This window comes from Vibrio sp. 10N.261.51.C6 (assembly GCF_041471785.1).
GTDB lineage: Bacteria > Pseudomonadota > Gammaproteobacteria > Enterobacterales > Vibrionaceae > Vibrio > Vibrio crassostreae_C.
Genome location: NZ_JBFRPB010000022.1, coordinates 1 through 57671, shown reverse-complemented (window position 1 = coordinate 57671; position 57671 = coordinate 1). Strand labels below are relative to the sequence as shown.

Here is a 57671-nt window from a genome sequence, read left to right as displayed (position 1 = left end):
ACTTGCCGGTCGTTCTGGTGCTCCCACAACATTTGATATTGTTGCAGCGGTGTTCGGTATGGTTCTACTGCTTGAAGCAACACGACGCGCTTTAGGTCCACCTCTTATGGTTGTGGCGGCAGTATTCCTACTTTACACCTTTGGTGGCCCTCACATGCCAGACGTTATTGCCCACAAAGGTGCGAGCCTGAACAAGGCAATGTCGCATCTGTGGCTAACAACTGAAGGTGTATTCGGTGTCGCTCTTGGCGTATCAACGTCATTCGTATTCTTGTTTGTACTGTTTGGTGCAATGCTAGAACGTGCTGGCGCCGGTGCTTACTTTATTAAAGTTGCATTCTCACTGCTTGGTCACATGAAAGGCGGCCCAGCGAAAGCAGCCGTTGTCGCATCAGGTCTGTCTGGTTTGGTATCAGGTTCATCTATCGCGAACGTGGTAACCACGGGTACCTTTACTATCCCGCTAATGAAGCGTGTTGGTTTCCCGGGCACAAAAGCCGGTGCGGTAGAAGTCGCGGCTTCAACCAATGGTCAATTAACACCACCTATCATGGGTGCAGCAGCCTTCTTGATGGTTGAGTATGTGGGCATTTCGTATGTAGAAGTAATCAAAGCCGCGCTACTGCCCGCTCTGATCTCTTACATCGCTCTGATTTACATTGTTCATCTAGAAGCATGTAAAGCAGGTATGACTGGCCTACCTCGTCGCCACACACCAACTATCGTACAAAGCTTACTGTCTTTCACGGGTACCATTTTAGGTCTGTGTGTCATCAGCGCCGCGGTTTACTACGGTGTGGGTTGGACGAAAGATGTATTTGGCGATGCGGCAACACCAATCGTAACTGTGGCGCTATTGATCGCTTATGTTGCTCTGGTTCGCGTATCTGCAAAATACGCAGCTGAAGGCGGCATGGAAATCGATGCTGATCTAAAAGAAGTTCCGGATCCGGGGCCAACGATTAAATCTGGTTTGCACTTCCTACTGCCTATCGTAGTACTTGTTTGGTGTCTGACTGTAGAGCGTTTCTCTCCAGGTCTGTCGGCATTCTGGGCGACCGTGTTCATGATCTTCATTCTGATCACTCAGCGTCCGTTAATGACTCTGATGAACAAATCAGACGATCTTGCAGAGCAAACTAAAGCTGGCTTCGTTGATCTCGCAGAGAGCTTGGTTTCAGGCGCACGTAACATGATTGGTATCGGTGTCGCGACAGCGGCTGCAGGTACGGTTGTAGGCGTGGTGACTCTAACGGGTATCGGTCTAGTAATGACGGACTTCGTTGAGTTTATCTCAGGCGGTAGCATCATTCTTATGTTGCTATTCACTGCAGTAATCAGCTTGATCTTAGGTATGGGCTTGCCAACAACGGCGAACTACATCGTTGTATCAACGCTGATGGCTCCGGTAATCGTGACCCTAGGCGCTGCGCACGGCTTGATCATTCCATTGATTGCGGTTCACTTATTCGTATTCTACTTCGGTATTCTTGCGGATGATACACCTCCGGTAGGTCTCGCGGCGTTTGCAGCAGCGGCAATTGCGAAATCAGATCCGATTCGTACTGGTATCCAAGGCTTCACCTATGATATCCGTACCGCAATTCTACCTTTCATGTTCATCTTCAATACTCAACTACTACTGATGGGCATTGATTCTTGGTGGCACTTAGCACTAACGATTTTCTCATCTGTGACTGCGGTACTTATCTTCGCAGCTGCAACACAAGGTTGGTGGTTCACCAAGAACAAGTGGTGGGAAACGGTGCTGCTTATTGCATTAACCTTCACTTTCTTCCGCCCTGGCTTCTGGTGGGACATGATTTACCCAGAGAAAGTTCTTTCACCTGGAGTTGAGATTGCTCAAATCACGGAAAAGCTGGATGTGGGACAATCACTTGAACTTAGAGTGGGTGGCGAAAACTTAGAAGGTGACTATTCTGAAAAGACAGTTCGCCTGCCGTTTGAAGATTCTGCGACCTCAAGTGAAGATCGTATTGCCTCTATGGGTCTGATGCTGACTGAATCAGAAGGCAAGATGATTGTTGATATGGTTGAGTTCGGTAGCCCAGCAGAAGCGGCTGGTATTGATTTCGATTGGGAAATCAAATCCGTTATCCAAGATGCAGATCGACCAATGAAAGAGTGGGTATTCTTACCAGCTCTGATCATTTTGATTGGTTTAGCGATGAACCAAAGAAGACGTGCTCGTAAGGATGAGATTAGCGCGTAATGGATAAGGCTGAGTAGTGCTTAGCGCTATTTGGCTTTATTACATGGAAAGGATAATTACAGTGCTAAGTGAAAGCTTAGCGCTGATTAAAAAGAGACGAATACATGTATAAACAAATCCTTGTTCCTGTTGATCTTAATGACAAAGGCTTTTCTGATAAGGCAGTCGAACTGGCGGTATGGCACGCAAAACACAGCAATGCTGAAATCCACATTCTGAACGTACTACCAGGCATTCACATGTCGATGGTGGCGTCTTACTTCCCGAAAGATGCAGCGAACCAAATGAAGCTTGATGTTAAAAATCAGCTGAAAGAGTTTGCCGACAAACACATCGACGATGAAGTGGTTTACAAAGTTCATGTTGCTGAGGGTAAAACCTACGCGACGATTCTTGATTACGCAGAAAAGCTTGGCGCCGACCTTATCGTGATGCCTAGCCATAAGCGTTCAAAAATCGACAAAGTGGTACTTGGCTCGGTTGCAAGCAAAGTAGTACAGAACTCACCAATCAATGTATTGGTGGTTAAACCGCAAGGTTAAGTCATTTAATCGACACACAATCTAAAAAGGTTGGCCTACAGGCCAACCTTTTTTGTTTTGCGTTCACGCAATTTAATTCTTTAATCAACTCACTAAGTTCTGCGGATTACCCTCAACAAACCCATCAATATTATCGATTAAGATATCAGACAGTTTTTGAATCGAGCTGTCGCTGCCCCACGCCACATGTGGAGTGAGTAATAAGATCGGTAAGTGGCTATTAGCCAATAGTGGATTTGAGTTGTCGGCTGGCTCTTGTGTAAACACATCCATACCAGCGCCTGCAATCTCATGTTTTTTCAAAGCCTCAACTAGGGCTTGTTCATCTACTAGACCTCCGCGCCCGGCATTAATTAATACCGCGCTCGATTTCATCATTGTGAGCTCTCGCTCTGAAATCAGATTTTGGGTCGCGTCAGTCAATGGGCAATGTAGACTGATCGCATCCGCTTGCTTCAATACCGTATCAAAAGGTAGATACCCTTCTCGACAAGACTCTGCTCCTTTTCGCTCGGCAAACATCACCTTCATACCAATCGCTTTGGCTAACATTGCGGTGGCTTGACCTAAGCTGCCACTCCCCATCAACCCCAGTGTGCTGCCAGCCACATCTTGAATCGGATGAGTAAAGAAGCAGAACTGCTTGTCCTTTTGCCACTCACCTGCCTCAATGTCTTTGTGATAACCAACAAGGTTTCGTTTAAGTGCAAACAGCATTGCGATGACATGTTCAGGAACCGATTGAGTCGCATAACCTTGTACGTTTGTCACTGCAATGTTTTTAGATTTGCAGTATTCCACATCGACATTATTGACACCGGTCGCTGAAACCGCGATCAACTTGAGTTTTTTCGCACCAGCGAGATTCGACTCATTGAGCACTACCTTGTTAGTGATCACCACATCAGCTTCTTCAACTCGCTCTGATACTTGCTCAGGAGCTGTGAAATCATACTCTACCCATTCATGCTCAAAGCTCAGAGGCTTTAAATGAATTTGAGATGGGATAGTCGCTCTATCGAGAAACACAACTTTCAGCGTTGGCATTCTTCTTCCTTGGTTAGATCTATGAATCAGTCCATTCTAAGCTTTTAGCTTACTGTAGTCTGGAAGCTCAGACGCAATTTCAAAGTGCTGTTCGATTTGTGGCGATGCTTGAGGATAAAAGTCACACGGAACAAAGGCTTTGAATAACTGATCATTGGCCGGGTGATAAAAACTGAGTTCACACGCGTGCAGAGCTAACCTCTCGCTATAGATAAATGCATCTGGCGTTGCATAAAACTCATCACCCACAATAGGATTCCCCACCTCCATGCAGTGCACTCGCAACTGATGAGATCGTCCCGTGATAGGCAGTAGCTTCAATAAGGTCGTTTTTACCTCTTCTTGCTCAACCACATAGCGAGTCTGAGATGATTTACCATCCTCGAAACACACTTTCTGCTTCGGCCGGTTTGGCCAATCGCAAATAAGAGGGAGGTCAATCAAACCTTCAGCTTCTTCTACTGAACCCCATACTCGGGCGTAATAGAGTTTGTGTGTCAGTCGATATTGAAATTGCTTCTTCAAATGACGCTCAGCTTGTTTGTGTTTAGCGAGCAGCATCAAGCCCGATGTCGACATGTCTAATCGATGCACGACTTGAATCTCTGGAAATTCGACAACCAAGCGACTCCACATACTGTCGTAATGCTCAGGTAACCTACCCGGAACAGAAAGCAGGCCTGCAGGCTTGTTCACCACAAGAATATCGTCATCTTGATAAACAATATCAATCCACGGTTCACGTGGTGGTGTGTACTGTTCTAACGCCATTGAAGCCTCTTAATTGCTAGTGAACAAATAATTCACGGTTGATTCGTTTATAAATAAATACAATTTTCAATATTTTCGTACATAAAAGTTGACGGCTTTACAAAACATGGTATTGATAGGGTAACAGATAATAAGAAGTCAGCATCAAAGGAAAAACGATGGACAGTACGGTTAAAACCACCAACACAAAAACACCAACCTCAGCTCCCCTATCAAGTTTAATTAAGTCTCTTGGCCCAGGCATTATGATGGCCGCAGCGGCTGTAGGTGGTTCTCACTTAGTCGCCTCAACCAAGGCGGGTGCGATTTATGGTTGGCAGCTTGCCGCTCTCATTATCCTCGTTAACGTATTTAAATATCCATTCTTCAGAGCCGGCATCCAATACACGCTAGGAACGGGTCAAAGCTTGGTGGAAGGTTACTCTAACCTAGGCCGCCCATACCTTGTGATCTTTTCGATCTTGAGTGCCATATCTGCGGTCGTGAATACCGCTGCCCTGCTATTATTCAGTGCAAGCCTACTCAGTTACTTTGTTCCTTTCGATTTAGCCACTAGCACCTTGTGCATGATCGTTTTAGCGACCTGTTTGATCATTCTGTTTGCTGGCCATTATCGTGCTCTAGATACACTATCTAAAGCGATCATGGCGATCTTAACCATCACAACCTTAGCTGCAGTCGCCATTGCTATCGGCTCTCCAGTCGAACCTGATGCTGCTTTTGTTCCACCGTCGCCTTGGTCATTGGCTGCTATTGGTTTTATCGTGGTGACCATGGGTTGGATGCCTGCGCCTATCGAAATATCAAGCATCACCTCTATGTGGCTAAAAAGCCAAAAAGAGAAGCAGGAAGTGACCGCACAATCAGCGCTGTTCGACTTTAACGTTGGCTACATTGGTACGGCGCTGCTTGCTTTAGTATTCGTTGCGTTAGGCGCGCTAGTACTTCACGGTTCGGGAGTTGAACTGTCTCGCTCCGGTGTTGGCTTTACTCATCAATTGGTCGGCATCTACGCTTCGACAATTGGTGAATGGTCTCGCCCGTTAATCGCTCTTATCGCTTTCTTCTGTATCTTTGGTAGCACCATTACCGTTATCGATGGCTACTCACGCGTGCTTGCTGAATCACAACGTCTATTATTCAAAAAAGATTCAAGCCCAAGAATGCTGCAAGGCTGGATAATCATTGTCTCTATCGCGGCACTCGCGATTGTGATGTTCTTTAGCGCAGCACTGATGCCTATGCTCGATTTCGCAATGGTACTCGCGTTTGCAACAACGCCATTCTTCGCTCTGCTTAATTTCATCTTGGTCAACAAAGCTAAGCTTCCAGAAGCGCTAGCCATTGGCAGCAAACTAAAATGGTTGTCTGTAGCAGGTCTTGTTTACCTATTTGGTTTCCTAGCGGTATTTGTTTGGTGGAAGTGGTTAATGTAACCAGTTACTTGAATTGTTAATTAAGCTACAGATACAAATAAGGCCTTCATAATGAAGGCCTTATTTCGTTGAAGCATTTCGCTAATTCAAAACTAGTTGTGAGAAACCACAATCAAGCGTAATGAATCTAGCTGAACCTGAGCTTTGCTGATGTAACCGGTCAGTTCATTGATTTGAGCTTCGATTACCTCTAGCTCTTCATCACGAATATTAGGATTCACGGCTTTAAGCGCTTGTAGACGCTCTAATTCACCGTTCAGGTTATTGTGCATATCTCGTTGAGCTTGTTCACGCACTTCTTCCACTTTAGGAAGTACGTGCGTCTCACCCGCTTCGATTAGCTTGTGAATTTCACCTTGTACCGAGTTAACTAGCTTGCTCGCTAGGTGACGGTTTACAGGGCTTAATTGACGGTTAAAGCTGTCGAACTCAACCTGAGCTGATAAGTCATTACCACGGCCATCCATCATCAAACGAATTGGCGTCTTAGGCAAGAACTGGCTGATACCGCTGCGTTTCGGCGCTTGCGCATCCACAAGGTAAACCAGCTCAAGCAGGATAGTACCCACTGGCAGCGCTTTGTTTTTCAGTAGTGATACCGCTGATGCACCAACACCTTCACTCAGTAGCAGATCGATACCGCCCTGAATCATTGGGTGTTCCCAGCTAATGAAGTTCATGTCTTCACGAGAAAGCGCAGTATCACGATCAAACGTGATGGTTGCGCCTTCGTATGGTAAGCCTGGGTAGCTTGGCACCATCATGTGCTCAGACGGCGTTACAACCAGAGCATTCTCACCCTTGTCGTCTTGGTTCAAGCCAATCGTATCGAACAGGCTTAGTGCAAACGTTACTAGGTTAGTGTCGCCGTCAGTCGAGGCAATCTTCTCTGCAATTTCATGCGCTTTGTCGCCGCCGTTTGAGTGCATTTCTAATAGGCGATCACGGCCTTTTTCTAGATCTGATTTCAGGCTTTGATTTAGCTTGGCAGACTCTTCAATCACTTCATCAAGTTGCTCAGTGTTACCAGAAGCCAGCATCTCGATAAGAACATCTGAGTACTTATCGTAAACCGTGCGACCCGTTGGACAAGTTTCCGCAAATGCATTCAGACCTTCATCGAACCAACGCGCAAGGATCGCCTGTGATGTGCCTTTTAGGTAAGGAACATGAATGTCGATATCACGCAGCTGACCGATACGGTCCAAACGGCCAATACGTTGCTCAAGCAAGTCTGGGTTGAATGGTAGATCAAACATCACAAGTTGGTTAGCGAACTGGAAGTTACGACCTTCAGAGCCGATTTCACTACAGATAAGAACCTGAGCGCCGCCCTCTTCTTGAGCAAAGTAAGCCGCAGCTTTATCACGTTCAAGGATCGACATGCCTTCGTGGAATACGGTTGCACGCACACCTTCACGCTCACGCAGTGCTTGCTCTAATTGAAGCGCCGTACTTGCACGTGATGCGATCACTAGGATTTTCTCGCTGCGCTTGTCTTGGATCTTTTCAATCAACCAGTTAACGCGTGAGTCGAACTGCCACCAGCTTGAATCTTCACCTTCAAACTCTTGGAAGATCTCTTCTGGATACAGCATCTTCATTGCACGAGCTTCGGGAGCCATTTTGCCACCGATCATGCCAGATACACGCATTGAGGTTGTGTACTGCGTTGGAATCTCCATCGGCAGTAGGTTTACATTACGCTTAGGGAAGCCTTTGATTGCAGCACGTGTGTTTCTGAAAAGAACACGGCCAGTACCATGGCGATCCATAAGGTTATCAATCAATTCTTGGCGAGCTAACGCTTGCTCTTCTTCGCTGCTATCACCTTCGATAACGCGGAATAGAGGCTCAACATCTTGCTCAGAAAGCAGTTCCGTAATCTGGTTCTTCGCGCTGTTTTCAAGCTTCACTCCAGAGAACAGAGCCGTTACTGCATCAGCAACCGGTGCGTATTGGTCTTCTTCTTCAACGAATGCTTCGTAATCGTAGAAGCGATCAGGATCAAGCAGACGCAGACGTGCAAAGTGGCTCTCACGACCAAGCTGTTCAGGCGTTGCTGTTAGTAGTAGCACACCAGACGTATTTTCCGCTAAGCCTTCAACCACTTGGTATTCACGGCTTGGTTTGTCTTGGCTCCACTCAAGGTGGTGCGCTTCATCGACAACCAACAAGTCCCACTCGCCTTCAAGTGCTTGCTCGTAGCGCTTACGGCTCTTACGTAGGAAGTCCAAAGAACACAGAACGTACTGCTGGGTATCAAACGGGTTGTCTGATTCAGCAAACGCTTCAATACAACGCTCTTCATCGAAGATAGAAAAATGCAGGTTGAAACGGCGCATCATCTCTACTAACCATTGGTGTTGTAGAGTTTCAGGAACCACAATCAGAATGCGTTCAGCACGGCCAGACAGCACCTGTTGGTGGATGATCATGCCCGCTTCGATGGTTTTACCTAGGCCCACTTCATCAGCCAGTAAAACGCGCGGAGCGTGACGACGACCCACTTCATGAGCGATGTATAGCTGATGAGGGATCAAGCCAGCACGCATACCACACAAGCCACGCATCGGGCTCTTGTGTTGTTGGTACTGGTTGCTTAGCGCACGGTAACGCAACACAAAGTTATCCATACGGTCGATTTGACCTGCGTATAGCTTATCTTGTGGCTTGTTAAAGCGGATCTGGTTGCTTAAGAAGATTTCACGCAGAGTGACTTCTGTTTCTTGGGTATCTTCGCGAGTACCTAAGTAGGTTAGCAGCCCTTTGTCTTCGATAACTTCTTCGACAGACAGAGACCAACCTTCTTGGCATTCGATGACATCGCCTACATTAAACGTTACTCGGGTTACGGGAGCATCAGTACGTGCATAAACACGGTTTTCTTCTGACGCTGCAAACATTAGTGTCACTGTGCGAGCATCCATTGCTACAACGGTACCTAAACCTAAATCGCTCTCCGTATCGCTTATCCAGCGTTGCCCCAAAGCAAATGTCATGAATCGACTACCTCAATCTTATAGTTGGAATTTGGTCTTCTTAACTGCAGTTTTAAACAAGAACATTATCGCTCCTGAACTAAAAATATAGCCAAAAATGTCTAGTTTGCAGCCACTTTTTAAGTGCGCTCTCAATAATAAATATCTCGAGAAAATGGTGCAGAAAAAGGTCGCTAATCTTACTCGATGCTGTGATTTAGGTCACGCCTAAAGGAGATGATTTCATGCTTTTTTTCTGTTTTCGCCAGTGCAATCAAACTGTCAAAAATTCATGGTTAATCTATAGGTAGCAGATTGCTGCTCTCAAACGAATACACCATATTCACTCGTAACGATATGGTGCTGTTCCTCTAGATGAAGTTTAGGTGAGTAGTTGACTATCACCAGAATCAGATACTAATCTTTATATGAGCTTTATCTACGTTCAATGAATGCAAGGCAAGCCGCACGTCGGCAAGGAGATGCTATGGGCGAGACCAACCGGAAGCTATTTGTTTTAGACACCAATATCCTACTTCACGAACCCTTCGCTATATTTTCTTTCCAAGAGCACGATGTCGTTATCCCCATGACAGTGCTAGAAGAACTCGACAGAATCAAAGACAGTAAAAGAGACGTTGCTCGAGATGCGAGAATTGCGATTCGAACGCTCGAAGACCTGTTCAGGGAAGCCACACCAGACCAAATATCGGAAGGCATCCCTTTTTCTAAAGACATAAATGCATCTGGCAGTATTTCAATACTCGCTGACTACGAACTTCAAGAAAGCATCAAAGCCTTTGCCGATGACAAGGCGGGCGATAACCGAATCCTCAACGCTGTCCTCTATCTTCAAAATAAACGCGCACCACGCGAAGTGGTTCTCATCACCAAAGACATCAATATGCGTTTACGAGCAAAAGGCGCCGGTGTACGTTTTGTTGAAGACTATCAAACTGACCAACTGATTGATGATATCCAATACCTCACCAAAGGCTTCCAACAACTGGAAGGCTCATTTTGGGATGGTATCGATAATGTCGAGAGCAGAAGTTTAGGCGGCAAGACGCTGCACACCTTAGCAAGAGCGCCGTTCGAGCCAACCTTCCTCAACCAATATGTAATTGACGAAGAAAGTGACTTTGCCGCTCGAGTCGAGGAGATTGAGCCGGAAAGCATTACCCTGAGAGACCTCAGCCGCGAAAGATTGATGAATCGCAGAGCATGGGACATCACACCAAAGAACGTCTATCAAGGCATGGCGATTGATGCGCTGCTCGACCCTGATATTGATCTTGTGATTCTCACTGGCGCCGCAGGTAGTGGTAAGACACTGCTTGCTATGGCTGCTGCACTTGAACAAACCATTGAACGTAAGCAATTCGATAAGATCATCGTAACCCGCAACACCCCTGATATTGGTGAGTCGATAGGTTTCCTTCCGGGTACAGAGGAAGAGAAAATGTTGCCTTGGTTAGCCGCAGTGACCGATACACTGGAAGCGCTGCACAAGAACGACCACTGCACAGAAGGCTCGATGAAGTACATCTGTGACAAAGCCAATATCCAGTTCAAATCGATCAACTTCATGCGCGGCCGTTCCATCCAAAATGCGTTTGTGCTTCTCGATGAGTGTCAGAACCTGACTGCATCACAGATAAAAACCATCATCACCCGTTGTGGTGAAGGTACTAAGATCGTCTGCTCAGGTAACTTAGCGCAGATAGATTCTTCTTACCTAACCCCTGTGACTTCAGGCTTAACCTACATGGTTGAGCGTTTTAAAAACTTCGAAGGCAGTGCCAACATCCACCTCAATGGTGTGGTGCGTAGCCGACTAGCTGAGTTTGCGGAAGAGAACATGTAGTGACTCTATACGCTCACTGAATCAGTAATCTAAAAACAAAAAGCGCCTCACATTGGAGGCGCTTTTCAATTTAATATTTTGAAGTAAGTCGGCAGAGGTTAGTCTGAATTACTCAGTACCACCAACGGTTAGCGAGTCTAGTTTCAATGTTGGTTGACCAACACCCACTGGCACACTTTGACCAGCCTTACCACACACACCCACACCACGGTCGATGCTTAGGTCGTTACCCACCATAGACACCTGCTGCATCGCTTCGATACCAGAACCGATTAGCGTCGCGCCTTTCACTGGGTGAGTGATCTTACCGTTTTCAATCATGTACGCTTCAGACGCTGAGAATACAAACTTACCTGATGTGATATCGACCTGACCGCCACCGAAGTTCGGTGCGTAGATACCTTTCTCAACCGTCGCGATGATCTCTTCCGGTGTGTGTTCGCCCGGTAGCATGTATGTATTCGTCATACGTGGCATTGGAAGATGCGCGTATGACTCACGACGACCATTACCTGTCGGTGCTACACCCATTAGACGAGCGTTCAGCTTATCTTGCATGTAACCTTTTAGGATGCCGTTTTCGATTAACGTATTGTACTGACCGTTAACACCTTCATCATCGACGTTCAATGAACCGCGTAGATCCGTTAATGTACCGTCATCGACAATCGTACATAGGCTTGAAGTTACTTGCTCACCAACTTTGCCGGAGAATACTGACGACTCTTTACGGTTGAAGTCGCCTTCTAAACCGTGGCCTACCGCTTCATGCAGCAGAACGCCCGGCCAACCAGAACCAAGAACCACAGGCATGGCACCAGCAGGCGCAGCCACTGCTTCAAGGTTAACTAATGCTTGGCGAATCGCTTCATCCGCAAATTGGTAAGCAACTTGAGTGCCTTTGTCATCACTTAAGAAGAAGTCGTAACCAAAACGGCCACCACCACCAGCGCTACCACGCTCACGACGATCACCCTTCTGTGCAAGTACGCTAATAGACAAGCGAACCAGCGGACGAATATCACCAGCGTAAGTGCCATCAGTCGCAGCAACCAGCATCTGCTCATGCACACCACTTAAACTCACCGATACTTCAGTCACCATCGGCTCTTTAGTGCGAATGTAAGCATCTAATGATTTTAGTAATTCTGTTTTCTGCTGTTTTTCCCAACTCGCAAGCGGGTTAACTGCATCATAGTAAGCTTGATTAGAGTTGCGTTTGAACGCTTGAACCTTGCCGTTTTGACCTTGTTTAGCAATACCACGAGCCGCAATTGCGCTCTGCTTAAGACCATCCAATTGGATTTGGTCAGAGTAAGCAAAACCAGTCTTTTCACCAGATACTGCACGAACGCCAACACCGCAATCGATATTGAAAGAGCCGTCTTTAATAATGCTGTCTTCTAGCACTAAAGATTCGTGCCAGCTTGACTGAAAGTAGATATCAGCATAATCAATTTGGCGGGTAGCAATACTCGCCAATGTATCTGCGATATTTTGCTCCGTAAGCCCTGTCGGGTTCAGTAGCGCTTCTTCAATTTGATTAATGCTCATAGATGGCTCTTGTTTGTAATTAAAATTGATTGGTAAATCGAGAGTGTTGCGCGATGGGCATATTTTGCCTAATGGACTCGCAACTGGATGTGTCTATCTCAACCACCATACTTTTAGGATCTTGGTCTAACTGTGCGACCACTCGTCCCCATGGATCAACCACCATTGAGTGTCCCCATGTCTCTCTTTGGCAAGGGTGTTTTCCGCCTTGACCTACCGCGACAATCCACGACTGTGTTTCAACCGCGCGGCATCTTAATAGTACTTCCCAGTGCGCTTGACCCGTTACCGCTGTAAAAGCCGCAGGCACCACAATGATTTGTGCCCCTTGCTTACGTAACTCTGAATACAAGTGTGGAAAGCGCACATCATAACAAATACTCAAACCTAAGCGACCAAAAGGCGTTTCCGCTGTCACAACTTGGTTGCCCGGAGTGAAAATATCCGACTCTCGATAGCACTTATGGGCGTCAGCGACATCCACATCAAACATGTGTAGCTTGTCGTAATGAGCAACGAGGCAACCAAAATCATCAATCACCAAGGTGGTGGTCGTCACTCCGTTAGTTGTGCTTATCGGCATACTGCCAATGACGATCCAAATTCTGTGAAGCTTTGCTAGCTCAGAGATTTTCTTTTGCAGTGGGCCATCATTAAAAGGCTCAGCACACTGGTGATAGTCAGCTTTACTGCCAAAAACTAACGCGTTTTCAGGGCAAACAACCCACTTAGCCCCCAACTCTTTGCACTTTGCAACTTCTTGAGCAAGGTACTCAAAGTTCAATTCAGGGCTGGGGCCAGATGTCATTTGAATCAACCCAACACAATCCATGTGTATCGCTCCTCCATTCATTATGATTCAGAAATCAGCATTTCACCGTATATTCGCTGACTCGGGCATAAGGTCTTTTCGGCTAATTTAAGGCCTATTCGGCTAATTTTCTCAGCTTCTCTGGCAGATGAAACTCGCCAGAGCTACGAGAAAGTTCGCTCACCGTTGGTGAATCCAATGGTCCTTTCACCGAATAATTTACTTGGGTAAAGACTTCCACAACTGGCGAGATAACCGTGGTCACCGCCAATACGTACAGCGCTGTTTGAGGGGTTACCGCAAAGGCCGTTAATACGGGAATACCCGAGGTAATATCTGGGGTAAAGTTCACCTCAGCATCAACCTGACGCGTGTTGAGGTTAGCGATACCTTTGATTTTCATCTCACCTGCGACCGCATCCATGTTCAGATCATTGGTCAGGAAGATACCATTTTGAATCTCGCCCGTTCCGGTGATGCTGTTGAAGGCCATACCTTTATCAAACACATCTGAGAAATCAAGCTGCATCTTACGGATGATCGAATCTAGGCTAAACAGGCCAAGTAATCGAGCTGCGCCGCTCACATCCGAGATAATGCCTTTACCAAACTTGGTTTTAACGTTGCCATCAAGGGTATCCATTTTGATTCCCCAAGGCGAACCATCCCAATTTAGTTGACCTTCCAACGCGAATGGCGCTTTTTGAATCCCGGAAGTAATACCAAAGCGCTCCATGAGCTCGCTGTTGTTTTCACCTTCAACATCAACGGTTAACGATGAATGACTCTTGTCACCTTGCAGTTCCCACCAGCCACTCACATCCGCTTTGTTACCGCCGCTTCGCACCTGGATTTTGTTCCACTCGATACGATCTTCGTTCCTCGTCATTTCAACATCGACCTTACCCACCTTGTAGCCTTGCAGCCAAAAGTCGTTCAGCGTCAGGGTCAGGTTTGGCATCGCATCGTGGATCTCTCTATCCAATTTGGATATCAATGGCGCAGCTTGTTCTTTACGTTGCAGCAGTTGCTGATCTTGGTTGTTCTTATCACTCCACTCAGGAACAAACAGATGCAGACGATCCAGTGAAACTGTCAAATCATAAGGAGGCAGGTAGTTAATATCCCCTTCTAGCTCTTGGCTAGACACTTCCATTTGCCACGCCTGTTTGTTCTTACTAGCACTAAAATCGACGTCATTCCAAGAGATACCACCCAAGATCAGCTCTTTACTCTCAAAGGTAATACGGCTTGGCGCAGGTATGGTTGGCGTGTTCATTTGACTAAGTACAGCCGTTGAAGGCTTTACCGGTTCCATTACAACCGATAACCAATCATCGGCATTGAATTTGTCTGTACGAATCAGGGCGTGATGGCCCACCACCGGACTAATTTTGTAGCCACCGCGACCAAGCACTAAGTTGGTCGCCGTTAACTCAGGCACGTCGCCTGTGATATCAATCTCAGCTTGGTACTTGGTGTTTGGCAATTGCAGGCGCGCGGTAATCGTCTCTTGGTTACCCGATGCCTGTAGCCTTGCAGAGCCACTTTCTAGTGATTTTTTCGCCAATGGATATGGGTAATCACTCGCCAAGTATTTTAGGTCTGACTGTAAGTCTAGTTGGTAGGTAAAGCCGATATCATTCAGCTGGATATCAATCTGGCTTTGCCATTGCGCATGACCTGATAAGCGGCTTAACCATTGCTCACCGATGTAAGGTTCTAGAGGCTTGACGTCCCAATCACCTAACACATCAATATCAACTGCATAGCCAGGACCATCATTAAGGCCCTTAAAATCAAGCGAGATACCTTGGTTAAGCAGATCCGCAGCGAGGCCATTTGCCGTCACTACGTCATTATCAAATTCAATTCGACCCGTGGTGTTCTCGAGCACCATTGGCGGCGCTTCAATCTCAACATGGTTGCCACTTAAGTCGGCGTAACCCCATGCTCTTGCTTCTTTTTCAGAATCAAACGGAATATTCAGCTGGAACTCAGAAGAGACATCACCACTCACTTGAAGTGCGGTTAAGGCTGCGCCTACCGAGCCCACCAGTGGCGAAGACGTCATGTAATCGCGTACTGCGTTGCCAGACGCCGTCGCTTTAGCTTCAATTTCAATATGGCCGCCTTCCCCTAAATAAGGAATGCGTCCTGTGATTCGATCTGCCGTCACATCCATCAGTTGAGCTGAGCGAGAATCCAGATGCATCGCATCATTTTCAAACAACAGATCAAGCTGAAGATCAGTAATCAGTGGCCACGCGGTATCAAAGCTGAATTTCGCATCTTCTAAGCCAACCCAAACCTGGAAAATACCATCGTGGTTAGTGTATGGGTATTGAGACAAATCACCATGCCACAACAGTTTTACGGTATCCGCTTTACCGGCTTGAATCGCAGTTGAAAGGTAGTCTGTTAGATCTTGCCCAAGAGCCAGTGTAGGTAAGTAGCGCCATGTTTCACCGACATTGTAAGCGTCCGCTTCGCCGTAGAAGGATAAAAACGGGCTCGCATCTTTTGGGAAGTCTAAGCGGAATGCGCCTAGTACTTGTAAATCGGGGGTGGCAGCTGTGATTTTGTCTGACCACAGCTTCCAGCCGTTTTCATCTTGCTGCCAAACAATATCAACCTGACCTTGTTTGATATTCAAAGGCGCTTGGAATACGTCACCATAAGGGAACACATCGTCAATAACATGCAGGCTAGCTTTCGCTTCCGAGGCCGAACCAAACACACTACCAGACACTTGGCTAAAGCCTGGGACTAGTTCCCACTGCTCGATAGCAAGATCAGAAAAACTGGCTGAATAACGTAAACTGTCAATTCCCGAACCCATGGAAACACGGATATCAGAAACAGAGCCGCCCGGTGCCAATACGTTAATCATTTTGGTTGATTGTTCAGAGTCAGGCAGCAGCTTAATCAACGGAGTAATAGTCGCAATATCCAGCTCAGAAATGTTGAGTTGCCATGGACCTTGATTCCACTTGAACGCTACGTCGAGTTCCGGCCAAGGTGTGTCATCCGTTCTAAGGTTTAGTGAGTGACCATTTACTTGCCAACCATCATCAGTCGGCGACAACTTAAAGACACCGGACTCAAGCATGAGGTCATGCTCGCCATCTTCGTTCCACGCCAGTTCTGAGGGTAAAACCTCAACATAAGCGCTCACTGGCTTGCTATTTCGCAGCGCAAGCCAGCTATTCAAGCTCACAGTACCCGTTTCAATGCCGGATTCCGCCTGCATATAATGCGTAAGCCATGGCTTAACAGAAATGCTGTCGGCACTGACATAAAACTCACCAGTCACATCAGTCAGTGACCCACCATCAATAAAGTTAGCACTCACTGACAGAGAGTTTAGATTGGCATCTTTGATACTCACCACACCTTCAGCAAGGTGATGTTTGTCTGAATTTTGCCATTTTAAGGTTTCTATATCGAGCTGACGTTCTTCACCCGAAACAGAGTGATAAAGAATAGAAGAATCTTTTGCAGTTACATCGACGAGTGTTTTTAGCAGTAAATTATCGAGCTCTTGTATCACTCGCTTGGAAGACTCGGGATCTGTAGGTTCGTCTTTGCCATTTTGTCCGGCAAACAGATCAATTGAGCGGATATCAAGATACATTTGATTCATGACTAGATCGGCCACAACCGGGCGCATCTGCACGAGCGATTGAATCAAGTCAAACTCGACTTCAACACGCTCAACAGAGAAGGTCACATCTTCTGCATTGGGGAGGCTAGCTTTAACGCCTTGCAGAGCAATAGAGGGGTGAGTGTTACGCCAAAAACCGCCCACATCTTGAATCGAAAAATCAAAACCGGAGTGTTGGTTTACCCAAAGCTCAATTTCAGATTGATACTTGTTTAAATTGGGCAAGGCTACACGCAGTGTAGTAACGGCAATGGCTAGCGTTACTAAGAGAGTAACCACTAACCATAAACATGCACGTAGAATCAGAGTAACGCTTGAGCTCACAAAATTTCCATTACATCATAACAACATCAAACTGCTCTTGTATGTACAGAGGCTCAGCCTGGATTTTAACTAGCTTACCAATAAAGACTTCAAGCTCCGCAAGCGCATGAGATTCATCGCCCTCTAACGCCTCAGCTACGGCAGCTGCCGCATAGACCACAAATTTATCGGCGTCGTACGCACGATTCACTCGCGTGATCTCTCGAAGAATTTCATAACAAACGGTTTCAACTGTCTTCACACTGCCGCGGCCTTCACAAGCAGGACAGCTCGAACATAGGATATGCTCAATACTTTCACGAGTACGTTTACGAGTCATCTCAACCAACCCAAGCTGCGTGAAGCCATTAATATTGGTTTTCACACGGTCTTTGTCGAGCGCAGCCTCTAAAGAAGTTAGTACTCGCTTACGATGTTCCTCTGACAACATATCAATAAAGTCGATAATGATGATGCCACCTAGGTTACGCAGACGTAGCTGGCGAGCAATCGCTTGAGTCGCTTCTACGTTGGTGTTGAAAATCGTCTCTTCTAGATTACGACGACCAACAAACGCGCCAGTGTTGATATCAACCGTGGTCATCGCTTCAGTTTGGTCGATAATCAGATATCCACCAGACTTTAATTCGACTTTACGATCCAATGAACGCTGAATTTCGTTCTCGGTATCGTACATATCAAAGATAGGCTTATCACCTTCATACAGCTCAAGCTTGTCTGTCAGCTCAGGCACGTATTCAGAGGTAAACTCTTTTAGGTTTTCATATTCTAGACGAGAATCGACCTGAATCTTGCTCAGCTCAGTACCGACGAAGTCACGTAAGATACGTTGGCTTAAGCAAAGCTCACCATACAAACGAGTACGCGCCTTGTGCTTACCACGACGCTCTAATACTTTTAGCCATAATCGCTTCAAGAATGCGGCATCTTGTGCCAACTCATTTGAATCTGCACCTTCTGCTGCTGTGCGGATGATGAAGCCACCGTGTTCGTCACAGTAACGAGACACGACTTTTTTAAGACGGTTACGTTCAGACTCGCTGTCGATACGTTGAGATACACCAACATGACTTGCGCCCGGCATAAATACCAGATAGCGAGACGGTAGAGTGATATCAGTGGTTAAGCGGGCACCTTTAGTACCAAGAGGGTCTTTGACCACTTGCACCACAATATCTTGCCCTTGGCGAACAAGCTCCGAAATATCACGAACCTGAAATTGCTTCTTTTCGTTTTCAGCGACACATTCAGTGTGTGGGACAATATCAGAGGCGTGTAAAAAAGCTGCTTTCTCAAGGCCTATATCCACAAAAGCTGCCTGCATTCCAGGAAGAACACGGCTTACACGTCCTTTATAGATATTTCCTACGATACCGCGTCGAGCATCTCGTTCGACATGGATCTCTTGAAGAGCCCCCCCTTCAATCATGGCCACACGAGTTTCACTCGGGGTCACGTTCAGCAACAATTCAGCACTCATGGTGCACCTCAGGTTAGTAATTATAAGAATTCTTGCAGTAGCTGGTCCGTTTCAAATAAAGGTAAGCCGACAACGGCGTAATAACTACCTTCGATTCGGGTGACAAAGCGTCCGCCCAAACCTTGGATCCCATAGCTACCGGCTTTATCGCATGGCTCCCCTGTTTGCCAGTATTGTTCTATTTCTTTTTCACTGAGGGGTTTAAACCATACGTCGGTAATAATGATTTCTGTTCTTTGTTTTTCTTCTGAAACCACAGAAACCGCCGTCATGACTTGGTGACGTTCATTCGCTAACTGAGTAAGCATGCGCTTAGAGTCAGCAAAATCGGTGGGTTTCTCAAGCACTTGCCCTTGGCTTACGACGACTGTGTCAGAACCAAGAACGACTATATCAGAGCCATGATCTACAGTATCAGAACTAGGAACGACATGCTGCCTTTCAGAAGGGTTATCTTTCAATAAAGACAACGCAGCTAAAGCTTTATCTAAAGATAGTCGCTTAACATATTCTTCGGCGGTTTCTTGAGCGTGTTTACACTCTTCAACATCGGTTACGAGGACAGAAAACTCATAACCGAGTTGAGATAGCAATTCTTTGCGGCGTGGAGAGCCGGATGCCAAAACTAAATGTTTCTTTTCCATCGTCACGCTACCTCACATGCCAATGGCGACGCACGCGTCTCATTAATAAAAACATCCAAGGCCAAAGTATACAGTTTATCAATGCGCTCCATAACGATAACGGATTGAAAACAACATCTTGAATCAAATATTCACCAAAGAAGATCAACACCTCAAACAAGACCGTTAACGCGGCAATGATCATCGCTTGCTGCCATAACGCCATGTTACGAATGACGAGGAAGTTCATCGCAATAATGTACATCACTATTGCCATCATCATGCCTCGAATACCCAGAGTAGAGCCGATCAAAAGGTCCCACAATAAGCCTAAAATCAAAGCACTACCCACGTTAACACGATGCGGTAGAGCCAAAACCCAGTAACACGTAACCAGCAGTAACCAAGATGGTCTAAATAAATCTAAGCTACCAGGCCAAGGGATCGTCTGCAGAATCAGTGCTATTAAAAATGAGCAGAAAATTACTACCTTGCTTCTCAAAACGCTATTGGCCATCTTCGCCCTCTAACAATGCTTGTTCTATGCTCGATTGATCCGCTTGCATCTGTTTGTTTTCATCAGGCCATACAAGCAGCAGGTATCTGAGCTTATCGAACTCAACCACAGGCTCTGCTTTAATCACAGCGAACTCACGTTTCGGGTCGTAATCAACGGCCGTAACATAGGCGACTGGATAACCTTCTGGATATACCCCACCAAGACCTGATGTCACCAACAGATCTTCTTCTTGTATATCGGTACTGGTTGGAATGTGCTCTAGCTGGATCTCATCAATCATGCCATTGCCCGAAGCAATCACACGGATGTCATTACGAATAACCTGAACAGGAATCGCATTGTTTGCATCAGTGAGTAGTAATACACGACTATTATGAGCAGCAACGAAAGTGACTTGGCCGACAATGCCTTTTTCGTTGATCACCGGCTGACCTTCATACACCCCATCAATCTGACCTTTGTCGATCACGACTTGATGGCGATATGGTGAAGTGTCTACCGCCATAACTTCTGTGACGACTTTCTTCTCATCACGGATAAACGGCGAGCCTAACAGCTTACGAAGGCGCTTGTTTTCTTCTTGATATTGCTCAAGCAGAATCAGCTCGCTCTTCAGACGCAAGACTTCTCGTTTAATATTATGGTTAGATTCAATTAACCCTTTGCGAGTGCTAAAACGGTCGTAAACACCATCGAACATAGTGCGAGGCAAGTTGGCTGCATATTGAATAGGCGCAACCATGCTGTTTAATAGATAGCGAACATTTGAGAAAGCATCTAAACGACTATCAGCCAGCATAAGGCTGGCTGATAAAATTACAGCAAAAAACAGGCGCAATTGTAGAGAGGGACCTCTACCAAAAATTGGCTTCATTCTATATTTGGTCCTAGAGCTACATTTGATCCTATAGACAAGGTCCTAGGCTCTTTACATAAAACTAGATAAGAAAAGAGCCTAACACTAGATATTATTCTTCGCTGAACAGATCGCCGCCGTGCATGTCGATCATCTCTAGAGCTTTACCGCCACCTAGAGCAACACACGTTAATGGCTCTTCTGCAACAACAACAGGGATACCTGTTTCTTCTGTTAACAGACGATCAAGGTCTTTAAGCAGTGCACCACCACCCGTTAGTACCATACCGTTTTCTGAGATATCAGAAGCCAGCTCTGGTGGACACTGTTCAAGTGCAACCATCACTGCAGATACGATGCCAGATAGAGGCTCTTGAAGTGCTTCAAGGATTTCGTTTGAGTTTAGGCTAAAGCTACGAGGCACACCTTCAGCAAGGTTACGACCACGTACTTCGATCTCTTCGACTTCATCGCCAGGGTAAGCTGAACCGATTTCGTGTTTGATCTTCTCTGCTGTCGCTTCACCGATCAAGCTGCCGTAGTTACGACGAACGTAGTTGATGATCGCTTCATCAAAACGGTCACCACCAATGCGAACAGAAGACGAGTAAACCACACCGTTCAGTGAGATAACCGCAACTTCAGTAGTACCACCACCGATATCAACAACCATTGAACCTGTTGGCTCAGAGACACGTAGGCCAGCACCAATCGCAGCAGCCATAGGCTCATCGATTAGGTAAACCTCACGAGCACCAGCACCTAACGCTGATTCACGGATAGCACGACGCTCAACCTGTGTTGAACCACAAGGTACACAAACCAAAACACGAGGACTTGGTTTAAGCACACTGTTGTCATGCACTTGTTTGATGAAGTGCTGAAGCATTTTTTCCGTTACGTAAAAGTCGGCAATTACACCGTCTTTCATTGGACGGATCGCTGAGATGTTACCAGGCGTACGACCAAGCATTTGCTTAGCAGCGTGGCCAACAGCAGCGACACTCTTTGCAGAACCCGCACGATCTTGGCGAATAGCGACAACTGAAGGCTCATCAAGAACAATGCCTTGGCCTTTTACATAAATAAGGGTATTGGCTGTACCTAAATCAATCGATAGGTCGTTTGAAAACATGCCACGAAGTTTTTTAAACATATTCTTCGCTCATCCTGCAAGAATTAGAAGACAAAAATTGCACTAAATGTACCAATGCCTTGCTGTTACGGCAAGGCATTGAAGTGCAAACATGGACTGAAACCCGCAATTTCTTACAGATTCCTAACTTAAGGGGCAAAAATTATATTATTACTGACCTGTTAAGCCACTTTCACCTCGGTAGATCACACGATCGTTACCACGGTAGATACCAAATGTGACGACGGTGGAGGGATCTTCATCGCCTAAGCCTCTCCAGTTATACTGTAGCCAAGGTTGAGTTCCCTTACTTCCAAAACAAGTAACTCCACTTGGTGAACTACCCTGCCTTAAAAACAACCTGACTTGCTCACGACGACTAGTATCTTGCTTAGCAATAAGGTTACTTGATACCCCCTTCAATACTGAGACAATATCATCACTTCCATTATCATCTGTATCGCTAGTTAATTTGGCATCTGTAACCTCTGAATCATGCCAAATTTTAGTTACACAGTAATCACTACCATTAAACTGGCTTCCACTGTCATCTGAATTAATCTCAAATTTACTTCCAGACCAATACTGAACTTCTAATGGAACTTGGATACTACTACCTTGATTACCTCCTACATCTTTGAGAGACATCCTTCCATATCTAAAATCCGGTTGAGCATTAAACTTTGTACCATTGGTATAATCTGTATTAGTATTGTCTAAGTCTAGAAATTGTAAATCTACACCATCAACTTTATCACTGACCCACACCCCAAATTCACTAGTAGTGTCATCGTACGGGCCATCTTCACTAGCTAACCTTAAGAATTCATAATCAAAATTTTCAATTGTTAAACGAGCCGAAGACCAATCATCTTCTCCCCAACTAATGTGGTCCGCATCCTTTTCTCCTGATAACCAAACCCTTGTATTTAAAACTGCACCATCTTCTTCGTTTATCGCTACATGCTTAATCGATGCCTTTAATGAATCCGCAAATAGACCATAGTTAGTCACTGGTTCGTTATCTCGATTGCGGGCTTCAACGATAAAATTGAAAGAAATACCCTGTGCCATATAAGCAAAACTATCGTGACCGCTAGAATAGTTCCAACTGTTACTAATAAGTGTTAAGTAATCAGGATAAAAACGACCTATATTCTTGTTTCCAGAAAATCCGCCAAGAATCTTGCCATAAAAGCTGCTCGAGTCTTCGGTCACTTCAAAATTTATACTACCAACTTCTGAATAATTTAAACTTTTGAATTTATAACCATTATCATCAAGACTAATATCGGAACTAGACTGAGTCAATTGGCTACCAGGCTCTAAGCTACCAAGCACTGCACCATTATTGCTAGGAGTATCCAGAGTATGAGTTGCAACGACAGCACCAGAGGACAGCAAATAGTTTTGTGTTACTAAGCTATTGTTACACGAAGGGTTAGCGTTACTCGAGAATCTAATTGGTTTAGCAAACACGTCAAACTCTTCCCCCGCAGCAACAAACGCATTCCCACCACTGCTGTTACCATCAGAATTGCTGCCTGTACAAATCGCAAATTTCCAAGGGCGAGAGTAGACCGAGAAACTTCCCTCTACATCATAATTCCCATCTTCGGGACAACCAGCGAAACCAGTACAATCAAAACTATTGTCTTTTAAAGTGACGTTGAAAAGCCCTGACTCAGAGATAGTTAAGTCTGTTGAGGCGCTGCCTTCTTCAAATTCAGGTAAATAAACCAAAGAACCATCGGAACCACTCCAAGAACTATCAAGCTCGTGGGAAATAGTAATTTCATCATCAGCTTCACCTACATAGTTTTCAGCAACAACAATTGAGTCACCAGAATCGCATGCTAAAACTTTAGTTACTGTCGGTGTGGCCTGCCCTGCAATAACGTTAAGATGATTGGTTGGAGTATTGCCTTCCACTAAAGAGAATTTAAATGGTACGAACTTGAACTGGCTTTCAACCTCTTTACCAGAATCATCGACTAATGTCGCCGTTAGCTTATAACCTGTATCAAAATCAATATTGGCAGTATCTTTAGCGACAACTTTTAAAGTTAATTCACCATCGTCATTTGAAACATAATTAGGGTAAGTACCTGAACCTTGTTCTTGCAGTACAGAAACGTCGAATTCATCAGCGTCTGGCGTAATACTCACCGTAACACCTAGGCTTCCCGCCACACCATTATTAGAGGTATTAATGGTAAATTGAGGGGAGTCGTCGCCACACATCAAAGCTAAATCGGTTGCTGGGGAAATATCAATTTCATAGTCATCCGAAGGTTGAAAACAATGATTGTCAGTCGCAATAATCTTAGAAGTATTCCTCAGGCTAATAGCCTTAGCAGTAACTGCACCATAGACCGTTGACTGGTTGCTCATAATGACATCGACTTCGCTATATAAAAGACCTCTAAACTCACTCCGGTTGGCAAAGTTAACAGTAGAGTTTTGCAATGCGTGGATAAAAACTACTAGTTGCCCATCACCTTCTTCACCGAAAAATGAATCATTATTACTTAAATTCACTTTTCCTATGTGAATAATAACTTTTTCTCCGTCAGGGATAATGACTCTCCCTGCGTTATTAATATCCAAACTACCGACCCAGTATGTGCCGCTATAAAATGTTACAGAGCCTTTTCCAACACTCAAACTTCCTATTGATTCATTATTAGAAAATTCTGCATCATCCTGCCATACATTTACAGTCTCCAGTCCATTATCAGGAGATTGGAAGCTTTCTAGTTCTTGCTTATTAACCAACAATCCTTCTTCACCATAACACTCCGTACTATCACAAGCGCTCTCCTTCTTATTTCCTGTTATCGTATTTTGAGGAAACCCTATATACCTCTTTCCATTTGATACTAACGCTCCTTCTATCCCCTCCGATGTATCCAACAAAATATAAGTATTCTCGTTATTTTTCCATGTTTGAGCTGGTGAAGGGAATAACTGACAAATTTCACTCGTTGGCGGCTTATCAAATAAAAAGTACGAATAGGGCTCTACAACATGCGCACGTTCATAATCTTGAGTCATGTCTTCTTCGTTGATTAAAGCAACACCAGTTTTCGATACTGAACAGCGCCTCAACCAGCCGCCATTGTTACCATTACGTGTACGCTTTGACGCGAGTAATGTAGGGATACCCGAAAAACCAGAAGCTGAAAAATCTTGTACAAGCTGACAACCTTCTGTGATTGGTTTGATAACCCTATCATCGATATTCAGCGTATTTGATGTTGACCCTTGGCCAAGCCAAAATTTCTGCCCATTTATAAACCCTTCTCCTAGCCCTGCGACAAAAGCAACTTGTTCATTACTAGTAAGCTGAGCATTAGATGAAACTTCTGAACGATCAAGGACTAGATTAAATGCATTTGTTGTCGGGTTTAGAGCTATTGGGGTTAACCAAACAGGAGCGCTACCTTGCATATTGCTCAAGCTTTGAATCTGTACTAAAACGCCCGGAGAAGAGCTAAAGTTGGATGACAAGCCAAAATCACTGAATTGCACCAACTTACTATTATTAGACCCACCACCAACATTTGAATAAGTACGGTTATAATCAACTGTTCCTGCGACTAACTTCGCCCCACTATCAAACTCCAGTACGCCAGGTTCAATGACCAAATAATCGATATTTTCCATTGGAGCATCAACGTACTCCACTAAAGGATCGCTGGCATTGGTGCTACATCGCCACTGCCCTTCATTATTCTGCTTCAAGCGAACACACGCCGCATCATGGGGTGGAAGTAGCTGCTTTATCGTTGCCTGACTCGATGAAATAGACCAAACACGGAGATCAGAAGGGTATTCTGTCGTTTTACTATTAAAGTTTGAGCGGGTCGCATTAACCGTTGACATAACAAACACCAAAGGCGCTGAATCATAGGTTTTTTCAAACTCAATTACACACTCTACTTTTGATCCGGAAATAGTACATTTATCGGCGGGAATCGTACCGAACTCAAACTGAGGGTTAGTATTAACATTAGCTTGAACTAATGGAGATAAAAAAAGCGCAACTAATAATATTGAAAAATGCTTTATCATAACTACTCCCTCACCCAAACTTCTTGAATACGTTGAACTTGGTTAATCCCCGAGCCACAGATTGCCGTTGATTCTATTTTGAAAAAGCCAACACCATCTAACACTCCGATCTGACTGCAAGTTAACTCATCGACGGTACAGATAGTCGACATCCCACTGCTCACTTGATTTGAATTTAAGTTACCACACGCTGCACTAACACTTGTTGAAACCGCGGGAGATACAGTCAAAGGGTACACTTGAGTAAGTGCCCACTCATTCGCAGAGTGTGCTAGCAACCAAGCCTGTGTCCCTAGTTGCTTACGGGTCAATGTATCGTGATTGGACCATTGGACTTGCACTAGAGAAGTCGCGAGGAAGCCCATCACCACGATAACAAATACCGCGACGACCAAAACACTCCCTTGTTGAGATGATTTACTATGGCGCATTGAGTACCTGCACATCTTGTTGATAAACACTGATTTCGTTGTTTTGCTCAAGCACAAGTTCGATATGAATCACACCACCGCGCTGTAAGCTTGGCTCTTCGTAACGGAAGTTACTTTTTGTATAGTTAACGCTATCTGTGACCCTTACGCCATTACGCTCAATGACACCTTGTCCTTCGATAGTATTGTTCACTATACAGAAGCTGACATGATTGTTTTTTTCATAAATATAGTGTCGTTTTGCAATAGACTCACTCACAAGACTCAAAGCTGTAACACTGAAAGAGTTGGTATTCTGAACTGCACCCGAGACGTCAATTCGTTTATTGGACTCCACTGCCAAATCATTAAAACTACTTGGATTTATAATAAGATAATCTCCTACAGAGAGACTTGGGGCATCTTGACCAACAATGAAGTCCAATTGATTGCCTGGTTCATCGAAGTGATAAAAACCGGAATATTTGATCGAATAGAATGAAAGACACTTTCTATCAAAAGCAAGTGTAGGTAAAAAAGTCTGAACTTCAGTGAAGCTATTGGGAACTGCGTGGCTTATCTCTCGCGACATTTTCTCAACAACAAACTGCCCTTTTACTTGCACCTTTTGTCTATCGATAGTGTCGACATAACCTTTCATGCCATATTCAACAAAGCCTGCAATCGCTAGGCCAATGACGGCAACCACAACAATGGTTACGATCATTTCTATCAAAGTAAAACCACGTTGTTTCATTAGTAGTTCCCCTTGTAAGCAACCAAGCTATAACGGTTGTTACCACCAAATATCTGTAACTCAACGCGCTTCATCGTTCCAATTACATTGTCGTTAAGCCCGTCCATGTCTTCGTCATAAAGCACCAAGACCTCAACACGGAAATTGGCATAACTGTCTTCGATATTTTCATCTAGGATATTAGCAAGTGGGTACTTAATAGGTGATACACATGCTGATTCAGTAGTATCGGTGTACCAACAGCCAATATAATCATCGACATCATTAAAAGCAGCAGGCGTTGCTTCTGAGCCATCAACGCCAAGTTCATTAGGGGCAGAACAAGCAGTCGCACCTGTATCCCCACAACGCACCAGACCACCATCAAAATCACTATGTTCATCAAAACCACGTGCCAATATTTGGTTCATCAAACTCTGACCTAAGGCCACGGAACGGTTTTGATACTGTGGGTCTGCTGAACTTGCCACTTGTGGTGCTAAAAAACTGGTAATCGTGACCATCGCAATACCCAAAACGATAATCACAACAATACTTTCAATCAGAGTAAAACCACGTGAGCGAATCATAGACATGCTCCCTCACGCACATAACCTTGAGAATTAATACAGACTTGGGCGCTATTGCTCGAAGTGGTTGAGTTAATCGTAATATTCACCCCAGCACTTACTGAAGGGTTCCCCAATAAATCAAAGTCGATAACAGTATTCGCTGGAGAAAACGTTATATCTGATATACGTACATAATCACTACGCGCATCGGCTTGTGACTTTTGAGCGCTGTTCGATAGATTTAAACTGCAAGCGGTGACAGAGCCTAGACAGTTACTATTTATAGCAAGGCGAAAACTGTCATTAGCCGCTGAAACATTCGATTGCATTCGATTGACTTGGATTTGGCGAATTACGGAAATGGTTTGCTCTTGCGCAGTAAAAGTGGAATAGCTAGAGGTACCAACGAAGCGACTCGCGGCAAACGTTGAAATAATACCGAGGATAATGATAACGATGATCAGCTCTACCAGAGTAAAGCCGTTGGATTTTGGGCTGTTATCCATAATGAGCCTCTAACTGCCAAGCGAATACTAATTATACAAGATAACGAATGTAGTGATCTTATGTATATGAATAGTTTTGATATTTATGAGTTTTAGATAGAAAAAAGGCCAGCAGGAGCTGGCCTAAAACAATGAATACTAATTAGTCACACGCAGTATTTGGTTCGTTATCTTCACCAGGAACCACAATAGCAACTGTAGCAGGAGCATCGGCAGCCGTAGCTTCTGAGTATCTTACACAGCTTCCCGTGAAATTTTGAATACCATATACCAACGTAGCATCAGTACCTACAGTACCTGTAGCGCTTAATTCTACAAACTCACCAGATTGATCAATCGTAGATCCAATACCAGCCGAAGTTGCAATAGGGTAACCGAAAGAATGAGCAATATCATCGATAGTCGTATCTGCTGCACTTGCCGCAACATATTGCTGAGCTTCAATACCTTCAATTGCAGCCTTACCATAAGAAATTCCCATTGCACCAGAAATCGCACCACGTAAGCCTTGTAGTGTCGAGTTTTTCGCATCATCTTGAAGGTTTAGGAAACGTGGTGCCGCAGTTACAGCAAGAATACCTAGAATAACAATTACAACCACTAGTTCGATTAGGGTGAAACCGCCTTGTCTTTTCATAGTTAAGCTCTCTCTATGTTTAATTTTACGCAGACTTACTGCAAAGTTACGGTCACACGACCAGTTTTCATTTCGTAAACAAATTCATGTTCTGTACTACCTTCTAATTGAACGTAAGTACAGGTTGCATCACCTGAATTCGCTTGCGCTGAATATTTGTAATTTGAGTCATTAGCGATATCTGAAACCGCACCAACTTTAGGTGGGTTTTGCAGCAAGTTTTCCATCAACTCAGAACATGTTTCATCTGAAATATCTTGTGGAGCAGTGCTCGAATTATTGTTCAGAGTCCACGGATAGCCATCACGAAAGTCGGTCTCGACGTTGTTACTGTTTTTTGATCTTGTTAACCAAAAATCAACACCATCATAGTTTACAGTATTGTATGTTTCAACACCTATCTTCTCTGATGGCCTAGCCTCTGCTTCCCACTGTGCTCTTGCTGATAATACTGCGGTTGCAAAACCACCAGCCACGCCTTCAATACTGGATTTTTTAGCCTCATCTGTCACATCTAAGAAGCGGGGTAAAGCCGCCACTGCCAATAAACCAACGACAACAATTACGATGACTAATTCGACAAGGGAGAAACCCTTTTGATTTTTAAGCATTTTCTACCTACTCATCTAATTACTAACGCGCATTATACATTTGCACACGTATAAAACCATAAAAACAGTGTCAATATTCTCACAAAGCCAAAATATTGGCTTTTACACTAAACCTTTCGCTTTCAAGTAATATGTCTACCTGATATTTATCAGAATAATGATAACTACAGTGAAACTGTATGTTATCACTTTTATCTTCAACACTTGGAGAGCTTAGCCCTAAAATGCTCCCTTGAGGATATAATTGATCCAGCCAATAATTACAGTCTCGCTCCGTACCTTGGATAGGCATTACCCACCCAGTTCTGCTGTAGATCTTTGGGGGTTCCGAGCCTTCTTCTTGCCCAGCACCCGATAACAAATACTGCTGTTTGAACAAATTGGCTTGCTCTAAAATCCGCTTGCTCGCGACGATAAATGCCGTGTTAGTCGCTTCTTCTTCTACCGTTTTGAATGCCGAAAGCACACCGACAATAAGAAAAAGAATAACCACTGTCCAAATAACAAAACGTGAGCGTTGTAGGTTATTTAGCATTCCCTAGCCTTTGATCGCATCCAACATTCCCCACATCGGCAAGAAGATACCTAGCGCCAAAATCAGCACCATGCCTGCAACGATGGTTAACAAAATGGGTTCAATTCTGGCGGTTAAGGTTTTCAGATCGTAATCGACTTCGCGGTCATAAAAATCAGCCACTTCAAGTAATAGCTCATCAATACGACCCGTCTCTTCACCGACGGAGATCATTTGTATCACGAGCGGTGTGAAAATTTCGCTGTTAATCGCGGTCGACGAAACCGTACTACCGGCTTCTATGGCCGATTTCATGGCTTGAACTCGCAACTCTAGAAAACGGTTATCTAAAGCTTCCGCCGAAAGCGCTAGCGACTGGTTCAGTGGAACACCCGCTTTAAGCATCAAAGCAAAAGTACGCGAGAAGCGTGACAACAGTGCTCGATTCACTACCCCGCCAATGACCGGCATTTTTAAGCGTAATCGATCCCACTTTTCCAAGCCTTTGTCTGTCTTCACCCAAGCTTTAAAAGCGAAGATAAGACCAAAGATCACTCCAAGCATTAAGCCCCAGTAATTCACAAAGAACTCAGACATACCAATCAAGATACGAGTAGGCAGCGGCAAGTCGACACCAAAGCGCGCAAACATGCTTGAGAACTGTGGAATAACCTTGATGTTAAGAATGAACATTGCAATCAAGATAAAACTGATCACGAATGTTGGGTAACGCATCGCAGTCTTAATTCGTTTGCGAGTCTCTACTTCTTGCTCATAGTATCCAGCCAATTGCAGCAAAGATTGGTCTAGACGACCGGTATTCTCACCAACCCCTATCATAGAGACAAACAGCGGACTGAACACCTTAGGATGCATCTGCATTGATGCTGATAATCCACGACCATTGGTTAACTCAGCAACCACGTCTTCTAAGGCCGCTTTCAACTGCTTGTTTTCACAGTTTTGGGTCAGGCCTTTCATCGACCTTAATAGTGGTACACCCGCCTTGGTTAGGCTGTATAACTGTCGACAAAACAGAACCAACACCTCTAACGGTACACTCGGAAAGAACAGACTCGATACATCCATATCTAAGACTGAACCACCACTTTTGCCCAGTTTGATAGAGGTTGGAATGATCCCTTTACTCATCAAGCTTTCAGCAGCAAGATCTTCGTTATTCGCGTCTAATTGCCCACTTACTTGACTACCATCAGAGCTGCGACCTACATAACGATACGTTGGCATATCATTCTACCCCTACAGATAAATTGGGTCAGTGGCACCGGACGCATCACCTTCGCCAAGATGCATTATCTCATCAAGACTCACGACACCTTGCAAAGCCAATTCCATCGCAGAAGCCAATAACGGTTTATAGTTTTCAGACTGTCTCGCCTTTTGAGCAAAACCTACCGCATCATTAGCTCTCAGTGCATCCATCATGTTTTGCTCTAGCTCCAACATTTCAAATACACCAATTCGCCCGCGGTAACCCGTTAAGTTACAGTTCTGGCAACCACGGCCTTTCATAAACGGCACACCTACTTGGTTAGGGAAACGGACGCTCAGCCATTGCTTGCGAGGTTCATCTAACTCATCCTCAACCTTACAATCTGTACACACTTTACGAACTAATCGCTGTGCGACTACTGCTCGAACAGCGCTCGCGACCAAGTAACCCGGAGCACCCATATCCATCATACGCAACGCGCTGTCTACCGCATCATTGGTATGTAACGTACTTAATACTAAGTGGCCGGTCAGTGCAGCTCTCAAGCCTATCTCAACGGTTTCGTGGTCACGCATCTCACCGATAAGAATAATATCGGGATCCTGACGTAGAAAGGTTCTCAAGATAGTAGAGAAATCGAGATTGATCTTAGGGTTTACCTGAACTTGATTCACACGAGGTAGGCGGTATTCCACCGGGTCTTCCGCAGTAATGATCTTTTTACCCGGTTCGTTTAACTCACTTAACGCGCCGTATAAGGTTGTTGTTTTACCTGAGCCGGTTGGTCCGGTAACCAAAATCATGCCATGTGGACGGCGCAATTGTTGACGCAGACGAACCAACAGATCACTCGGTATGCCCGACTCTTCTAGTTTACGTAGGCCTGCTGACTGGTTAAGAAGACGCATAACCACTGATTCACCGTGCTGTACTGGCATGGTCGACATACGAATATCAACCGACTGACCTTTAGCTCGGATATTAAAGCGACCATCTTGAGGAAGACGTTTCTCTGAGATATCGAGGTTTGCCATCAGCTTCAAGCGCAGTACAAGTGCCGAAGCAATATTCACCTCATTCAGCAATGTTTCATGCAGCACACCATCAATACGCTGACGAAGACGCAATACGTTTGAATCTGGCTCGATATGAATATCCGAAGCGCCAACCTGAATAGCATCTTCAAATAGCGAGTTGATCAGCTTAACGACGGTAACTTCATCACTGTCTTCTTCAGCGATATCGAAATCAAAGGCATCATTAACTTGGTGTTCAGCGTGAAGTTGCTCTGCAAACGAGGCAATCTCTTTGGTTCTTCGATAATAGCGATCGAAGCCATCAACCAATTGCCTCTCTTGAGCAACAACGAATTCCAGCGCGTAATCGCCGAGCTGACCAAGCAAAGACTCTTGGGCAAACAGATCGGCTGGGTCGCTCATTGCAACACGCAAAGTGTCACCTTGGCGTCCAATAACCAATGCACGAAGGCGACGAGCATGTACTTCGGGCAAAAGCTGTACCGCTTCAACATCGACAACAGCTCGGCTTAAATCAATAAGAGGAATCTCTAACTGCTGCGACAAAAAGCTCAGCATTTGTTGTTCTGACAAGAAGCCAAGCTCAATTAGAGCGTCACCCAGCTTACGGCCGGTACTTTTCTGAGCGGCCAGTGCTTGTTCAACTTGAGCCTCAGTGATAATGCCTTCTTCGACAAGCAAATCACCAAGTCTTTTTCTTAATCTAATTTGCATCGCCGCTCTCCTCTAAAGCATTGAGTATTTTTAACCGGTCACGCACAAAGCTTTGTGATTGAGATGAGATACCGACTCTGGTTAACGCACCTTGGTATGACGCTTTAGCAGCTGTGAAATCGAGTTGACGTTCTTGCTGAATCGCTAAGCCTAACCACCAGCGAGCATTATCTGAATCGACCTCAACCAACTTTTGGTAACTTTCCAATGCCACTTCTTCTTGCTGACTCTTTTGACTCAAGGCCGCACGCATCGCCAAATAATTTTGGGTAGGGTTCGGTGGTAAATGTATTAACGGACTTAAAGCCGCTTCTGATTGATTCGCTTTTACCAGCAGTTTTGATAACCCTAAACGCAGTTTTTCACTGTTGATGTTGAGCTTGATACCAGACTGATAAAGCTCATAGGCTTTGCGAGTATCGCCTTTACCAAAATAGAGAATCGCAAGTTTCTGACGGACATCTTCATTTCGTGGCGTGTAGCGTAGAGCTTCAGTGTAGCCCTTCAACGCACCAGTAAGATCGTTCGCATCAAGCGCTTTCTGAGCTCGACCTTGTGCATTCACAGATAGCTGTTCCGGAGTTAACTCAACCTGCTCGATCAACATTCCGCTATTTTCTGAATCACCAGAGGCTACAGGCTCATTAGAGATAGACGCAGGATCTTTTTTGGCCACACTAGCAACGTAAACTGGTTGGGGGATGTCAGTCCTAATCGTTTTAGGCGTGCTTAGAGGTTTAGCCGGTGTTTGTTGTTTTGTCGCTTTTGGGGCAGACATAACAACTGATTCGGAAACACTAGGCTTAGATTGAGCGCTTTTTGCCATCGCAGTGTTTTCTGTTGAAAGGATCGCAGAGTCTAGTGTCACCAATTTCTTAGTTGGCGATGAGATAGGTTGAGCAACTTCCTGAATGCCATTTGAATCATCAACGACAGAGACTTGAACCTGTAAATCTCGAGTTGAGATTGACTGCTCAACAATAGACTGATCAATCACAGGGCCTTGCGATATCGCCCAGCCGCCCATCGCTAAACTCAAAGTAAAACCCGCAACAACCCAAACTAGGGGGGAACGCGTTTTTACTTTAGGTACGACTGCCGCTTCAATCGAAGTCGCTGATTTTTTCTTTGCCAATTCAGACAAGGCGTTGTTAATGACGCTCATAATTAATTCCAACCCCACAGTATTGGCGTTTTAAATTTAGGCTTACACACATCGTACGTTTCATGCATAGCTGAAAAAAGATGTTGGTTGTCGATACTTTTCTTATCTTCACTGAACGAAAGCAATAGAGCCTTATGGCAAAGTTGGTTTATCAATCTAGGGATACCTAACGACGAACGACAGATCGCCTTTTTTTGATTCAAGCTGAATAACTCAGGACTGCCACCAGATTTAGCGATTCGATTATCAATATAAGCCACCGTTTCATCGAGATTCAGCGGTCTCAGTGTCGAACTAAATGTGATTCTTTGGCGAAACTGCCTTAGGTGATAAGCCTCTAATCGAGCATCCAATTCTGGCTGACCTAATAGAACAATCTGCAGCAGTTTTTTATCTTCCGTTTCAAGGTTACCAAACAACCTTAATGTTTCGAGCGCTTCATCCGATAGAGCCTGAGCTTCATCAAGAATAGCCACCACTCTTAAACCAGAATTGTGCAATTCAATGAGCTTATGCTGAATGTTATCAACCAAGGTTGCTTCATTATCGACAGCTAAACCAAGCTCTGTTGCAACCGCCTGGCGCAAGTCTGCCCCTGATAACACAGGGTTTGGTAAGTAGATCAGAGCTGTACAGTCATGTAGGTGATTGACCAACATCCGGCAAACCATGGTTTTTCCAGTGCCTACCTCTCCGGTCACCTTAATCACGCCCTCGCCCATTTCCAACGCCGAGATTACCGTCTGAATCGCTTCGAAATGAGGCGCTAAACCATAGAAGAAATCGGTATTCGGCGTTAAGGTAAATGGCAGTTGTTCAAAACCAAAGTGAGCTTGATACATACGACGACCTAGCTTAGTGAGACACTGCCACTCTATATTGAGAAAGTAAGCAATTACTCTTCATCAGGGAACCACTGCTGAAGAAGATCACGTGAACGCTCCAACTCATTTTGCCAAGTATTCACACCCACGATCGTTGGCTTAAGCAAGATCACGAGCTCAGTTTTTTGCGTTAACTGATTGGTATTACGGAACAAATGACCTAAGGCTGGAATATCACCGAGGAATGGAACTTTAGAGGTCACATCACTGGTGTTGGATTTCATCAAACCACCAATAACAACCACATCGCCATCTCGAGCTCGAATCACTGAGTCAGACTCACGAATAGAGCTTTTCGCCAAAGGAAGCTGCACCACACCCGTTGTAGAACCAAGGTTGAGCTCTTTCACTTCTTCCTCGACCTCAATAACGGCTGGGTGAACATGTAAGAATACGCTACCTTTATCATCTATCTGAGGGGTCACATCTAAGGAGATACCCGAAAAGAACGGAGTTAACTCAACCTCAGGTGCGACGTTCGCGTTGTCACCACTGCCTACCGCGCTAGATAAATCCGTCACGTAGTATTCGTCAGTACCCACTTTGATAACCGCTTTCTGGTTGTTTGCAGCTGTGACTCGTGGGCTTGATAGAACGTTCAGGTCACCTTGAGTATCCATAAAGCTCAATACCGCTTCAAAACTGCCATCTGAGATCGTTACGTTGGTTTGCCCGCCTAACAAAGAGCTGATCGCATCTAATGGAGGCAAAGTTCCACCAGGTCGATCAATTACCACACCGCCGCTGCCAATCGACTTAGATAAATTAGACCAGCTAATACCTTGTTGGTAACCATCACTCAAGGTTACTTCCATGATTTTGGCTTCTAGGATAACTTGACGCTGCAGGCGTTTTTGAGAAATACCTAAGAACTCTCGAACCTCACGAATTTCGTCAGGGTAAGCACGCACTGTAATCACACTCGCTTGCGGGGTCACGACAACGCTTTGCCCATCGCCCGAGCCAATTAAGTGAGCAACCGCCGCTTCAAGCTGTGGCCAAAAATCACTTTCAGAGGTCGTTTCAATCTCTGTACCACCATTCGATGTCGAGTTTGATGAATTAGAAGAGTTAGATGAATTTGACGAGTTTGAGTTCGAGTTTGAAGAGCTCGATGAATTCGAATCTGAGTTAGATATCGTGCCGGTGGTGATCGTCGTTAGTGAGCGACCAGAACGCTTAACTTGTAAGTAATCGACAGGGATCGTTACGGTGCGAAGACCGGCAGGATAAACTTGAATCACTTTGCCACGCTTTTCAATATCGTAGCCATACATATCTTGAGCAACAGCCAGTACCTCATCTAACGTCACGTCCGTTAGATTAAGCGTAAGGTTTCCAGACACACTTGGGTGAATAGCCGCACTATATTCCGTACCTTTCACTAAGCTGGCAAAAAAAGTTCTCGCTTCAACGCCTTTTGCCTGAATACGAAAACGCTTAACCGTTTCCATCCCCGGAGACATCGAGTCAGAATTAAGCTGAGGCATAAGGTCATCTTGAACCGACGAAGGCAGCTCATGAAGCGCTCTGCTATTGGCTTCATTAATTGATTCGTTTAAAGACTCTTTAATCTCAACAGGATCTCTATGCCCCATCGAACAGCCGACTAAAGATGACACTAGGATTGCTACTACAAGTTTACGCATGTCTTCACTCTAACCTTAATTATTCTTAACATCTAAAGAGAACATCTCTAATTTCCACTGCTTAGAGCTTCTCTGCAGAGTGACGTATTCTGGATCTATGTTCTTAACTCGGTACCCTCTGATCGTTTCCCCTTGTCCGAGAATCTGACCATTCATAATCGCATAGCAAGGCGTATCTCCCTTACACACGATGCTTTCTAAAGAAGGCAAGCGATAACGAGTTGGTGCTTTCTTAGCAGGCGCCGTTTTCTGTTGAGGTGAAAGCCAGCCTAATGGCGCCGTGGGATCTTGCTCAGCCCACACAAAAGAGCTACTAAATAGCAAGGACAACAAAAGAGTTCTAACCACCGATAAACTCCTGTCTAGTACCTAATGTGTAAACCTCGAACACCAGTCGAGCTTTAGGATATTCTTCTACTGAGTATTCAAATGTGCGCCAGTAGTAACTCACAGGTAGAGACTCAAGTGCTTGAAGGTAAGCTGAGATATCAAAGTAACTGCCGGTTAGCTCCATTCTTACAGGGTGAAGAAAGTAGCCTGAATATTCGCTGGTCTCTTTATTGTTCGAAATCGCTTCTGGTTTTAATGACTCTAGCGATTCAAGCTTTAGTCCATTACCGGCGTTAAGAACGCTCTCCAGTAACTGCGACATTTGAGAAGGTGTGATTAATCCATCAACAATCTGAGAAAGCTGAAGAGAGAGATCTTGGCTCTCCACCAGCAGCTTTTTGTACTCTCGATTAATTTCTTTGTCTGGGTCTTTGTTTAACTGAGCTTGCAGAACAAGTAACTCACCTTGCTGCCTTTGATTCGATTGAGTCAGGCTGCTCGCCTTGGCATTTTTAGCTTGTAGATCGAGATACGCAGGCTCAACCAATAAGGTGAACAACAACATCGATAGGCCAACAAAACCACACACAAAAAGTAGCCATTTTTCTCTTTGACTTAATGCAAGAAACTTATCGCTCAGCTGGTTCCACTGCTGCATTATTTACTCTCCCTGCGAGTACTTAGCTCAAACGTCACCACATCCTGATCATTGCGACCAATTTTTAGTTTTTCAAAAGTGCGTCCGACTAAATTAAGCTCACTTTTAAACTGACCAATCCAGTTCGGAACGACATTTGCGTTACGAGCCAAGCCACTAAGATCTAAAGTATCGTGGGTCATGTAGATGTGCGAAAGAGAAATGTCATTTCGGCCTAATTTAGCTAAGGAATTCATGACGCCAGAATACCCGACTTGTTGGGATTCGTCGTATTGTCCAACAGCCTTCAAAGCCTCTTTTTTAGCCTCAGTCTCACGTTTGAGACGCGCAACCGCCGCGACTTTCTCTGGAGACGGTTTATGCTGAGTTAACTTACTATTCAATTGGTTAACTTGCTTGTTAAGTTGATTCGAGTCTTGTTGCAGGGCTGTTAGCTCTTTATCTAGATTAGAAACTTGATACTGCATTGCGAAGTAACCACCAAGCATCAAAACACAAATTACTCCCCAGCTCGCAACAACATTGGTCAGCGTAAAATATTCTTTTTTAGGCTTAAGGTGTTCAGGGTAAAGATTGACCTTAAACGTCTCTTTTTCAGCTGCAAGTTTAAGCAACAAACTCTCTGAATTATCACGCTCACCTTCAACCAACAGTGAAACTGTCGAGCTCAATGTACTGTTTAAGGCACTTTGTAACTCTGCTTCATCTTCTTCGTCACAACAGATTTTAAGCTGGTGAAGCTGGGTGCCTTTAATTTGAGAAGAAAGGTAATCAATCGAGCGTTGAAGCTCTAAAGCGAGGCCATCTAACTGCAGAGCACTTGACGCAACACCCGTTAAAGGTGGCACAACACTGCGGATGGTTCTTTGAAAACAAACGGTATTTTCGACAAACGCACCCAATTTAAAGTGTGAATTGACGCTACGTTGTAAAAGAATGAAATTAGACAGTTCGCCTGCACTGTAACCCCAGATTTCATCTTCAGGAGCAACACCTATTAATTCAACCTGAGCCGAATTAGTGATATTCAAAAGCTTGTCCAACAGCTTTTTAGGCAGGACATATACTTGCAGCTTGTTCGACGTTGGTAACGCGACCGCACTCGCAGTAATTTCCGTGACTCTTTCTGAAACAAGATCTTTGAGTAAAAAAGGCAGTGCTACCGACCATTCACTCTCTGGAATGTCCGGTTTATCAATTTGGTAGGTTTGGTAGTAGTTAGCACAGACAATCAGTTGGACGCTATTACTGGTAAACGCCTCACTGCTAAGCGATTTTTTTAGCGCACTCTCCCAGTCCCCATTAACCACGGGAATGCTGGCTACTTGAGGATCTTGTTCTGTCGATGAAATATAAATGGCGTCATTGCCCAGCAAGACAACTTGCGAGCTACCTTTATTATTCGTTGGCTTTATTTTGTCTAAAATCGCTTTAAAATTCATTCTTAACTACTACTCTTACGCCATCGATTTCTTCGTCCAACTTTGACAACAGATTCCGCTTTCGCGGCTTTTTCTGCTTGATTAGGCAAAGGGATAATTTGTTGTTCTTCGTCGAAATATCTCCCTTGATAGCCGTTAATGCCTAACTCTATCAAGGTATTCTTTTCTTGTTTTGTCTCGACTCCAACGGCAATAACTTGAGTTGGAGAATCACCACACGCCCCAATTAAGCTTCGAACAAACAGTTGGTTCTCATGCCTTTGATCGATTTTCTTTATTAGGCTTCGATGAAGCTTAATATAACTAACCTTCAAATCCTTTATATAGTGAGTGCTAACAATGGTTCGCCCAGCTTGGCCAACCACAACTTTACACCCTAAACCTCGCAACATCTTTGCCACCGGTCTCATATAATCAAGATGAGCAATCAAGTGCCCTTCTGGAAACTCAAACGCAAGCTGAGAGCGGTGTTGAGCAGAGAGCTGTAACAACTCACTCCTAAACCACTTAAAGTGCTGTTTATTAGCAAACGGGGTAACATTCAGATTCACTGAATAGTTGATAGGTTGAGTTGATTCTTTCAACGATTTCAACACAACCTTTAGAACCGATTGGTCCATTTGAGCTTGATAACCCACTTGCTCTACCGCAGGCATAAATCGAGACGATTTCAATAAACCTTTGTCAGGATCCTGAATTCTAGTAAATATTTCTCTATGCAATTCATTAACTTGACCAGATTCCGGCATAAGATAACACCGCTGAGCAAAGATTACTAAATTTTCAGGAAGCAGCGCTTTATCAAGTAATGTTCTCCAACGAACACTGCCTCTATCAAGCTCATTCTTATTCTCTTTCGGGTAACGGCTCCAGTTATTAATACGCTCTAACTGAGCACTCTTTAGTGCCGTTTCCGTTTCATCCATGATCTGGCTATGACGCTCACCTTCGGTATACATGGTCACACCAATATGACACCAGTTATCCGACTCTAAAGGCTCTGGCGGAGTTAGCTTATCTAACTGCCTTAAACACTGAGCAGCCAAGGTCGCAATATCTTTTGCGCCCTGATGAGGGATAAATACAGCAAAGTCCGCTTCGTAATAGCGAGAAAAAATGACATCGGGATAGCGTTGAACGATATTCGACAGTACTTCACCGACTTCAATAATAAAGCCGTCTGTGGTTTGCTTATCGTTAGCATCACTAACTTGCTCCCATTCGTCGATACGTATCAGTAACACACCGCCTCGAGCACCACTTTCATGCAGTGCCGATTCCAGCTTATTATCGAATAAAACTCGGTTTGCCGTTCCCGTGAGTTTATCTAGGAAAGTATGGGTACGAATAAAGGTATCAAAGCGACTTCGTTCTTGACGAGCATCTTGTAGCTCTTCAATCAATACATCTAAGGCTTCGCTTGCGGTATAAGGCCACTCTCGCTCATCTCCCTTTGCATGAGCTTCAACCTGACCGGCCAAGATCATTCTTCCTCGCTCTTCCAAGATTTCAGAACCCATGAGTTGTTCTTTCAACCAACGAACACCGCGAGCAAGACAGAACAGAACCAATGCAACAGCCAAAGTAATTGACCACATCGCTTCCATTGAGTAGTTGTAGCCAATATAAGGAGGAAGTGCTTTAAATTCGATTCGGTAGCCTTGATTACGCTCTAAAATGAAGCTTTTCTCATAAAGACGATTGGGATCAATTTGTGGGGAGGTATCTTTGAAACGATAAACGATGCCGGTCTTGTTCGAGAGTTTCATCTCAACAATATTGCTCGCCTGCAACATCTTAGGCATCCAACGCTGCATTGAATACGCGGCGTCAGGGTCTTCCATCTCTTTATCTACAACGTCGACAATGCCAACCAAATAATGGTCTAAATATTCCTGTCCAATACGCTTAAAGGAAAGTGTGCCACCAATAAAAAGAATGAACATCGCGCTGATCACTATCACGGTGACAAATGCGACCAATCGAGTGCTCAATTTTAGTGTCGGGGTATATCTCATGAATAACGAAATCCTTTTCAACTCACATTATACCGTATTGCTACTTATACTATAAATTGACGTTGTAAATAAAGCGTTAAGAATTGTAGGTAACAAAAAGCCGCGATGAACGCGGCTTTTTCCAATTTAATACTGTCTTTATAATATATTAAAAACAGGGATTAAAATGGGATGTCATCATCAAAATCCATTGGCGGCTCATTATATTGAGGTTGAGCCTGCTGAGGAGCTTGTTGAGGTGCTTTTGGCTGCTGTTGAGCGGGAGCACTGTATTGTTGTTGCTGTTGTTGTGGCTGCTGTGGCTGACCCCAACCACCTTGCTGTTGGTTGTTACCCATGCCACCTTGAGCAGGAGCACCACCTTGAGCACGGCCGCCAAGCATTTGCATTACACCATTGAAGCCTTGAACAACCACTTCAGTTGTGTAGCGATCTTGACCGCTTTGATCTTGCCATTTACGAGTTTGAAGTTGACCTTCAATGTAAACTTGAGAACCTTTACGTAGGTACTCACCAGCAACTTCCGCAAGCTTGCCAAACAGAGCAACACGGTGCCATTCTGTTTTTTCACGCTGCTCGCCAGTTGCTTTATCACGCCATGACTCTGACGTTGCAATGGTAATGTTCGCTACTGCGCCGCCATTTGGCATGTAACGAATTTCAGGGTCATTACCTAGGTTACCCACTAATATAACTTTGTTAACTCCACGGCTAGCCATGATTTGCTCCGTCTAAATTCATAGTCTCAGAAAATTTTAGCGCACAAGAATAGCATGCTTTTCTACAGTGATAAATCGCATTCCTATTCTCTCCTCACTACAAAGAATAAAAACGTAACAAATCATGATATTCAGAGCGATGTTGCTTTTTTCTCCACTTACAAACCACTCATTTACTTTGATAATTGATATTCAACGCAAGTCACTATCAAGGCGCTAGAGAAGCTAAAGCCTGCATGACAACGTGGAATCTAATCCCACTCAAACAGGACGTTTCAATGAGAAAATCAAGATACGCTCGCACTTTACACTTTCTGTGCATCGACCCAAACGATACCTATCTACATGTAAAAGAGATAGAAAAGCATTTATCTATTGTTCTCTACAAAATGACACCCGACGAATTAATGCTAGTTGATAGAAAGCAGAGTAACCGGATCTTGCTCGTCGATTACAGAGAGGTACCACAACTACTGATTATTTGTCCTAACCTGACTGTTATGTGGAAAAATCACGAAATCATTTTATTCAATGTCCCCCAGCAACTTCCAACCTCAGAGCTTCTTACCTATGGGGTACTAAAAGGACTCTTTTACAACACTGAACAAAAGGACAAGATTGCTCGTGGTCTTCAAGAAGTCATTGATGGCGATAACTGGCTGCCAAGGAAGGTAACCAATCAACTGTTGTTTTATTATCGCAATATGGTCAATACCAACACCACACCAACCAATGTTGATTTAACCATTCGTGAGATCCAGGTGATTCGCTGTCTTCAATCCGGGTCTTCAAACACACAAATCGCCGATGACTTGTTTATTAGTGAGTTCACGGTTAAATCTCACCTCTATCAAATATTCCGTAAGCTTGCGGTAAAAAATAGAGTTCAAGCGATAGCATGGGCAAACCAGAACCTGCTTGCATAATCGACCCACCTCTTAGTCTGACGATAATTTTGAGGGAAGCTCTAGTAAATCATGGCTATTGTTGCTGAATTTTCGACATAACTTATGCTAGAGTTGCCCTCAGAAATATCAACCACTCAGGTTGAATCAATAATTATTATAGATAAAGGGTCTTATCATGATCAAAAAGTGCCTTTTCCCGGCAGCTGGCTACGGTACACGTTTTTTACCTGCAACCAAGTCAATGCCTAAAGAAATGATGCCTGTAGTAAACAAACCTCTGATTGAATACGGTGTAGAGGAAGCTATCGAAGCTGGTATGGATGGAATGTGCATCGTTACTGGACGTGGTAAGCACTCGATCATGGATCACTTTGATAAAAACTACGAGCTTGAGCACCAGATTAGCGGCACCAATAAAGAAGACCTATTGGTTAATATCCGTGAAACGATTGAAGCGGCAAACTTCACCTACATTCGTCAACGTGAGATGAAAGGCCTTGGCCATGCTATTTTAACGGGTCGCGAACTTGTAGGCGATGAACCGTTCGCAGTAGTACTTGCTGATGACCTTTGTGTGAACGAGCAACAAGGCGTGCTAGCTCAGATGGTTGCGCTATACAAACAGTTCCGCTGTTCTATTGTTGCTGTACAAGAAGTTCCAGAAGAAGAGACTCACAAGTACGGTGTTATCTCTGGCGAAATGATCAAAGATGACCTTTTCCGAGTTGATGACATGGTAGAGAAGCCAGAGCAAGGTACAGCACCAAGCAACCTAGCGATCATTGGTCGTTATATTCTGACTCCAGATATCTTTGAATTAATCGAGCAGACAGAACCAGGTAAAGGCGGCGAAATCCAGATCACTGATGCATTGCTAAAACAGGCAAAAGCAGGCTGTGTATTGGCTTACAAATTTAAAGGCCAACGTTTTGACTGTGGTAGTGTTGAAGGCTATATCGAAGCAACAAACTACTGCTTCGAAAACCTATACAAGAAAGACCAGCAGCAAATCGAGCTAGGTAAACACTCGACCAAGAAAGAAGCATAACGACTGGTTAATCACTAACGTTACTGATTTTAGAAAGGGCGACTCTTTGAGTCGCCCTTTTTGTTTACTGTTTTTTTATCCAGTAAAACTTTGCACAAATCTCACTCTATGTAATACTTTAGCCACTTAAAATTACATGGTCTATTGAGATGGATAAAATAGAAATTAGAGGCGCTCGTACGCATAACCTCAAAGACGTCAACCTAACCATTCCACGTGACAAACTGACTGTCATCACCGGATTATCGGGTTCAGGAAAGTCGTCACTTGCGTTTGACACACTCTACGCAGAAGGTCAGCGTCGTTATGTTGAATCTCTGTCTGCTTACGCTCGTCAATTTCTATCTCTTATGGAAAAGCCTGATGTCGACCATATTGAAGGTCTGTCTCCAGCTATCTCAATAGAACAAAAATCGACTTCACATAACCCTCGCTCAACCGTCGGTACCATTACCGAAGTCTATGATTACCTCAGATTATTGTATGCGCGAGTAGGCGAACCTCGCTGTCCAGACCACAACATCCCTCTAGCAGCACAAACCATCAGTCAAATGGTCGACAAGGTATTAGAACTGCCTGAAGGCTCAAAGATGATGTTAATGGCACCGATCGTCAAAGAGCGTAAAGGTGAGCATGTTAAAACACTGGAAAACTTAGCGGCACAAGGCTTTATCCGTGCGCGCATTGATGGTGAAACCTGTGATCTATCCGATCCACCAGCACTTGAACTTCATAAGAAGCACACCATTGAAGTTGTGGTAGACAGATTCAAGGTTCGTCCTGATCTTCAACAGCGTTTAGCCGAGTCATTCGAGACCACATTAGAGCTCTCTGGCGGTATCGCTGTCGTCGGCTGGATGGACGAAACGGATCAAGAAGAGATCGTATTCTCTGCTAACTTCGCTTGTCCTAAATGTGGTTACAGCATGCAAGAGCTTGAGCCTCGCCTGTTCTCATTTAATAACCCGGCAGGAGCATGTGGTACGTGTGATGGTCTTGGTGTTCAACAGTATTTTGATCCAAGCCGAGTGATTTTAGATGAGAACCTAAGCATTGCTGAAGGTGCGATAAAAGGTTGGGATCAAAAGAACTACTACTATTTCCAAATGCTAACGTCGCTGTCAGAACATTATGGTTTTGATCTGTATGCGCCATTTAATTCTCTACCGAAAAAGACTCAAGAGATCATTCTAAAAGGATCAGGTCGTACTGAAGTGGAATTCAAGTACATCAATGACCGAGGTGATATTCGGGTTAAGCGTCATCCATTTGAGGGCATTTTAAATACCTTGGAGCGCCGTTACCGTGATACTGAATCGAGCGCAGTGCGTGAAGATCTTGCTAAATACATCTCAACCAAATCGTGCTCTAGCTGTGATGGCACTCGCCTGAGATTAGAAGCTCGTAATGTTTTCATTGGTGATACAACACTTCCGGAAATCGTTGAACTTAGCATTGCTGACGCACTACAATTTTTCCAAGAATTGAAGCTAGACGGTCAGCGTGGGCAGATCGCAGATAAAGTGATGAAAGAGATCAATGATCGTCTGCATTTCTTAGTCAACGTTGGTTTGAACTACCTTAACCTATCACGCAGTGCTGAAACGCTGTCTGGTGGTGAGGCGCAACGTATTCGTTTGGCGAGCCAAATCGGTGCCGGTTTAGTTGGCGTTATGTATGTACTTGATGAGCCATCAATTGGTCTCCACCAGCGCGATAATGAACGTCTATTGCAAACCTTAATTCACCTGAGAGACTTAGGTAATACGGTACTTGTTGTGGAACATGACGAAGATGCAATTCGTTGTGCTGACCATGTTATCGATATCGGTCCAGGAGCAGGGGTGCACGGTGGTCACGTGGTGGCAGAAGGTACCATGCAAGACATCATCGAAAACCCGAACTCTTTGACAGGCCAATACCTGAGCGGTGCTAAAGAAATTGCAGTGCCTGAAAAGAGAACGCCTATCGACAAGAAAAAGGTCGTCGAGATCGTTGGCGCAACGGGGAACAACCTAAAGAATGTGACCGCGACAATTCCTGTTGGCTTGTTCAGTTGTATTACGGGCGTATCAGGTTCGGGTAAATCAACGCTTATCAACGATACCTTCTTTAAAGTCGCCCACACTCAATTAAACGGTGCCACGACTGCAGTTCCAGCAAAGCACAAAAAGATTAAAGGGTTAGAACATTTTGATAAGGTAATCGACATAGATCAAAGCCCTATCGGTCGTACACCAAGATCAAACCCTGCGACCTACACAGGGATTTTCACCCCTATTCGTGAACTATTCGCGGGCACTCAGGAATCACGTTCTCGTGGTTACAAGCCAGGTCGATTCAGCTTTAACGTTCGTGGTGGTCGTTGTGAGGCTTGTCAGGGAGACGGCGTAATCAAGGTAGAGATGCACTTCTTACCCGATGTGTATGTGCCTTGTGATGTGTGTAAAGGTAAGCGTTATAACCGTGAAACTCTAGAAGTTCGATACAAAGGAAAAACCATAGACGAAGTTCTAGAGATGACAGTGGAAGATGCTAGAGAATACTTCAACCCTGTGCCTGTTATCGCTCGTAAGCTGCAAACATTGATGGATGTTGGCCTTTCCTACATTCGCCTCGGACAAGCGGCAACAACCTTATCTGGTGGTGAAGCTCAGCGTGTTAAATTAGCGCGTGAACTGTCTAAACGAGACACGGGAAAAACCTTATACATTCTCGATGAGCCAACAACAGGCCTTCATTTCCACGATATCCAGCAGCTACTGACGGTATTACATAGACTGCGTGATCACGGTAATACAGTTGTCGTGATTGAGCACAACCTAGATGTCGTTAAAACAGCAGACTGGATCCTAGATCTTGGCCCAGAAGGTGGGCAAGGTGGTGGTGAGATTGTTGCAGAGGGTACACCTGAAGATGTGGCGTTAGTCGAAGGTTCACACACTGCTCGCTTCCTTAAGCCTATGTTAAATTTGAAGTAGGTGTAAAATAGCGCCCTGCGGGCAGACAGAAAAATGTTAAAGTAACAGAGCTTGTTTCAGAAGGAACAAGCTCTGTTTTTATAAGGTTAGGGATTTATGGCAACAATACACACTAGCGGTACTCAGCTAGAAAATCAGGTCACTCAGCTACCACTCAACAAAGCATTTCTGGCTTCTTTAGCTGTTGTATTCTTGTTAGCTATGCATTTTTTCATGCCGAATCCTGGTGGTTCGGGCCTTGCTCTATCCTTTAACCCTACCACTTGGCTAGCGCTAAGCTTCACGCTAGCGATTGGCTTTTACCAACTCGCGACCAATCGAGTACTCAAGTATTCCAAATTAACAATTGGCTTGTTGATTAGCTGCATCATACTCACGCTACCCATTTTATACAGCAATGCTGCACCTCAAGGAGCGTCAGGACGCTTGCTTGGATTGTGGGCGGGCTTTGCCTTATTTGTGGTGCTGCAGCAATTTAAGTTCAGCAATAAACACAAGCAACGTATGTTGTGGTTCATTGTACTTGCTGTTGTTATACAAGCACTATTTGGCTATGTGCAATATTTCTTATTAGAACCTGGCAACCTATTTGGCTACAACACTGCTGCAAACCGACCATATGGGATATTTCAACAACCGAATGTAATGGCAAGCTTTCTTGCTACTGGTTTTGTGCTGTCCGCTTACCTTTTAGCAAGGCAGCCGGCTAAATATAACCATAAGATCAGCGAATCATTCCTACTGTATTTAACTCCAACCTTAACCGTGCCCTTGCTGATCATCATTGCATCACGTACCGGATGGTTGGCCGCTGTCATTGGGTTTATCTGCATTCTGCCCTATCTATACAAGTTCTCGACCAAGAAACGCTTCTACGGATGGTGCGCATCAGTGCTCGTCGGTGTCGTCGTCGCTTTTTCGGTGATCAGCCTAAGTGCGACTGATAACCTCGCTAGCAAGAAAGCGAACCTAGAAAGCCCGCGCGCTTATACGTTCCCGCAAGCTTTAGATATGATGATCGAAAAGCCATTTACAGGTTATGGTTACGGGAAATTTGAGTCTGAATACACGCTATATACAGCTCGCCAACATCAACTCAACTCGAACTATCATCCAGGTCTTCCTTCAATGGATCACCCGCACAATGAGTTCCTGTTTTGGGGAGTTGAAGGGGGGATTGTACCAATCATCGGAATCTTGATTGCTGCAATATTGGTGATGTCACGCATAACAAGTTCAGCAAAGGGAACACGTCTAGCCCTGCTCGCGTTATTTATCCCAATCCTTTTGCACTCTCAACTTGAGTATCCTTTTTACCACTCGGCGATTCACTGGATAACATTCATTATATTGATTTACTGGGTAGATCAGCGCTCTTCCCGACATTATCAACAGTCGTTCAGTATCATCAGCAAGACCCTATTTAGAGTGTTGAGCTTAGTGCTCCCTATTTTGGTCAGTTTTTATATGTTGAGCGCCCTGCACACCAACTATGTACTGACTAAGTTTGAACTGTCTAAGCCGAAAAATCCGGACATTCTTAAGCAGGTAACGAACCCAGTGGTGTGGAAAGATCGCTACGATTGGGATATATACAGCACTTACCTTAATATCGGCCTCTACAAAGCCGACCCGAGCCTTATACAGCCTTACATCGATTGGTCACTGGAGATCATTAAGAGTAAACCAAGACCGGCTTTCTACAGCAATCTGATTCTGGCGTATCAAGGCCTAGGAGAAGAAAGTAAAGCAGAGCAAATTCGTAGCGAAGCGAACTTTTTATTCCCTAACAGAGACTTTTCAAAGGTTCAGTATAAGAAAGTGTCACAAGCAGAAGATAACGTTTCGTCTGCAGAATAATGTTAAGAATTCGCAACGCAAGCTTCACTTAGTAGGCAGTAGGAGCTTGGGGTAGATACAAAAAAGCGCACGATCTCTCGTGCGCTTTCTTTTGAACTTTTTAGGCTAGTTACTTTAAGACATCTCTCAATGCTTTTAAGCACAGCGCGACATTCTCTTTACGAGCACCATAGCCCATTAGGCCGATACGCCATGCCTTACCAGCCAAAGAGCCAAGCCCAGCACCGATTTCAAGATTATATTCTTCTAAAAGCTGCGTTCTGATCTTAGCCTCATCAATTCCTTCTGGGAAATAAAGTGCATTAAGCTGCGGCAGGCGGCTCTCTTCATCAACCACAAACTTTAACCCTAGAGCTTCTACGCCTTCTTTAAGCTCTTGGTGCATCGCATGATGACGAGACCACGCATTATCTAAGCCTTCATTTTTCAACAAAACCAGCGACTCATGCAGAGCATAAAGGCTGTTCACGGGTGCGGTATGGTGGTAGCTACGCTTACCTTCTCCACTCCAGTAACCTAATACTAAACTTTGATCCAAAAACCAGCTTTGCACTGGTGCTTTACGGGCTTTCATTTTATCAACCGCACGCTGAGAGAAAGTCACTGGAGATAGCCCTGGCACACAAGACAGACACTTTTGGCTGCCAGAATAAACCGCATCAAGCTGCCACTCATCAACCAGCAATGGCACACCACCTAATGATGTCACTGCATCAACAATCGTTAACGCATCAAACTGACGAGCGACAGCAGAGATAGCTTGAGCATCAGATAACGCTCCGGTTGATGTCTCTGCATGCACAAATGCAACAGCAACGGCATCGGGGTTTTCTGCCAATGCTTGTTCTACCTTTTCAACTGAAACGGGCTTGCCCCATTCGTCATCAACAAGGATGGCTTCGCCACCACAACGCACCACGTTTTCTCGCATACGCTCACCGAAGACACCGTTACGACAAACAATCACCTTTTCACCAGGCTCAATCAAGTTAACAAAACAGGTCTCCATACCCGCACTGCCCGGTGCAGAAACGGCAATCGTAAATTCGTTTTCAGTCTGAAAAGCGTATTTAAGAAGCTGTTTAAGCTCGTCCATCATCGCAATAAACAGCGGATCTAAGTGACCTATGGTTGGACGGCTCAAAGCCTGTAACACTTGAGGTGAGATATCTGAAGGACCAGGTCCCATTAACGTTCGGTGTGGTGGATAAAAGCTATCGATAGCAGTAGTGAGTGGTAAATTAGACATGTACATCCCTTACGTTAATGTTGTGAACAATCCACCCTAAAGCAAATTGATTACCTCAGCAATTAGCCATAAGTATTGAGGTCAAACCACTGTCACATAATTGTTAAAATTATTTTTCAATTATCTCAAGTTACGGATTGACATTGTTACCACAAAAACGTTCAATGAAACGGCTATCTAGCAGAAGAGGAGCACTGCCCAGGCAGATGTTTTGTGGAACCGCATTTCCAATACAAAACATTTATGGGGAGCAGTGCCGAGATAATAAAAGGATGCAGGACCTTTATTATCGGTTGAGCGGGCTGAATCCCGTCAACTGTCGCCATTTCTATATGGTGAAGAGCTTCTGAGGTTACTATTCTAATAATTCCTCTCTTTTTGCTCTAAAACTCTCTTCGAAAAACATCGGACGTTGGATTACCCAACCGTAATTTTATTTTAGGAAGTCGTGGGAGATATATCGTGAGTGCATCTAATGTAGCTGGTTCTTTTAATGTCGCTAAGTTTGGTGGAACAAGTGTTGCCAACTTTGAAGCAATGAGCCGTTGTGCTGCCATTATTGAAAACAACTCAAACACGAAACTGGTCGTGAGTAGTGCATGCTCTGGTGTCACTAACTTGCTGGTTGAACTAGCACATGGTGTTCAAGACAAAGCTCGTCGTCAGGAACTAATGGCGCAATTAGCGGACATTCACAACGCAATTCTTGACCAACTCGCAGATCCAATCAGCATCGAAAAAGAAGTCCACAGCATTCTTGATGACATTGCGAGCGCTGCAGAGGCCGCATCATTCCAAACAAGTACTAAACTGACGGATCACCTTGTCGCATGTGGCGAGTTGATGTCGACACACATCTTGGCTCAGATCATCTCTGAACGAGGCACTCCTGCTGTTCGCTTTGATATCAGAGATGTGATGCGTACTAATGATGATTTTGGTAAAGCCGAACCTCAACTAGAAGATATTGCCGCTCTAGCGCAACAGAAACTTATTCCACTTTGCCAACAACAAGTTGTCGTTACACAAGGTTTTATCGGTGCTGATAGCGAAGGCAACACCACGACTTTAGGCCGCGGTGGCAGTGATTACTCAGCAGCATTGATTGCCGAATCTGTAAAGGCGATTGGTCTAGAAATCTGGACGGATGTTCCGGGTATTTACACCACTGACCCTCGTATTGCACCTAAAGCTTCTCCTATCCCAGAGATAAGCTTTAGTGAAGCATCGGAAATGGCAAACTTTGGTGCGAAGATCTTGCATCCATCGACTCTAGTACCTGCATTACGCCACCAAATCCCGGTATTTGTCGGCTCTTCTAAAGCACCAGAGCTCGGTGGTACTTGGATTCGCCAACAGGTGGAAAGCTCTCCACTATTCAGAGCCCTCGCCCTTCGCTGCAACCAAACCATGGTTACGCTGCGTAGCGCTAATATGTTCCATGCTTACGGCTTTCTTGCGAAAGTGTTCGAGATCCTTGCTAAACATAAGATCTCTGTCGATCTGATTACTACCTCTGAGATCAGTGTTTCACTCACCCTAGATCAAACTGATACATCTGGTGGTGCCCCTGAGTTACCTGAAGCCGCTCGCATTGAGCTTGAGGAGCTGTGTTCTGTAGATATTGAACACGACCTATGCCTTGTTGCTCTTATTGGTAACAACATGAGTGAAAGCAAAGGCTATGCAAAGCAGGTCTTCGGCACTCTTGAAGACTTCAACCTACGCATGATTTGTTACGGTGCAAGCCCACACAACCTGTGCTTCTTACTAAATGAATCTGTTTCTAAGTTGGCGATTCAAAAACTGCACCAAGAATTATTTGAATAGAAAGTCCGTTTATCATCGACAGATAAATAACTAAATCACAGGTACAAAAAGGGTTGCTATTCAGCAACCCTTTCTCTTTTTACTTTACGAATCAAATCTCTTCATAGGTTCAAACTAGTTAATGTTTGGACCTAACCACTTCTCGGCTTCTAACATATCCCAACCTTTGCGGTCAGCATAGCTATCCACTTGATCCTGTTGAATCTGTGCAATAGCAAAGTATCGGGCATCAGGATGTGAGAAGTACATACCAGATACCGAAGCACCAGGCCACATCGCGTAGCTTGTCGTTAATGACATGTCGATTGCCTTTTCAACATCCATCAGCTCCCACAACGTACCTTTCTCTGTATGCTCTGGGCAAGCAGGGTAACCTGGAGCTGGACGAATACCTTGGTATTTCTCTCGAATCAAATCGTCGTTAGACAAATTCTCATCTGGCGAGTAACCCCAAATATCCTTTCTCACTTCTTTATGCAGATATTCCGCGAACGCCTCAGCCAATCGGTCAGCAACCGCCTGAATCATAATCGCGTTGTAGTCATCGCCTTTCGCTTTATATTCATCAGCCAGCTCTCGCTCACCAATACCACCCGTCACCGCAAAGCCACCAATCCAGTCCGCTTTACCGCTTTCTTTTGGCGCAATGTAATCTGACAGGCAATAGTTAAAACCTTTTGGTTTCTCTGTTTGTTGACGAAGATTGTGTAGAACTTTTAGAACTTCGGTACGAGATTCATCGGTATACACCTCAATATCATCACCAACACTGTTCGCTGGGAACATGGCACACATGCCACGCGCTTCAAGTAATTTCTCTTTCTCTACGCGATCCAGTAAATCATTAGCATCTTTGAATAAACGTTTTGCCTCTTCACCCACTTCCTCATGATCAAGGATTGCAGGGTATTTACCAACCAATGACCATGTCATAAAGAATGGAGTCCAATCGATATACTGACGCAAAGTTGCCACATCAAAATCATTGAAGATATGAACTCCCGGCTTAGCGGGTGCCGGTGGCGTATACGCATCCCAATCGATAGCAACTTTATTGGCACGAGCTCTTTCAAGCGTGACAGGCTTGGTACGAGGCTTCTTACGATTGTGCTGATCTCGAACGCGATCGTAATCGATATCCAGCTTCTCAACGAAAGCGGGTTTCAATTCATCAGAAAGTAGTGAAGTACAAACACCCACTGCACGCGAGGCATTATTTACGTATACAACAGGTTCTGAATAATTCTGCTCAATCTTAACTGCTGTGTGAGCTTTAGATGTGGTTGCGCCGCCAATCAGAAGAGGCAGCTTGAAACCCTGTCTCTCCATTTCTTTAGCAACATGTACCATTTCATCAAGAGACGGTGTAATCAGCCCAGACAGGCCAATAATGTCGACATTCTCTTCTTTCGCTACCTTGAGAATCTTCTCGCAAGAAACCATCACACCTAAGTCGATAATTTCGTAGTTATTACACTGTAAAACCACACCAACGATATTTTTACCGATATCGTGAACGTCACCTTTAACGGTCGCTAACAAAATCTTACCGTTAGTTGCGCCCACTTCTTTGGATGCATTAATGAATGGTTCTAAATGGGCAACCGCCTGTTTCATCACACGCGCAGACTTTACAACCTGTGGTAAGAACATCTTACCTTCACCAAACAGGTCACCAACAACGTTCATTCCGTCCATTAGAGGACCTTCAATCACTTCAATAGGACGAGAGGCATTAACACGAGCTTCTTCGGTATCTTCAACAATAAAGTCGGTGATACCTTTTACCAAAGAGTGCTCCAAACGCTTCTCTACAGGCCAAGTTCGCCACTCTAATGCAGATTTATCTTCAACCTTACCAACAGCACGCTCTAGGTATTCGGTCGCCATATCCAGCAATCTTTCAGTCGAATCATCACGACGGTTTAGTACGACATCTTCAACAGCATCACGCAGATCTTCTGGAACATTATCGTAAATTTCCAACTGACCAGCGTTTACAATGCCCATATCCATACCGTTTTTAAAACAGTGATATAGGAATACCGCGTGAATAGCCTCACGGACGTAGTTATTACCACGGAATGAGAATGAAACATTCGACACACCGCCAGAGATCATCGCATGCGGGAGATCGCGTTTGATGTCTCCTACTGCTTCAATGAAATCAACCGCATAGTTATTATGCTCATCGATACCAGTAGCCACTGCGAAAATATTCGGGTCAAAAATAATATCTTCTGGTGGGAAACCGACTTCATCAACAAGAATGTTGTAGGCATTGGTACAGATTTCGACTTTACGCTCTCGAGTATCAGCCTGCCCGACTTCATCAAACGCCATCACGATGACAGCAGCACCATAACGACGAACTAATTTGGCTTGCTCAACAAACTTCTCTTTGCCTTCTTTTAGAGAGATTGAGTTAACGATGCCTTTGCCTTGAATACACTTTAGGCCAGCTTCGATAACTTCCCACTTAGAAGAATCGACCATAACAGGTACTTTCGAGATTTCAGGTTCTGAAGCACATAGATTCAGGAATTTAACCATACACGCCTCGGCGTCTAGCATCCCTTCATCCATGTTGATATCGATAATTTGAGCACCATTCTCGACTTGCTCTCGAGCTACACTCAAGGCTTCGTCGTAGAGCTCTTCTTTGATAAGGCGCTTAAAGCGTGCAGAGCCGGTAACATTGGTCCGCTCACCTACATTCACGAACAAAGATTCTTTAGCTATCGTCAGTGGCTCTAGTCCCGAAAGACGACAAGAAACTGGTAAGTCTGGCAATTGACGCGGCGTTACACCTTCAACGGCCTCAGCCATTTGACGGATATGCTCTGGAGTAGTACCACAACACCCACCAATTAGGTTCAAGAAGCCACTTTCAGCCCACTCTTTAACATGTTCAGCCATATCCTCAGGAGAAAGGTCATACTCGCCAAATGCATTAGGCAAACCCGCATTAGGGTGAGCAGAAACATTGCACTCTGAGATACGAGACATCTCACCGACATACTCACGCAGTTCATCAGGGCCCAATGCACAGTTCAATCCAAATGAGATTGGTTTTACATGACGAAGGGCGTTGTAGAATGCTTCTGTCGTCTGTCCTGAAAGGGTACGACCTGATGCGTCAGTGATGGTACCGGAAATCATCACTGGAAGAGCAATACCCACCTCTTCAAAAACAGATTCAACGGCAAAGGCACACGCTTTCGCGTTTAACGTATCAAAGATAGTTTCAATAAGAATTAAATCTGAACCGCCCTTAATGAGCGCGCGAGTCGATTCAGAATAGGCTTCAACCAGTTCGTCAAAGCTAACATTACGGTAACCTGGATCGTTTACATCAGGCGAGATAGAACAAGTTCGGTTGGTTGGACCTAATACACCCGCGACGAAGCGAGGTTTATCTGGGGTCTTTGCAGTCCATTCATCAGCTGCTTCACGAGCAAGCTTGGCAGCAGCAAAGTTAATCTCTTCACTAAGGCTTTCCATATCATAGTCGGCCATAGCGATGGTTGTAGCGTTAAAGGTATTGGTTTCGAGGATGTCAGCCCCAGCTTCCAAATACTCCATATGGATATCTTTGATAAGCTTAGGCTGTGTAAGAACTAAAAGGTCATTGTTGCCCTTCAAGTCACTGTGCCAATCAGCAAAGCGTTCACCACGATAGTCTTGTTCTTCCAATTTATAATCCTGAATCATGGTGCCCATGCCACCATCAATCAGTAAAATTCGTTGCTTCAACAGAGCGTCAATCTTTTGCCTTACATTACTTCCCACGGTACAACCTCATTCCTTTAATTATCCCTCCATCCTATCACACATTAAAAAGGAGTCTAGACGTCTAAAAAAGGAAATTGATTACTGAGTCATGACAAAAAAATGTTTGCTATTTGAGCATGAGACAACGAAAATTCATATTCATACTTTGTTACATGTTGGAATCCCAATGTCGGTCTATTACACCTTATGCTTCTTGTCCGCTGCAGCCATGCTTATTGCTTTCGTGAATACAAAAATTGGTAAAATGCAGACAACCATCGCCATCACAGCTGGCTCAATGATGTTATCTCTATTGATTATCATTGCGGGACAAAATAATTGGTTCCAATTGGCAGACATTGCCTCAGAGACCGTTGCCAGTATCAATTTTGAAGATTTCCTTCTAAAAGGGATATTAGGATTCTTACTATTTGCAGGCGGTTTGGGAATCAAATTACCAAACCTAAAAGACCAGAAATGGGAAATAACAGTACTCGCGTTAGGTGCTACGCTGTTTTCAACATTCTTTATCGGTTTTGTGCTGTACGGGTTTTGCCAGTTCATCGGTATTCAATTTGATCTGATTTACTGCCTACTCTTTGGCTCGCTAATCTCTCCAACCGATCCCATCGCCGTGCTAGCAATAGTAAAGAAACTCGAAGCTCCCAGAAGAATCTCTACTCAAATCGAGGGAGAATCTCTATTCAACGATGGTTTTGGCTTAGTTATCTTCGTAACCCTATTTACTATCGCATTCGGCACAGAAGCGCCAACCGTCGGTAGTGTGACCATGCTATTCGTTCAAGAGGCGATTGGCGGCATTGTCTATGGTTTTGTTTTAGGTCTTGTATTCCACTACCTAATCAGCAATACCGATGACCACTCGATGGAGTTGCTATTAACCATCGGCATCCCAACTGCTGGTTATGCGTTTGCTGAAGTTCTACATGTATCAGGCCCATTAGCGATGGTGGTATCAGGTATCATGATTGGTAACTGGACTCGCTTTATCGGATTCTCGAAAGAGAGTGAAGATCACCTAGATCATTTCTGGGAGTTGATAGATGAATTCTTAAACGGCGTATTATTCCTACTAATTGGTATGTCGATGCTGTTATTCAAATTCCACCAAGAAGACTGGATCTTAATGGCGTTCGCAGTCCCTCTAGTATTGAGTGCACGTTACTTGAGTGTTTTCTTGTCTTACATCGGATTTAAACGCTTTAGAACTTACAACCCGTGGTCGATTAAGATTCTAACTTGGGGTGGCTTACGCGGTGGCTTAGCATTAGCCATGGCACTTTCGATCCCTTCAGGTATCTGGGTAATTGAAGACAAAGCAATAGATGTAAAAGAGATAATCCTTGTCATGACATACGCCGTTGTTGTGTTCTCTATTCTAGTTCAAGGCTCAACAATCACTCCTATGATAGAGAAAGCAAAACAAGCAGAGAAAGAGCTAGATTAACACCTAGATATATCAACCAAAGCCGCCTACTTTAGGTGGCCTTTTTTATACCCAATGAAAGTCAAACTCACCAATTCCCATACTGGAGCTATCGCTGAAAGATATGCGTGGAACATAGAGCTCATATCGATATTTGATACCGCTAATATTTGAGTAGTCGAAAGCCTTGTTGTGGGTATCCAGAACTCTTTAAGTAGCTTAAGTCATACAGAGAACTCGTTCTTGTGCGCACTCGCTAGTCTACCCAATAACCCACTCTCAAGTTATATAAGCTTCAATCGAAAGGCTTCACCTTTCACCTGGAAACAAAAATAACGGGACTCAACGTCTCGCTAGAATAGCGTTAGTTATTAACAGGACTACGGAGCTAGATGAGTGGTGAACAGAAAGCTTTAGCTTTGAACTAAGTCATTAAATACAGCAAGGCTGCACTAAATCAGTGTTCGATAGAGATAGCTAAAGGAACACATGGTACTTCAAGTGATACTTGTAAAAATGACAGGAATAAAAAGCGCTAGCATTTCTGCCGAGACGTGCAGACTAGAGTCTTAAATATGGCAAGGCTGGAATGAGTAGGCACTCCGGAGATTCGAGCACGCAGGTGAGCTAGGAGCGCCTAGTTATCCCAACATTACTTCGTAGAAGCAGCAGATACAAAAAAGCCCCAGTATTTCTGCTGAGGCTTAGTATATGGAAAGGTTGGAGGTTTAGACTCCCAACACGCGCTGTTTTGGTAAGTAGGAGAATCCGCGGCTTTGCTAATGGCGTATATTATACCAATCCGGAAAATTAA

At 44.5% G+C, this 57671-nt stretch carries 41 protein-coding genes and 1 riboswitch (1 of these 42 running past the window's edge); of the genes, 10 read left to right on the top strand and 31 right to left on the bottom strand.

Features of this window, described 5'->3' with window-relative positions; translation table 11 throughout:
- Both AB4375_RS06520 and AB4375_RS06515 read left to right on the top strand, forming a co-directional pair.
- Positions 1 to 2233, top strand: partial view of a TRAP transporter permease gene (locus tag AB4375_RS06520; protein WP_372051225.1) — the 3' portion only. Its footprint begins 347 nt before the window's first position; the window shows 2233 of its 2580 coding nt (coding positions 348-2580); its start codon lies off the left edge, out of view; its stop codon occupies positions 2231 to 2233.
- A gap of 104 nt (positions 2234 to 2337) precedes the next feature.
- On the top strand, positions 2338 to 2775 hold the full coding sequence (locus tag AB4375_RS06515) for a universal stress protein (protein WP_004740830.1): 438 nt from the start codon (positions 2338 to 2340) through the stop codon (positions 2773 to 2775).
- A gap of 84 nt (positions 2776 to 2859) precedes the next feature.
- Here the strand turns inward: AB4375_RS06515 and AB4375_RS06510 are convergent, their stop codons facing one another.
- A complete protein-coding gene (locus AB4375_RS06510; protein WP_372051224.1) occupies positions 2860 to 3822 on the bottom strand; it encodes a D-2-hydroxyacid dehydrogenase in 963 nt (320 codons plus the stop codon).
- A gap of 36 nt (positions 3823 to 3858) precedes the next feature.
- Positions 3859 to 4593, bottom strand: a complete 735-nt coding sequence (gene rluA / locus AB4375_RS06505) for a bifunctional tRNA pseudouridine(32) synthase/23S rRNA pseudouridine(746) synthase RluA (RefSeq protein ID WP_372051223.1) — start codon at positions 4591 to 4593, stop codon at positions 3859 to 3861.
- Positions 4594 to 4751: 158 nt separating this feature from the next.
- Between rluA and AB4375_RS06500 the strand changes: the two genes are divergently transcribed.
- Positions 4752 to 6029 carry an NRAMP family divalent metal transporter gene (locus AB4375_RS06500; RefSeq protein WP_017061369.1) on the top strand — a complete coding sequence of 426 codons (1278 nt, stop codon included), beginning with the start codon at positions 4752 to 4754 and terminating at the stop codon, positions 6027 to 6029.
- A gap of 92 nt (positions 6030 to 6121) precedes the next feature.
- On the opposite strand, the gene rapA is transcribed toward AB4375_RS06500, so the two are convergent.
- The gene (rapA, locus tag AB4375_RS06495) at positions 6122 to 9031 is read right to left on the bottom strand and encodes an RNA polymerase-associated protein RapA (protein ID WP_372051222.1); all 2910 of its coding nucleotides are present in this window, start codon (positions 9029 to 9031) and stop codon (positions 6122 to 6124) included.
- A 466-nt stretch (positions 9032 to 9497) separates the two neighbouring features.
- On the opposite strand from rapA, the gene AB4375_RS06490 reads away from it, so the two are divergent.
- Positions 9498 to 10877, top strand: coding sequence for a PhoH family protein (locus AB4375_RS06490; protein ID WP_017062953.1), 1380 nt, complete (start codon positions 9498 to 9500; stop codon positions 10875 to 10877).
- A 108-nt stretch (positions 10878 to 10985) separates the two neighbouring features.
- Here AB4375_RS06490 and tldD read toward each other — a convergent pair whose 3' ends face one another.
- The 26 genes from tldD to AB4375_RS06360 form a co-directional block, all read right to left on the bottom strand.
- Complete coding sequence (gene tldD, locus AB4375_RS06485; RefSeq protein WP_017061366.1) at positions 10986 to 12431, bottom strand: metalloprotease TldD; 1446 nt, start codon at positions 12429 to 12431, stop codon at positions 10986 to 10988.
- Positions 12432 to 12450: 19 nt separating this feature from the next.
- On the bottom strand, positions 12451 to 13263 hold the full coding sequence (locus AB4375_RS06480) for a carbon-nitrogen hydrolase family protein (RefSeq protein WP_017061365.1): 813 nt from the start codon (positions 13261 to 13263) through the stop codon (positions 12451 to 12453).
- A 94-nt stretch (positions 13264 to 13357) separates the two neighbouring features.
- Complete coding sequence (locus AB4375_RS06475; RefSeq protein WP_372051221.1) at positions 13358 to 17233, bottom strand: YhdP family protein; 3876 nt, start codon at positions 17231 to 17233, stop codon at positions 13358 to 13360.
- Between the two features lie 10 nt (positions 17234 to 17243).
- Positions 17244 to 18713: a ribonuclease G gene (gene rng, locus AB4375_RS06470; RefSeq protein ID WP_102321214.1), complete on the bottom strand. Its 1470-nt coding sequence runs from the start codon at positions 18711 to 18713 to the stop codon at positions 17244 to 17246.
- Positions 18714 to 18733: 20 nt separating this feature from the next.
- Positions 18734 to 19357, bottom strand: a complete 624-nt coding sequence (locus AB4375_RS06465) for a nucleoside triphosphate pyrophosphatase (RefSeq protein ID WP_017066953.1) — start codon at positions 19355 to 19357, stop codon at positions 18734 to 18736.
- Between the two features lie 7 nt (positions 19358 to 19364).
- A complete protein-coding gene (gene mreD / locus AB4375_RS06460; protein ID WP_017061361.1) occupies positions 19365 to 19853 on the bottom strand; it encodes a rod shape-determining protein MreD in 489 nt (162 codons plus the stop codon).
- Positions 19843 to 20730, bottom strand: a complete 888-nt coding sequence (gene mreC / locus AB4375_RS06455) for a rod shape-determining protein MreC (protein ID WP_004735927.1) — start codon at positions 20728 to 20730, stop codon at positions 19843 to 19845. The genes mreD and mreC overlap by 11 nt, the downstream gene beginning before the upstream one ends.
- 94 nt (positions 20731 to 20824) lie before the next feature.
- On the bottom strand, positions 20825 to 21868 hold the full coding sequence (locus AB4375_RS06450) for a rod shape-determining protein (RefSeq protein WP_017062957.1): 1044 nt from the start codon (positions 21866 to 21868) through the stop codon (positions 20825 to 20827).
- Positions 21869 to 22018: 150 nt separating this feature from the next.
- Entirely contained in the window at positions 22019 to 25924 is a 3906-nt protein-coding gene (locus tag AB4375_RS06445) for a DUF6701 domain-containing protein (protein WP_372051220.1), read from the bottom strand.
- 2 nt (positions 25925 to 25926) lie between these two features.
- The gene (locus AB4375_RS06440; protein WP_372051219.1) at positions 25927 to 26355 is read right to left on the bottom strand and encodes an MSHA biogenesis protein MshP; all 429 of its coding nucleotides are present in this window, start codon (positions 26353 to 26355) and stop codon (positions 25927 to 25929) included.
- Positions 26345 to 27091 carry a prepilin-type N-terminal cleavage/methylation domain-containing protein gene (locus AB4375_RS06435; protein WP_102398236.1) on the bottom strand — a complete coding sequence of 249 codons (747 nt, stop codon included), beginning with the start codon at positions 27089 to 27091 and terminating at the stop codon, positions 26345 to 26347. The genes AB4375_RS06440 and AB4375_RS06435 overlap by 11 nt, the downstream gene beginning before the upstream one ends.
- Positions 27091 to 27660 carry a prepilin-type N-terminal cleavage/methylation domain-containing protein gene (locus tag AB4375_RS06430; RefSeq protein ID WP_372051218.1) on the bottom strand — a complete coding sequence of 190 codons (570 nt, stop codon included), beginning with the start codon at positions 27658 to 27660 and terminating at the stop codon, positions 27091 to 27093. Before AB4375_RS06430 ends, AB4375_RS06435 begins: the two co-directional genes overlap by 1 nt.
- Entirely contained in the window at positions 27657 to 28148 is a 492-nt protein-coding gene (locus tag AB4375_RS06425) for a prepilin-type N-terminal cleavage/methylation domain-containing protein (RefSeq protein WP_372051217.1), read from the bottom strand. The genes AB4375_RS06430 and AB4375_RS06425 overlap by 4 nt, the downstream gene beginning before the upstream one ends.
- Before the next feature lie 142 nt (positions 28149 to 28290).
- Positions 28291 to 28785, bottom strand: coding sequence for a type II secretion system protein (locus AB4375_RS06420; protein WP_372051216.1), 495 nt, complete (start codon positions 28783 to 28785; stop codon positions 28291 to 28293).
- Between the two features lie 35 nt (positions 28786 to 28820).
- On the bottom strand, positions 28821 to 29396 hold the full coding sequence (locus AB4375_RS06415) for a prepilin-type N-terminal cleavage/methylation domain-containing protein (protein WP_372051215.1): 576 nt from the start codon (positions 29394 to 29396) through the stop codon (positions 28821 to 28823).
- A 79-nt stretch (positions 29397 to 29475) separates the two neighbouring features.
- Entirely contained in the window at positions 29476 to 29931 is a 456-nt protein-coding gene (locus tag AB4375_RS06410; protein WP_372051214.1) for an MSHA biogenesis protein MshF, read from the bottom strand.
- A gap of 3 nt (positions 29932 to 29934) precedes the next feature.
- Positions 29935 to 31158, bottom strand: coding sequence for a type II secretion system F family protein (locus tag AB4375_RS06405; RefSeq protein WP_372051213.1), 1224 nt, complete (start codon positions 31156 to 31158; stop codon positions 29935 to 29937).
- 12 nt (positions 31159 to 31170) lie between these two features.
- Complete coding sequence (locus tag AB4375_RS06400) at positions 31171 to 32895, bottom strand: GspE/PulE family protein (protein ID WP_372051212.1); 1725 nt, start codon at positions 32893 to 32895, stop codon at positions 31171 to 31173.
- On the bottom strand, positions 32885 to 34060 hold the full coding sequence (locus AB4375_RS06395) for a tetratricopeptide repeat protein (RefSeq protein WP_372051211.1): 1176 nt from the start codon (positions 34058 to 34060) through the stop codon (positions 32885 to 32887). Before AB4375_RS06395 ends, AB4375_RS06400 begins: the two co-directional genes overlap by 11 nt.
- Positions 34061 to 34062: 2 nt before the next feature.
- Positions 34063 to 34902, bottom strand: a complete 840-nt coding sequence (locus AB4375_RS06390) for an ExeA family protein (RefSeq protein ID WP_017061348.1) — start codon at positions 34900 to 34902, stop codon at positions 34063 to 34065.
- Positions 34903 to 34955: 53 nt separating this feature from the next.
- Positions 34956 to 36593, bottom strand: a complete 1638-nt coding sequence (gene mshL / locus AB4375_RS06385) for a pilus (MSHA type) biogenesis protein MshL (RefSeq protein ID WP_017065932.1) — start codon at positions 36591 to 36593, stop codon at positions 34956 to 34958.
- Positions 36594 to 36608: 15 nt separating this feature from the next.
- Positions 36609 to 36941 (bottom strand): hypothetical protein, encoded by a 333-nt coding sequence (locus tag AB4375_RS06380; RefSeq protein ID WP_017061346.1) that lies wholly within the window; start codon positions 36939 to 36941, stop codon positions 36609 to 36611.
- Complete coding sequence (gene pilO, locus AB4375_RS06375; RefSeq protein WP_017061345.1) at positions 36934 to 37581, bottom strand: type 4a pilus biogenesis protein PilO; 648 nt, start codon at positions 37579 to 37581, stop codon at positions 36934 to 36936. The genes AB4375_RS06380 and pilO overlap by 8 nt, the downstream gene beginning before the upstream one ends.
- Positions 37581 to 39023, bottom strand: coding sequence for an MSHA biogenesis protein MshI (locus AB4375_RS06370; protein WP_017061344.1), 1443 nt, complete (start codon positions 39021 to 39023; stop codon positions 37581 to 37583). The genes pilO and AB4375_RS06370 overlap by 1 nt, the downstream gene beginning before the upstream one ends.
- A 2-nt stretch (positions 39024 to 39025) precedes the next feature.
- Positions 39026 to 41041: an RNase E specificity factor CsrD gene (gene csrD, locus AB4375_RS06365; RefSeq protein WP_017068722.1), complete on the bottom strand. Its 2016-nt coding sequence runs from the start codon at positions 41039 to 41041 to the stop codon at positions 39026 to 39028.
- Between the two features lie 161 nt (positions 41042 to 41202).
- Entirely contained in the window at positions 41203 to 41760 is a 558-nt protein-coding gene (locus AB4375_RS06360; protein WP_017061342.1) for a single-stranded DNA-binding protein, read from the bottom strand.
- 278 nt (positions 41761 to 42038) lie between these two features.
- Here AB4375_RS06360 and AB4375_RS06355 point away from each other — a divergent pair, with 278 nt between their 5' ends.
- The 4 genes from AB4375_RS06355 to AB4375_RS06340 all read left to right on the top strand — a co-directional run bounded on the left by AB4375_RS06355 (position 42039) and on the right by AB4375_RS06340 (position 48557).
- Positions 42039 to 42686 (top strand): LuxR C-terminal-related transcriptional regulator, encoded by a 648-nt coding sequence (locus tag AB4375_RS06355; protein WP_029235590.1) that lies wholly within the window; start codon positions 42039 to 42041, stop codon positions 42684 to 42686.
- 157 nt (positions 42687 to 42843) lie between these two features.
- On the top strand, positions 42844 to 43716 hold the full coding sequence (gene galU / locus AB4375_RS06350; protein ID WP_017061340.1) for a UTP--glucose-1-phosphate uridylyltransferase GalU: 873 nt from the start codon (positions 42844 to 42846) through the stop codon (positions 43714 to 43716).
- A gap of 149 nt (positions 43717 to 43865) precedes the next feature.
- Positions 43866 to 46697 (top strand): excinuclease ABC subunit UvrA, encoded by a 2832-nt coding sequence (gene uvrA, locus AB4375_RS06345; RefSeq protein ID WP_017061339.1) that lies wholly within the window; start codon positions 43866 to 43868, stop codon positions 46695 to 46697.
- Positions 46698 to 46793: 96 nt separating this feature from the next.
- A complete protein-coding gene (locus AB4375_RS06340) occupies positions 46794 to 48557 on the top strand; it encodes a PglL family O-oligosaccharyltransferase (RefSeq protein ID WP_372051210.1) in 1764 nt (587 codons plus the stop codon).
- 109 nt (positions 48558 to 48666) lie between these two features.
- Here AB4375_RS06340 and AB4375_RS06335 read toward each other — a convergent pair whose 3' ends face one another.
- The gene (locus tag AB4375_RS06335) at positions 48667 to 49806 is read right to left on the bottom strand and encodes an alanine--glyoxylate aminotransferase family protein (protein WP_372051209.1); all 1140 of its coding nucleotides are present in this window, start codon (positions 49804 to 49806) and stop codon (positions 48667 to 48669) included.
- Between the two features lie 176 nt (positions 49807 to 49982).
- Positions 49983 to 50160, top strand: a riboswitch (Lysine riboswitch).
- Positions 50161 to 50268: 108 nt separating this feature from the next.
- Here AB4375_RS06335 and lysC point away from each other — a divergent pair.
- A complete protein-coding gene (gene lysC, locus AB4375_RS06330; RefSeq protein WP_372051208.1) occupies positions 50269 to 51636 on the top strand; it encodes a lysine-sensitive aspartokinase 3 in 1368 nt (455 codons plus the stop codon).
- A 114-nt stretch (positions 51637 to 51750) separates the two neighbouring features.
- Here the strand turns inward: lysC and metH are convergent, their stop codons facing one another.
- Positions 51751 to 55428 carry a methionine synthase gene (metH, locus tag AB4375_RS06325; RefSeq protein WP_017068719.1) on the bottom strand — a complete coding sequence of 1226 codons (3678 nt, stop codon included), beginning with the start codon at positions 55426 to 55428 and terminating at the stop codon, positions 51751 to 51753.
- A 169-nt stretch (positions 55429 to 55597) separates the two neighbouring features.
- On the opposite strand from metH, the gene AB4375_RS06320 reads away from it, so the two are divergent.
- Positions 55598 to 56878, top strand: coding sequence for a cation:proton antiporter (locus AB4375_RS06320; protein WP_372051207.1), 1281 nt, complete (start codon positions 55598 to 55600; stop codon positions 56876 to 56878).
- Positions 56879 to 57671 lie beyond the last annotated feature (793 nt).

Excerpts from the sequence above, each read along its gene's own strand:
- AB4375_RS06515 (WP_004740830.1), top strand. The coding sequence starts at position 2,338 with ATGTATAAACAAATCCTTGTTCCTGTTGATCTTAATGACAAAGGCTTT.
- AB4375_RS06510 (WP_372051224.1), bottom strand. The coding sequence starts at position 3,822 with ATGCCAACGCTGAAAGTTGTGTTTCTCGATAGAGCGACTATCCCATCT.
- rluA (WP_372051223.1), bottom strand. The coding sequence starts at position 4,593 with ATGGCGTTAGAACAGTACACACCACCACGTGAACCGTGGATTGATATT.
- AB4375_RS06500 (WP_017061369.1), top strand. The coding sequence starts at position 4,752 with ATGGACAGTACGGTTAAAACCACCAACACAAAAACACCAACCTCAGCT.
- rapA (WP_372051222.1), bottom strand. The coding sequence starts at position 9,031 with ATGACATTTGCTTTGGGGCAACGCTGGATAAGCGATACGGAGAGCGAT.
- AB4375_RS06490 (WP_017062953.1), top strand. The coding sequence starts at position 9,498 with ATGGGCGAGACCAACCGGAAGCTATTTGTTTTAGACACCAATATCCTA.
- tldD (WP_017061366.1), bottom strand. The coding sequence starts at position 12,431 with ATGAGCATTAATCAAATTGAAGAAGCGCTACTGAACCCGACAGGGCTT.
- AB4375_RS06480 (WP_017061365.1), bottom strand. The coding sequence starts at position 13,263 with ATGGATTGTGTTGGGTTGATTCAAATGACATCTGGCCCCAGCCCTGAA.
- rng (WP_102321214.1), bottom strand. The coding sequence starts at position 18,713 with ATGAGTGCTGAATTGTTGCTGAACGTGACCCCGAGTGAAACTCGTGTG.
- AB4375_RS06465 (WP_017066953.1), bottom strand. The coding sequence starts at position 19,357 with ATGGAAAAGAAACATTTAGTTTTGGCATCCGGCTCTCCACGCCGCAAA.
- mreD (WP_017061361.1), bottom strand. The coding sequence starts at position 19,853 with ATGGCCAATAGCGTTTTGAGAAGCAAGGTAGTAATTTTCTGCTCATTT.
- mreC (WP_004735927.1), bottom strand. The coding sequence starts at position 20,730 with ATGAAGCCAATTTTTGGTAGAGGTCCCTCTCTACAATTGCGCCTGTTT.
- AB4375_RS06450 (WP_017062957.1), bottom strand. The coding sequence starts at position 21,868 with ATGTTTAAAAAACTTCGTGGCATGTTTTCAAACGACCTATCGATTGAT.
- AB4375_RS06445 (WP_372051220.1), bottom strand. The coding sequence starts at position 25,924 with ATGATAAAGCATTTTTCAATATTATTAGTTGCGCTTTTTTTATCTCCA.
- AB4375_RS06440 (WP_372051219.1), bottom strand. The coding sequence starts at position 26,355 with ATGCGCCATAGTAAATCATCTCAACAAGGGAGTGTTTTGGTCGTCGCG.
- AB4375_RS06435 (WP_102398236.1), bottom strand. The coding sequence starts at position 27,091 with ATGAAACAACGTGGTTTTACTTTGATAGAAATGATCGTAACCATTGTT.
- AB4375_RS06430 (WP_372051218.1), bottom strand. The coding sequence starts at position 27,660 with ATGATTCGCTCACGTGGTTTTACTCTGATTGAAAGTATTGTTGTGATT.
- AB4375_RS06425 (WP_372051217.1), bottom strand. The coding sequence starts at position 28,148 with ATGGATAACAGCCCAAAATCCAACGGCTTTACTCTGGTAGAGCTGATC.
- AB4375_RS06420 (WP_372051216.1), bottom strand. The coding sequence starts at position 28,785 with ATGAAAAGACAAGGCGGTTTCACCCTAATCGAACTAGTGGTTGTAATT.
- AB4375_RS06415 (WP_372051215.1), bottom strand. The coding sequence starts at position 29,396 with ATGCTTAAAAATCAAAAGGGTTTCTCCCTTGTCGAATTAGTCATCGTA.
- AB4375_RS06410 (WP_372051214.1), bottom strand. The coding sequence starts at position 29,931 with ATGCTAAATAACCTACAACGCTCACGTTTTGTTATTTGGACAGTGGTT.
- AB4375_RS06405 (WP_372051213.1), bottom strand. The coding sequence starts at position 31,158 with ATGCCAACGTATCGTTATGTAGGTCGCAGCTCTGATGGTAGTCAAGTA.
- AB4375_RS06400 (WP_372051212.1), bottom strand. The coding sequence starts at position 32,895 with ATGCAAATTAGATTAAGAAAAAGACTTGGTGATTTGCTTGTCGAAGAA.
- AB4375_RS06395 (WP_372051211.1), bottom strand. The coding sequence starts at position 34,060 with ATGAGCGTCATTAACAACGCCTTGTCTGAATTGGCAAAGAAAAAATCA.
- AB4375_RS06390 (WP_017061348.1), bottom strand. The coding sequence starts at position 34,902 with ATGTATCAAGCTCACTTTGGTTTTGAACAACTGCCATTTACCTTAACG.
- mshL (WP_017065932.1), bottom strand. The coding sequence starts at position 36,593 with ATGCGTAAACTTGTAGTAGCAATCCTAGTGTCATCTTTAGTCGGCTGT.
- pilO (WP_017061345.1), bottom strand. The coding sequence starts at position 37,581 with ATGCAGCAGTGGAACCAGCTGAGCGATAAGTTTCTTGCATTAAGTCAA.
- AB4375_RS06370 (WP_017061344.1), bottom strand. The coding sequence starts at position 39,023 with ATGAATTTTAAAGCGATTTTAGACAAAATAAAGCCAACGAATAATAAA.
- csrD (WP_017068722.1), bottom strand. The coding sequence starts at position 41,041 with ATGAGATATACCCCGACACTAAAATTGAGCACTCGATTGGTCGCATTT.
- AB4375_RS06360 (WP_017061342.1), bottom strand. The coding sequence starts at position 41,760 with ATGGCTAGCCGTGGAGTTAACAAAGTTATATTAGTGGGTAACCTAGGT.
- AB4375_RS06355 (WP_029235590.1), top strand. The coding sequence starts at position 42,039 with ATGAGAAAATCAAGATACGCTCGCACTTTACACTTTCTGTGCATCGAC.
- galU (WP_017061340.1), top strand. The coding sequence starts at position 42,844 with ATGATCAAAAAGTGCCTTTTCCCGGCAGCTGGCTACGGTACACGTTTT.
- uvrA (WP_017061339.1), top strand. The coding sequence starts at position 43,866 with ATGGATAAAATAGAAATTAGAGGCGCTCGTACGCATAACCTCAAAGAC.
- AB4375_RS06340 (WP_372051210.1), top strand. The coding sequence starts at position 46,794 with ATGGCAACAATACACACTAGCGGTACTCAGCTAGAAAATCAGGTCACT.
- AB4375_RS06335 (WP_372051209.1), bottom strand. The coding sequence starts at position 49,806 with ATGTCTAATTTACCACTCACTACTGCTATCGATAGCTTTTATCCACCA.
- AB4375_RS06320 (WP_372051207.1), top strand. The coding sequence starts at position 55,598 with ATGTCGGTCTATTACACCTTATGCTTCTTGTCCGCTGCAGCCATGCTT.